This is a genomic window from Achromobacter sp. 10T422 (genome assembly GCF_056394065.1).
The window spans coordinates 56292-111260 of record NZ_JBFTHD010000005.1 but is presented as its reverse complement, the minus strand read 5'-3'; the positions used below and the strand labels follow the sequence as shown (position 1 = coordinate 111260).

General features: G+C 63.9%; 57 protein-coding genes (2 of these 57 running past the window's edge). 31 read left to right on the top strand and 26 right to left on the bottom strand.

Annotated elements, in window-relative coordinates; all coding sequences use genetic code 11:
• From AC1DB0_RS14065 to AC1DB0_RS14035, 7 genes are all read left to right on the top strand, one after another.
• Positions 1 to 1423, top strand: the 3' portion of a protein-coding gene (locus AC1DB0_RS14065; protein WP_476757153.1) for a phosphoketolase family protein. Its footprint begins 962 nt before the window's first position; only the last 1423 of its 2385 coding nucleotides appear in the window; its start codon lies beyond the left edge, outside the window; it ends in the stop codon at positions 1421 to 1423.
• Positions 1424 to 1490: 67 nt separating this feature from the next.
• On the top strand, positions 1491 to 1949 hold the full coding sequence (locus tag AC1DB0_RS14060) for a universal stress protein (protein WP_175171124.1): 459 nt from the start codon (positions 1491 to 1493) through the stop codon (positions 1947 to 1949).
• 145 nt (positions 1950 to 2094) lie between these two features.
• Positions 2095 to 2550: a CBS domain-containing protein gene (locus AC1DB0_RS14055; RefSeq protein WP_054427186.1), complete on the top strand. Its 456-nt coding sequence runs from the start codon at positions 2095 to 2097 to the stop codon at positions 2548 to 2550.
• 28 nt (positions 2551 to 2578) lie between these two features.
• Positions 2579 to 3100 carry a flavodoxin family protein gene (locus tag AC1DB0_RS14050; RefSeq protein WP_342066639.1) on the top strand — a complete coding sequence of 174 codons (522 nt, stop codon included), beginning with the start codon at positions 2579 to 2581 and terminating at the stop codon, positions 3098 to 3100.
• Between the two features lie 236 nt (positions 3101 to 3336).
• Entirely contained in the window at positions 3337 to 4425 is a 1089-nt protein-coding gene (locus AC1DB0_RS14045; RefSeq protein ID WP_054427184.1) for a PAS domain-containing sensor histidine kinase, read from the top strand.
• Positions 4422 to 5075 carry a response regulator transcription factor gene (locus tag AC1DB0_RS14040; protein WP_342066640.1) on the top strand — a complete coding sequence of 218 codons (654 nt, stop codon included), beginning with the start codon at positions 4422 to 4424 and terminating at the stop codon, positions 5073 to 5075. Before AC1DB0_RS14045 ends, AC1DB0_RS14040 begins: the two co-directional genes overlap by 4 nt.
• A gap of 178 nt (positions 5076 to 5253) precedes the next feature.
• The gene (locus tag AC1DB0_RS14035; RefSeq protein WP_476757152.1) at positions 5254 to 5988 is read left to right on the top strand and encodes a helix-turn-helix domain-containing protein; all 735 of its coding nucleotides are present in this window, start codon (positions 5254 to 5256) and stop codon (positions 5986 to 5988) included.
• A gap of 70 nt (positions 5989 to 6058) precedes the next feature.
• Here the strand turns inward: AC1DB0_RS14035 and AC1DB0_RS14030 are convergent, their stop codons facing one another.
• From AC1DB0_RS14030 to AC1DB0_RS14010, 5 genes are read right to left on the bottom strand one after another with little or no spacing between them, the layout of a single operon-like run.
• Positions 6059 to 6718, bottom strand: coding sequence for a tetratricopeptide repeat protein (locus AC1DB0_RS14030; protein WP_476757151.1), 660 nt, complete (start codon positions 6716 to 6718; stop codon positions 6059 to 6061).
• Positions 6715 to 7530 carry an SDR family oxidoreductase gene (locus tag AC1DB0_RS14025; RefSeq protein WP_476758690.1) on the bottom strand — a complete coding sequence of 272 codons (816 nt, stop codon included), beginning with the start codon at positions 7528 to 7530 and terminating at the stop codon, positions 6715 to 6717. The genes AC1DB0_RS14030 and AC1DB0_RS14025 overlap by 4 nt, the downstream gene beginning before the upstream one ends.
• Positions 7527 to 8198 (bottom strand): TenA family transcriptional regulator, encoded by a 672-nt coding sequence (locus tag AC1DB0_RS14020; RefSeq protein WP_476757149.1) that lies wholly within the window; start codon positions 8196 to 8198, stop codon positions 7527 to 7529. The genes AC1DB0_RS14025 and AC1DB0_RS14020 overlap by 4 nt, the downstream gene beginning before the upstream one ends.
• Positions 8199 to 8204: 6 nt before the next feature.
• Positions 8205 to 9686, bottom strand: coding sequence for an AMP-binding protein (locus AC1DB0_RS14015; protein WP_476757148.1), 1482 nt, complete (start codon positions 9684 to 9686; stop codon positions 8205 to 8207).
• Positions 9683 to 10246 (bottom strand): thermostable hemolysin, encoded by a 564-nt coding sequence (locus AC1DB0_RS14010; RefSeq protein ID WP_476757147.1) that lies wholly within the window; start codon positions 10244 to 10246, stop codon positions 9683 to 9685. Before AC1DB0_RS14010 ends, AC1DB0_RS14015 begins: the two co-directional genes overlap by 4 nt.
• Before the next feature lie 189 nt (positions 10247 to 10435).
• On the opposite strand from AC1DB0_RS14010, the gene AC1DB0_RS14005 reads away from it, so the two are divergent.
• Together AC1DB0_RS14005 and AC1DB0_RS14000 are read left to right on the top strand one after the other, a co-directional pair.
• Complete coding sequence (locus tag AC1DB0_RS14005; protein ID WP_476757146.1) at positions 10436 to 11107, top strand: response regulator; 672 nt, start codon at positions 10436 to 10438, stop codon at positions 11105 to 11107.
• Positions 11104 to 12462 (top strand): ATP-binding protein, encoded by a 1359-nt coding sequence (locus AC1DB0_RS14000; RefSeq protein WP_476757145.1) that lies wholly within the window; start codon positions 11104 to 11106, stop codon positions 12460 to 12462. The genes AC1DB0_RS14005 and AC1DB0_RS14000 overlap by 4 nt, the downstream gene beginning before the upstream one ends.
• A 14-nt stretch (positions 12463 to 12476) precedes the next feature.
• On the opposite strand, the gene AC1DB0_RS13995 is transcribed toward AC1DB0_RS14000, so the two are convergent.
• Complete coding sequence (locus tag AC1DB0_RS13995) at positions 12477 to 13238, bottom strand: SDR family NAD(P)-dependent oxidoreductase (RefSeq protein WP_476757144.1); 762 nt, start codon at positions 13236 to 13238, stop codon at positions 12477 to 12479.
• Positions 13239 to 13281: 43 nt separating this feature from the next.
• On the bottom strand, positions 13282 to 14022 hold the full coding sequence (locus AC1DB0_RS13990) for an SDR family oxidoreductase (RefSeq protein WP_342066648.1): 741 nt from the start codon (positions 14020 to 14022) through the stop codon (positions 13282 to 13284).
• Positions 14023 to 14304: 282 nt separating this feature from the next.
• Here AC1DB0_RS13990 and AC1DB0_RS13985 point away from each other — a divergent pair, with 282 nt between their 5' ends.
• The 4 genes from AC1DB0_RS13985 (at position 14305) to AC1DB0_RS13970 (ending at position 17983) form a co-directional block, all read left to right on the top strand.
• Entirely contained in the window at positions 14305 to 15198 is an 894-nt protein-coding gene (locus tag AC1DB0_RS13985; RefSeq protein WP_476757303.1) for an AraC family transcriptional regulator, read from the top strand.
• Positions 15199 to 15283: 85 nt separating this feature from the next.
• Positions 15284 to 16540 (top strand): hypothetical protein, encoded by a 1257-nt coding sequence (locus tag AC1DB0_RS13980; protein ID WP_476757143.1) that lies wholly within the window; start codon positions 15284 to 15286, stop codon positions 16538 to 16540.
• A 128-nt stretch (positions 16541 to 16668) separates the two neighbouring features.
• Positions 16669 to 16896, top strand: coding sequence for a hypothetical protein (locus AC1DB0_RS13975; protein ID WP_476757142.1), 228 nt, complete (start codon positions 16669 to 16671; stop codon positions 16894 to 16896).
• A gap of 1 nt (position 16897) precedes the next feature.
• A complete protein-coding gene (locus tag AC1DB0_RS13970; RefSeq protein WP_476757141.1) occupies positions 16898 to 17983 on the top strand; it encodes a calcium:cation antiporter in 1086 nt (361 codons plus the stop codon).
• Here AC1DB0_RS13970 and AC1DB0_RS13965 read toward each other — a convergent pair.
• The 6 genes from AC1DB0_RS13965 to AC1DB0_RS13940 form a co-directional block, all read right to left on the bottom strand.
• Entirely contained in the window at positions 17873 to 18871 is a 999-nt protein-coding gene (locus AC1DB0_RS13965) for a symmetrical bis(5'-nucleosyl)-tetraphosphatase (protein ID WP_427948497.1), read from the bottom strand. The two genes, AC1DB0_RS13970 and AC1DB0_RS13965, sit on opposite strands and share 111 nt — an antisense overlap.
• A gap of 89 nt (positions 18872 to 18960) precedes the next feature.
• Positions 18961 to 21714, bottom strand: a complete 2754-nt coding sequence (locus AC1DB0_RS13960) for a decarboxylase (protein ID WP_476757140.1) — start codon at positions 21712 to 21714, stop codon at positions 18961 to 18963.
• A gap of 9 nt (positions 21715 to 21723) precedes the next feature.
• Positions 21724 to 23412, bottom strand: a complete 1689-nt coding sequence (aspT, locus tag AC1DB0_RS13955) for an aspartate-alanine antiporter (protein WP_476757139.1) — start codon at positions 23410 to 23412, stop codon at positions 21724 to 21726.
• Positions 23413 to 23489: 77 nt separating this feature from the next.
• Positions 23490 to 24905: a TolC family protein gene (locus tag AC1DB0_RS13950; RefSeq protein ID WP_476757138.1), complete on the bottom strand. Its 1416-nt coding sequence runs from the start codon at positions 24903 to 24905 to the stop codon at positions 23490 to 23492.
• 10 nt (positions 24906 to 24915) lie between these two features.
• Complete coding sequence (locus AC1DB0_RS13945) at positions 24916 to 26058, bottom strand: HlyD family secretion protein (RefSeq protein WP_054427169.1); 1143 nt, start codon at positions 26056 to 26058, stop codon at positions 24916 to 24918.
• 18 nt (positions 26059 to 26076) lie between these two features.
• Complete coding sequence (locus tag AC1DB0_RS13940; RefSeq protein ID WP_054427168.1) at positions 26077 to 26460, bottom strand: DUF3302 domain-containing protein; 384 nt, start codon at positions 26458 to 26460, stop codon at positions 26077 to 26079.
• A 108-nt stretch (positions 26461 to 26568) separates the two neighbouring features.
• Between AC1DB0_RS13940 and AC1DB0_RS13935 the strand changes: the two genes are divergently transcribed.
• Both AC1DB0_RS13935 and ppk2 read left to right on the top strand, forming a co-directional pair.
• A complete protein-coding gene (locus tag AC1DB0_RS13935) occupies positions 26569 to 27495 on the top strand; it encodes a helix-turn-helix domain-containing protein (RefSeq protein ID WP_476757137.1) in 927 nt (308 codons plus the stop codon).
• Between the two features lie 128 nt (positions 27496 to 27623).
• Positions 27624 to 28439, top strand: coding sequence for a polyphosphate kinase 2 (ppk2, locus tag AC1DB0_RS13930; RefSeq protein ID WP_054427166.1), 816 nt, complete (start codon positions 27624 to 27626; stop codon positions 28437 to 28439).
• Between the two features lie 73 nt (positions 28440 to 28512).
• On the opposite strand, the gene AC1DB0_RS13925 is transcribed toward ppk2, so the two are convergent.
• On the bottom strand, positions 28513 to 29268 hold the full coding sequence (locus tag AC1DB0_RS13925; RefSeq protein ID WP_476757136.1) for an IclR family transcriptional regulator: 756 nt from the start codon (positions 29266 to 29268) through the stop codon (positions 28513 to 28515).
• Between the two features lie 82 nt (positions 29269 to 29350).
• Here AC1DB0_RS13925 and AC1DB0_RS13920 point away from each other — a divergent pair, with 82 nt between their 5' ends.
• From AC1DB0_RS13920 to AC1DB0_RS13880, 9 genes are all read left to right on the top strand, one after another.
• Positions 29351 to 30319: a Bug family tripartite tricarboxylate transporter substrate binding protein gene (locus AC1DB0_RS13920; protein WP_175171104.1), complete on the top strand. Its 969-nt coding sequence runs from the start codon at positions 29351 to 29353 to the stop codon at positions 30317 to 30319.
• Positions 30320 to 30325: 6 nt separating this feature from the next.
• Positions 30326 to 31195 carry an amidohydrolase family protein gene (locus AC1DB0_RS13915; RefSeq protein ID WP_476757135.1) on the top strand — a complete coding sequence of 290 codons (870 nt, stop codon included), beginning with the start codon at positions 30326 to 30328 and terminating at the stop codon, positions 31193 to 31195.
• 28 nt (positions 31196 to 31223) lie between these two features.
• Positions 31224 to 32225 (top strand): Bug family tripartite tricarboxylate transporter substrate binding protein, encoded by a 1002-nt coding sequence (locus AC1DB0_RS13910; RefSeq protein WP_441371736.1) that lies wholly within the window; start codon positions 31224 to 31226, stop codon positions 32223 to 32225.
• A gap of 39 nt (positions 32226 to 32264) precedes the next feature.
• Entirely contained in the window at positions 32265 to 32948 is a 684-nt protein-coding gene (locus tag AC1DB0_RS13905) for an RraA family protein (protein ID WP_476757134.1), read from the top strand.
• Positions 32945 to 33892, top strand: coding sequence for an NAD(P)-dependent oxidoreductase (locus AC1DB0_RS13900; RefSeq protein ID WP_476757133.1), 948 nt, complete (start codon positions 32945 to 32947; stop codon positions 33890 to 33892). The genes AC1DB0_RS13905 and AC1DB0_RS13900 overlap by 4 nt, the downstream gene beginning before the upstream one ends.
• 10 nt (positions 33893 to 33902) lie before the next feature.
• Entirely contained in the window at positions 33903 to 34973 is a 1071-nt protein-coding gene (locus AC1DB0_RS13895) for a cyclase family protein (RefSeq protein WP_476757132.1), read from the top strand.
• 120 nt (positions 34974 to 35093) lie between these two features.
• Positions 35094 to 36032, top strand: a complete 939-nt coding sequence (locus AC1DB0_RS13890; RefSeq protein WP_342066698.1) for a Bug family tripartite tricarboxylate transporter substrate binding protein — start codon at positions 35094 to 35096, stop codon at positions 36030 to 36032.
• A 34-nt stretch (positions 36033 to 36066) separates the two neighbouring features.
• Positions 36067 to 37065, top strand: coding sequence for a Bug family tripartite tricarboxylate transporter substrate binding protein (locus AC1DB0_RS13885; protein WP_476757131.1), 999 nt, complete (start codon positions 36067 to 36069; stop codon positions 37063 to 37065).
• Positions 37066 to 37082: 17 nt separating this feature from the next.
• Positions 37083 to 37997 carry an SMP-30/gluconolactonase/LRE family protein gene (locus tag AC1DB0_RS13880; RefSeq protein WP_476757130.1) on the top strand — a complete coding sequence of 305 codons (915 nt, stop codon included), beginning with the start codon at positions 37083 to 37085 and terminating at the stop codon, positions 37995 to 37997.
• A 47-nt stretch (positions 37998 to 38044) separates the two neighbouring features.
• On the opposite strand, the gene AC1DB0_RS13875 is transcribed toward AC1DB0_RS13880, so the two are convergent.
• Positions 38045 to 38509, bottom strand: coding sequence for a hypothetical protein (locus AC1DB0_RS13875; RefSeq protein ID WP_476757129.1), 465 nt, complete (start codon positions 38507 to 38509; stop codon positions 38045 to 38047).
• 170 nt (positions 38510 to 38679) lie between these two features.
• On the opposite strand from AC1DB0_RS13875, the gene AC1DB0_RS13870 reads away from it, so the two are divergent.
• Positions 38680 to 39324 (top strand): hypothetical protein, encoded by a 645-nt coding sequence (locus tag AC1DB0_RS13870; RefSeq protein WP_447578417.1) that lies wholly within the window; start codon positions 38680 to 38682, stop codon positions 39322 to 39324.
• 27 nt (positions 39325 to 39351) lie between these two features.
• Here AC1DB0_RS13870 and AC1DB0_RS13865 read toward each other — a convergent pair whose 3' ends face one another.
• On the bottom strand, positions 39352 to 40023 hold the full coding sequence (locus AC1DB0_RS13865) for a hypothetical protein (protein ID WP_476757128.1): 672 nt from the start codon (positions 40021 to 40023) through the stop codon (positions 39352 to 39354).
• Between the two features lie 596 nt (positions 40024 to 40619).
• Here AC1DB0_RS13865 and AC1DB0_RS13860 point away from each other — a divergent pair.
• Positions 40620 to 41519 (top strand): helix-turn-helix domain-containing protein, encoded by a 900-nt coding sequence (locus AC1DB0_RS13860; RefSeq protein ID WP_476757127.1) that lies wholly within the window; start codon positions 40620 to 40622, stop codon positions 41517 to 41519.
• On the opposite strand, the gene AC1DB0_RS13855 is transcribed toward AC1DB0_RS13860, so the two are convergent.
• From AC1DB0_RS13855 to AC1DB0_RS13830, 6 genes are all read right to left on the bottom strand, one after another.
• The gene (locus tag AC1DB0_RS13855; protein ID WP_175171096.1) at positions 41510 to 42142 is read right to left on the bottom strand and encodes a class I SAM-dependent methyltransferase; all 633 of its coding nucleotides are present in this window, start codon (positions 42140 to 42142) and stop codon (positions 41510 to 41512) included. The two genes, AC1DB0_RS13860 and AC1DB0_RS13855, sit on opposite strands and share 10 nt — an antisense overlap.
• 182 nt (positions 42143 to 42324) lie before the next feature.
• Entirely contained in the window at positions 42325 to 43614 is a 1290-nt protein-coding gene (locus AC1DB0_RS13850) for a TRAP transporter large permease (protein WP_476757126.1), read from the bottom strand.
• Positions 43615 to 43623: 9 nt separating this feature from the next.
• A complete protein-coding gene (locus tag AC1DB0_RS13845; protein ID WP_054427156.1) occupies positions 43624 to 44244 on the bottom strand; it encodes a TRAP transporter small permease subunit in 621 nt (206 codons plus the stop codon).
• 23 nt (positions 44245 to 44267) lie between these two features.
• Positions 44268 to 45260, bottom strand: a complete 993-nt coding sequence (locus tag AC1DB0_RS13840; protein WP_476757125.1) for a TRAP transporter substrate-binding protein — start codon at positions 45258 to 45260, stop codon at positions 44268 to 44270.
• A gap of 230 nt (positions 45261 to 45490) precedes the next feature.
• Complete coding sequence (locus AC1DB0_RS13835; RefSeq protein WP_476757124.1) at positions 45491 to 46873, bottom strand: amidase; 1383 nt, start codon at positions 46871 to 46873, stop codon at positions 45491 to 45493.
• Positions 46870 to 47577 carry an RraA family protein gene (locus AC1DB0_RS13830; protein ID WP_476757123.1) on the bottom strand — a complete coding sequence of 236 codons (708 nt, stop codon included), beginning with the start codon at positions 47575 to 47577 and terminating at the stop codon, positions 46870 to 46872. The genes AC1DB0_RS13835 and AC1DB0_RS13830 overlap by 4 nt, the downstream gene beginning before the upstream one ends.
• Positions 47578 to 47691: 114 nt before the next feature.
• Here AC1DB0_RS13830 and AC1DB0_RS13825 point away from each other — a divergent pair, with 114 nt between their 5' ends.
• A complete protein-coding gene (locus tag AC1DB0_RS13825) occupies positions 47692 to 48606 on the top strand; it encodes a LysR family transcriptional regulator (RefSeq protein WP_054427153.1) in 915 nt (304 codons plus the stop codon).
• A gap of 84 nt (positions 48607 to 48690) precedes the next feature.
• Here AC1DB0_RS13825 and AC1DB0_RS13820 read toward each other — a convergent pair whose 3' ends face one another.
• The 4 genes from AC1DB0_RS13820 to AC1DB0_RS13805 all read right to left on the bottom strand — a co-directional run bounded on the left by AC1DB0_RS13820 (position 48691) and on the right by AC1DB0_RS13805 (position 51416).
• Complete coding sequence (locus AC1DB0_RS13820; protein WP_476757122.1) at positions 48691 to 49719, bottom strand: Bug family tripartite tricarboxylate transporter substrate binding protein; 1029 nt, start codon at positions 49717 to 49719, stop codon at positions 48691 to 48693.
• A gap of 114 nt (positions 49720 to 49833) precedes the next feature.
• Entirely contained in the window at positions 49834 to 50358 is a 525-nt protein-coding gene (locus AC1DB0_RS13815; RefSeq protein WP_054427151.1) for a DsbA family protein, read from the bottom strand.
• A gap of 2 nt (positions 50359 to 50360) precedes the next feature.
• Positions 50361 to 50855, bottom strand: coding sequence for a redoxin domain-containing protein (locus AC1DB0_RS13810; protein ID WP_054427150.1), 495 nt, complete (start codon positions 50853 to 50855; stop codon positions 50361 to 50363).
• Between the two features lie 42 nt (positions 50856 to 50897).
• Positions 50898 to 51416 carry a Dps family protein gene (locus tag AC1DB0_RS13805; protein WP_054427149.1) on the bottom strand — a complete coding sequence of 173 codons (519 nt, stop codon included), beginning with the start codon at positions 51414 to 51416 and terminating at the stop codon, positions 50898 to 50900.
• Between the two features lie 229 nt (positions 51417 to 51645).
• Here AC1DB0_RS13805 and AC1DB0_RS13800 point away from each other — a divergent pair, with 229 nt between their 5' ends.
• From AC1DB0_RS13800 to AC1DB0_RS13785, 4 genes are all read left to right on the top strand, one after another.
• Positions 51646 to 53205: a sensor histidine kinase gene (locus AC1DB0_RS13800; RefSeq protein WP_476757121.1), complete on the top strand. Its 1560-nt coding sequence runs from the start codon at positions 51646 to 51648 to the stop codon at positions 53203 to 53205.
• 117 nt (positions 53206 to 53322) lie between these two features.
• The gene (locus tag AC1DB0_RS13795) at positions 53323 to 53964 is read left to right on the top strand and encodes a response regulator transcription factor (protein WP_054427147.1); all 642 of its coding nucleotides are present in this window, start codon (positions 53323 to 53325) and stop codon (positions 53962 to 53964) included.
• A 115-nt stretch (positions 53965 to 54079) separates the two neighbouring features.
• Positions 54080 to 54463 (top strand): response regulator transcription factor, encoded by a 384-nt coding sequence (locus AC1DB0_RS13790; RefSeq protein WP_342066676.1) that lies wholly within the window; start codon positions 54080 to 54082, stop codon positions 54461 to 54463.
• Between the two features lie 245 nt (positions 54464 to 54708).
• Positions 54709 to 54969, top strand: partial view of an alpha/beta fold hydrolase gene (locus AC1DB0_RS13785; protein ID WP_054427145.1) — the start only. The gene runs 576 nt beyond the window's last position; the window shows 261 of its 837 coding nt (coding positions 1-261); it begins with the start codon at positions 54709 to 54711; its stop codon lies beyond the right edge, outside the window.

Here is a 54969-nt window from a genome sequence, read left to right as displayed (position 1 = left end):
GCTGGCCGAGTGGCTCAGCAGCTATCGCCCCGAAAATCTGTTTGACGCACGCGGCAGGCTGATACCCGAACTGCGCGCCCTGGCGCCCGCCGGGGCGCGCCGCATCAGCGCCAACCCGCATGCCAATGGCGGCGACTTGCGCAGGGCGCTAGACCTCCCCGCCATTGCCGAACATCAGATCGCCGTGCCGCAGCCAGGCGTGCACACGGCGCAGGCCACGCAGGTGCTCGGGGAATACCTGCGCGACGTGATGCGCCTGAACCTGGACCGGTTCCGGGTGTTCGGGCCGGACGAAACCGCCAGCAACCGGCTGTCCGCCATCTATGACGCCTCTGGCAAGACGTGGATGGCGCAACTGCTCGACAGCGATGCCGACGGCGGCAACCTGTCGCCCACCGGCCGCGTCATGGAGATTCTGAGTGAACAGACGCTGGAGGGGTGGCTGGAAGGCTATGTGCTGACGGGCCGGCATGGCCTGCTTTCCACGTATGAGGCATTCGCCCACGTCATTGATTCGATGTTCAATCAGCACGCGAAGTGGCTGGACAAGGCTAAACACCTGGTGGACTGGCGCACGCCCGTGCCGTCACTGAATTTGCTGATTACCTCGTTGGTCTGGCGCCAGGACCACAACGGGTTCAGCCATCAGGACCCCGGCTTTCTGGATGTCGTGGCCAACAAGAGCCCTGATGTCGTCCGAATCTATCTGCCGCCGGACACGAACTGCCTGCTGAGCGTGACGGATCATTGCCTGCGGTCTGTGGACTATGTCAACGTCATCGTGGCCGACAAGCAGCCGCACCTGACGTATCTGAACGGGCCGGACGCCGTGCGCCATTGCCAGGCAGGCATCGGCGTGTGGGAGTGGGCCAGCACGTTCGTGCCTCATGAACCCGATGTCGTCATCGCCTGCGCGGGCGACATCCCCACGCAGGAAGCGTTGGCCGCCGTGGCGATGCTCAAGCAGATGTTCAGCGGGCTGAAAATTCGCTTCGTCAACGTGGTGGACCTGTTCACGCTGATACCCGATCAGCAACACCCGCACGGCTTGTCAGACGACGCCTTTGACCGCCTGTTCACGCTGGACAAGCCGGTCATCTTCAACTTTCACGCCTATCCCGCCCTGATCCACAAGCTCTGTTACCGCCGCCGCAATCACGCCAATTTCCACGTACACGGCTACCGGGAGCAAGGCGACGTCAACACGCCGTTCGAGCTCGCCATCCTGAATGGCATTGACCGCTACAGCCTGGCGATGGATGTGCTCAAGCGCGTCCCGCGTCTGCGCACGTGTTCGGCGGCGCACATGCAAACCCTGCTGGCACTGCAAGCCCAGGCGCTCGCCCAGGCTCGGGCGGAAGGCATCGATTCAGACGACATTGTGAACTGGCGGTGGCCGGCGGCAGGCCCGCTGCGTCATTGACTCTGGTCAATGTCGCAGCCCGCAAGGGGCCGATACTGGGTACCCGGCCACCGCCTGGAGACTCGCCATGTATGAACGCATTCTGGTGCCCATTGATGGAAGCCCGACCTCGGAACTTGGCTTGAAAGAGGCGATGCGCCTGGCGATGCTGACCCATGGCAGGCTGCGCCTGATCCATGTGATCGACGAATTGTCCTTTGCCCTGGCCGCCGACTCCTACGGCAATTACGCGGGCGAATTGCTGGACCTGCTTCAGAAAAACGGCGCCGACCTCCTGGCCAAGGCGCAGACCACGGCGCGCGCGCAAGGGCTTCAGACCGACACCGTGCTCTATGAAAACCTGGCCAAGACCGTGGCGCAACGGGTGGTGGACGAGGCCGTCAGTTGGCAGGCAGACCTGATCGTCGTCGGGACGCACGGCCGCCGCGGCGTGCGCCGCATGGTATTGGGCAGCAGCGCCGAAGGCATCCTGCGAACCTCACCGGTTCCCGTGCTGCTGGTGCGCGCCCCCGAAGGCGCGTCGTGATGGCACCTCGTAACGGCACCTCGTGATCGCGACCCGCCCACAACCCTTGCTTGACCAAAATCAAGTTCCGCCGCCCTTGAGGGATCACTATAGAGATGACGATTTCACAGGGCAGGATGCGCCTCTGCCCTCCCGGAGAACAGCCATGCTTGCGCACGAACTCATGACCCCTGACCCCTATTGCGTGACGGCCCGAACGCCTGTTTCCCAGATCATGCATGCGATGCTCGACCACGATATCAGCGCCGTGATGGTGACCGGCGACGATGGCGGACTGATTGGTGTGGTCACTGAAGGCGATCTCATCCGGCGTCAGGACAGCGTGCATCAGAAGAAACTGGACCACTGGCTGACTTTGCTTGCCGAGGGCGAGGCGCTGAATCTGGAGTTTCTGCACAGCTTGCAGCTCAGCGAGCAAACCGCCTCCGCGGTGATGAGCCGCCCCGCCATCACGGTGGAGGAAACCGCCGATCTGGCAACGATTGCGGACGTGTTGCTCAAGCGCGGCATCAAGCGCGTTCCCGTCACTCGGGCGGGAAAACTGGTCGGCGTGGTCAGCCGGCGCGACATTCTGCGAGCGCTGCTGGCTCAAGAGACGTGATGCCGCCATTGCGGCAAGGGGACACACCATGGCACGCATCGGCATTTTCTTCTATTCCCGTACGGGAACCGGGCGAACCGTCGCCGAACGCCTGGCTAGCGTCAGCGGATGGCCCAGCTACGAAATTCGCGACGCGTCTCCGCGTTTCGGATTGCGGGGAGATCTGCGCTGCGTCGTCGATACCTTGTTTAAACGCAGCCCCGCCTTTCGCTATGACGGCCCCGGGCTGGACCAGTTCGATCATGTGGTGCTGATCGCTCCCGTATGGTTGCGCGCGCTGGCCGCGCCGATGCGCTCGTTCTTGAAAGCGCAGGGCCGAATGATCAAGGCCTATTCGGTGATCGTCGTCATGTCGGGTTATGGCGGGTTTCGCGCCGTGGACGATATGGCGGCCATTGCAGGCGCCAAGCCGCGCTCGATTCTGCTCTTGAAACAATACGATGTGCTTGCCGAAGAGTGCGATGCATCTCTGTGCCGTTTCAGAGAGCAAACGCTGGCCGCCGATGGCCCCGGCGGATGGAACGACCCCTTGCTACCGTCCATCGACTGACGCTGCGTTTCCCGCCGGATTTCTCCAGCGGATTGCTCCCACGGCCTGCTCCCACGGGCTGCTCCCACGGGCTGCTCCAACAGGCTGCTCCCACGGCTGCTCCCACAGATGCGCCCCCTGTATACGCACTAGTGCTTTTGGCGCCGCCGCGCCGCGCCTATGGCTTCACCCGGCAATGTGTGCTGCAATGATTTTTCCCCGAACCAGGCTGGCTCGCATCCATCGCACACATTGCAATGACGCCCTCGCCTAGCGCGCCTCCGCTGCTCGATATCATCCAGTCCGCAACCGAACCGATCATCACAATCGACGAGCATCAACGCATTGTGATGTTCAACCCGGCGGCAGAGCGCGTGTTTCTGTGCCACGCCGACCAGGCCATTGGCGCCAGCCTCGATATCTTGATACCGGCGCGCTTTCGCACGGTGCATGCCAAGCACGTCAGCCGTTTCAAAGATACGGGCATGTCCGACCGGAAAATGGGCTTGGGCGCGCCGCTGTGGGGACTGCGGTCCAACGGCGAAGAGTTTCCAATGGAAGCCTCTATCTCGCAGACGAAAACGGAATCAGGGGTATTCCTGTCGATCTTCCTGCGAGACATTACCGAGCGGCAGCGCGTTGACCAAGCGCTGCGCGCGTCGCGGGACGAACTGACCCGGCTGTCCAACGCCTTGCTGCATGTGCGTGAGCAGGAAAAAAAACACATCGCCCGCGAGCTGCACGACGATCTTGGCCAGAGCCTGACGGCCTTGACCATGGAGCTGTCCCAACTGGAATCCAACCTTGATCCCGACGACACAGACGCGCGGGATCGGGTTCGTGCGATGCGCCAGGTGATCAAGGCCACCTTTGCTTCATTGCGGCGTATTGCCTCTGACCTGCGGCCCGTCATGCTGGATGACCTGGGGCTGGCCGCGGCCGTCGAATGGCTTGTGGCGAATTTTGTATCGCGCTATGGCATCGACACGCATGCAGAGATCCACATCGGCCCGGCCGAGCCCTCCAAACGGGTCGCCACGACCTTGTTCCGGGTGGTGCAAGAGGCGCTGACCAATATCGCCAAGCATGCCCAGGCGACGCAGGTGCAACTGCACCTGACCTGTGACGACACGCAATGCACACTGACCGTGCGGGACAACGGCGTGGGCGCCGCGCCTGAAAGCCTGACCAAGAAGCTGCCGCTTTCGCTCGGCCTGCAAGGCATACGCGAACGGGTTCGGCTGCTCAATGGTGATGTGACGATCACTACCCGCAAGAAGGAAGGATTCCGCCTGGATGCCCGCATGCCGGCGCAACATCCCGAATCGCCCTGGGAGGCATCGTGATCACCGTCATGCTGGCAGACGACCACACATTGCTGCGCGAAGGGCTTCGGCGCCTGCTTGAGCAGGCTGGCGACATCTCTGTTCAGGGCGAAGCCGCCAATGGCGCTGAAGCGCTGAAACTGCTGGGGCAGCGGGCGTGGGATCTGCTGGTGCTCGATATGTCCATGCCCGGCCGCAACGGCGTAGATCTAATCCGTCAAATCAAGAGCGGCCATCCCGACGTGCCGATTCTGGTGCTGACCATGCACGGTGAGCAGCAATACGCGATCCAGGCCATCAAAGCCGGCGCGTCAGGCTTTCTGACCAAAGACATCGCCGCCGAAGAATTGGTTCAGGCGGTTCGGAAGGTGGCGGGCGGCGGCCGCTATCTGAGCCCATCCCTGGCAGAAAGCATCGCCTTTGATCGGCAGGACAACACCGGCGCACTGCCCCACTTGCTGCTGTCAGATCGCGAGCTATCGGTATTCCGCCATCTTGCGTCTGGCTTGAACAATTCAGATATTGCCCGGCGCCTGTTCCTGAGCGTCAAGACGGTCAGCACTTACAAAAGCCGCATCCTGGTGAAAATGAACCTGCGCAATCAGACGGACTTGGTGCGTTATGCCATCCGGCACCAGCTGATCAACGAGCAAGATCTCCCGGACCTCTAAGCGGAACGTGTAGGAATATTCCTACGCTTGTAAGGCACCGCTGCCGAAAACTGGCGAACGGCGCTGATAGCACCTGCTTGGCGGACATCCGATACTGCTGAAAAGCCTGCCGCGTTGCGCAGCGCGCATTTCCTCAGCAAAGCATCGCTCCGATCGAACGACCTAGCGAGATGCAGCCATGGACAATATCGTTGCTTATCCTACCGGCCCAGCCTGGCGCACGGCCGTGCCCCCGAACTGCGAGCTATGCGTCATGGCGCATTTGTGCAACCCCGTATCGGATGGGTACGCGCCTCAGATTCCCGTCCCCGTACGCAGCCAGAAGCTGGTGCATCGCGGAGAACCTGTCTATCGGGCGGGTGATCCGCTGTTGAATTTGTATCAGCTTCGATCCGGATCAGCCAAGGTGCGTGTCACCAATCTGTCGGGGCAAGAGCAGATCACGGCGTTCCCCGTTGCGGGCGCCTTGCTGGGGCTGGACGGGATCGAAACGGGCATCCACACCTGCGACGCCATCGCGCTGGAAGATTCGCTGGTCTGCATCCTGCCGTATGCGGAACTGATGGGCAACTGCCGCAAGGACTACGACGTGGCCCAGCAATTCAATCGGCTGATTGCCCATGACTCAAACCAGTATTGCCGCCTGTTGCTGACCCTGGGCTGCATGACCACCGATGAGCGGGTCGCTGGCTTTCTGATCGGCATTTCCGAGCAGATGGCCGCCAACGGCTACTCGCCGCTGGCGTTCACCCTGAAGATGACGCGCGAGGATATCGCCAACCATTTAGGCATGAAGGTTGAAACCGTTTGCCGCGTGCTCGCGCGTCTGCAAGTGGCGTCCATGGTCAAGGTGAGCCGGCGGCAACTGGGAATACGCAACGTTGAAGGTTTGCGCCAGATGAGCTGCCAATAAGGCGTCCCATTAATCAGCCGTCCCATCAATCAGCCGCTCCATTAATCAGCCGCCCCGTCAATCCGCCGCGCTATCGCACGCTCTCCAGCAACGCCCGCGCCTCCTGCTTGCGGCCAGCGTCGGCCACCTCGCGGCCGGGCCGCGGCGGCGCCTTCAGCGCCTTCTCAAGGTAAGGAATGGCCTCGGGTTTTCGATTCCGATAGATCAGGTAGTCGGCATAAAAGTAGTTGGCGTCGATCCCATCGGGGTTTATCGCCAAGGCCTGTTGCAACAGCGCTTCCGCTTTTTTGTTGTCGCCAAATCCCACCGGCCAGCCGGGCACCTTGTAGTACAAGACGCCCAGGCTGTTCAGGGCGGACCCGCCCAGCGCCTTGCTATCGATCTGGATGGCCGTTTCGTATTCCGCTTTGGCCTGCTTGGCCAAACCCAACGCGCCCAGCCCGCCTTTGGCGCCCGCCCACGAGCTCAGGATGATCCCCTCCCAGATGTGCGATTCCGCCTTGGCGGCAAAGCGCTCCGTAAGCGCATGCGCCTGCTGCGAAAGCGCCTCGAAGCGGGTTTCGCGCTGGTTGGCCGGCGTCTGGTATTGGATCACCGCCCAGTCATTCTGAAGAGCGCGTATGCCCTGATCAAGATCGTCGGGGGCCGACGCGGCAAAGGCTGATAGGGACATTGACGCGCCCGCCAGCATGGCGGCGGCCGCCTTGAACAAGGAAAGTCGGGTAATCATGAAGAGGCTCCTGGAGGAAATTTCAAAGACATCAGCGCGCGGCGGTGTTTTGCAAACGCGCCATCAAGCCATTCGGGACACAAGCCGTTCAAGCGCGCCGCAATCGCCTCGACGCCGCCTGCGAAACCCTGGCGCGATTCGCGTTGCAGCATGCGCGACACGCGAACCGCAATCACCTCCGGGGTGTCGCTGGCGGAACCAGTTGCGTGGTTGAATGCGTCGACCTGCGGGGAATTGAATGGCGTATCAATCGCCCGCGGCGCGTAGTACTGAACCCGGACGGTAGAGTCCGCCAGTTCGCGGCGCAGCGACTCGGTGTAGATCCGAAGCGCGGCTTTACTTGCGCCGTACACAGAGAACCCGGGTACGCCCAAGCTGCCCAGCGTCGATCCGATATTCAGCACCTGAGCGCGCGGACGGCTGCGCAGTAGCGGCAGCATCCCCGCCGTCAGCATCATGGGCGCCACGACATTCGTTTCCATCACGCGCCGGGCGTCGTCGCTCTGCACGTCCTCTGCGGGCCCGAACGCCGCCACGGCCGCGTTATTGATCAGCACATTCGCGCCTCTGGCCGCAGCGGCGTCGATGATGGCCGCGCGGCCGTGATCCGTCGTCACGTCCACCACCAGGGCATCAACGCGATTGCGGTCTTGCGCGCCCGCGCTGAGCGACTGCGCCAGACTCAGCAGCGGCCCCGCCGTGCGTCCGATCAACAGCAAACGTGCGCCTTCGGCAAAGAGCTGCCGAGCAATCGCGCTGCCCAGGCCGCCCGCGGCCCCAGTCAACACGATAGAGCCATCGCGCGGGCTCATGCGGCCTCCGCTTGCGTCTGCGCACGGGGCAATGCGCGGAAAATTGCGCCGTACAGGCCGTAGAACATGTTGGCGGCGTGGATCACTGCGGCCTGATCCCCCGCATCGTCCAGCCGATTCATCAGCAGGGCGAAGTGCGCGGTGTGTTCCTGGTCCAGCGTGCCATGCGAACGCAGATAGCTGAAGGCGGACGCCGGCAGCGCCAGCTTCTGCTGAATCTGATCCGCAGCATTCAACGCCAACGCGACGCTGGTGCCTTCCAGAACGTGCACCATGCCGAAGAAGCCCACCGGATTCTTGCGCGCGATCATGTCATAGGCATAGGCGACCATCACGTCGGTCTGCGGGCCAGGTCTGGCAAGCCGGACCTCGTCGGCGTCCTGCCCAAGCGCCCGCAGGTCGTTCAGAATCCAGGCGTCGTGCCCGGTTTCCTCTTCGATGTATTCGTCGATGGGCGCCAGCATCCAATTCAACCTGGCCGGCATGCGGGCACGGCAGGCGTGCAACAGCGGCACGGTATGGCTGACGTGGTGATAGGCCTCGCGCAGGAAGGCAATGTAGGCAGACAACGCGACGTTGCCATGCAAGCAGTCCTGGATGATCGGAGTCGTCACCAGCGACTCCTGGCTTGCACGGGTATCGATAAGCAGTTTGTCGAAAAAGGTCATGACGGTTTACACCAGAGGTTGTGCGGATTTCCGCGAAAACAGATCGGCGTGCAGGTCTGCGACAGCGCTGCGGCGCGGACGGCCGTTGGCGGTCGCCATGCCGCTTGCCGCGCTGAACTCGGCGCGCCCGCGCATCCACGAGCCGATCCGCGCATAGTCAGGAAGGGTATGGTTGGCGCGGTCGATACCGGCGCGGATGGCGTCGTCACCCACATCGCCCAGCGGCCAAATCACCGCGCCCAGCTCGGGCTGGCCCTCACCCAGCACGACGGCCTGGGCGATAGCGGACTGATTCGCCAAGCGCAGCTCGATCCATTCGGGCGACACGTTGCGCCCGAAGCCGGTGATCAGCAGATTCTTCTTGCGTCCGTGGATGTGCAGGAACCCCGCGTCGTCCAGCCGCCCCAAATCGCCGGTGGGCAGCCACTGCCGGGGCGCGGCCTGCTCGCCCAGATAGCCCAGCGCATGGGTGCCGGCCACCTCGATTTCGCCGTCGGCCGTCACACGCAAGCGGGCATGTGGCAAGGGGTAGCCCGCCGAACCCGGGCAATCGGCGCCGGGCAAATTCAAGGTTTGCACCGAGCAGGCCTCGGACAGCCCGTAGCCTTCGTAGGCGGGCAGCCCTTGCGCCCGGGCGCTAGCCAGCAAGTCCACCCCCACCGCGGCGCCGCCGACCGCCATCAAGCGCAGTTCGGGCGGCGCGCTGGTGACCGTGGCTCGCAGAAAGCCGGTGTACGCGCGCAGCATCTGCGGCAGAACAATGACGCTTTGTGCGGCGGCGCCCGTCAGCGCCGCATGAAAGATGGCCGGATCAAAACGCGATGAGCCCTGTAACCCGGTCTCGATCAAAGGACGCGTCACAATCGCGGCCCCTTCCAACAAAGGCGAATAGACGCCCGCAATGTTTTCCAGCAAGACGGGAAGCGGCAACGCGGTCAGGTGGCGGCGTATTCCAAGCGGCCGGGTAGCTTCCGCAAGGCTCGCCGCCACCGCCAGCATTTCGGCGGCGCCCAGGCACACGCCCTTGGGGCTGCCCGTCGAGCCGGACGTGAACGTAATCTTCGCCGTCCGGCTGGGCAAGGACGCCGCCGTGTGGGGACGCCGGAACAGCGCCAGCCGGTCGGGCAGGTTGTCGGCCAATTCGAAGCCGAACGCATGCAGCATGGGTTGAATCGACGACGGGCCCACCACGGTATTCGCGCCCGCCGCGTCCAGCGTTTCGCGCCATTGGCCAGGGGTAAAGAACAAGGGCAACGGCACATGCACGACGCCCGCCTGCAAGCACGCCAGGTCATGAATGATCCAGTCGGCGCCGTTGTCCATCAGCGACGCGGTGACGTGTGCCCGATGCGCCGCAAGCAGCTCGGCGCGCGCTTGCACCCGGCCAAGCAGCGCTTCGTAATCCAATGATTCCCTTGGGGTCTGTAGCGCAAGGCGGCCAGCGCGGCTCGGGTCTCGCAATAGCGAAATGAAGTCGGAAGCGTTCATGCCTCTTGCTCCGGAAAGTGTTCAAGGATGGTGTGCAGGCGGCCTGCAAAGACGTGAGGCGCATGGGCGTAGTAGTCGCCCCAGTCCCTGCGTTCCTGCTCGTTCAGGTGATCCGAGGTCGCCGCCGAAATCGCCTGGTGCGCCAACCCCATTCGGGCGAACAGATGGTGCAGCTCGCTGGTAAGGGTGCTGACCGCCCAGTCGAAGCCTTGCTGATGCAGGTGGCGGGCAAGCAGCGGCACGAGCACTCGCCCGCCACCCGGCCTGGCCGCTGCGAACTGGCCGGCCTCGACAATCAGGCGGCGCGCCACAGGCGCGTTCTGATCGCGCAGATGCTGTTCGATCGGCGCGGCAAGGTAACGCTCAAGAAACAACGGATCGTCCGCGCCCCGATAGCCCGCCGCCGCCAGGATTTCCCCGTTCTCCTGCACGCTTACCAGCGTGGGCAACCACTCTTTCAGCGTCGCGCCGAATCGTTGCTGATAGCGTTGGTGGATGTAGGATTCCACGCGGCCGCGCATCGGGTCGTCCACGGGATGGATATGCAGCGTGCGGGGCATGGCCCCTGACTGTGCAGCGATAGCGCGCTGCGTGGGCGAAGATGAAAACTTGGTTTGCGGCATACTGGCATCCGGTCGATGTGGCGTCGGTTTATCGACACTTGGTGCGCAGCTTAGGCAGCCAACCTTAATGAGAAATTAACCGTCCTGCGGTGGTAATCTCAGCCGTACACGGCGCGAAGGCAATAAATGAGAATCCTCATCATTGAAGACGACCCGCTGATCGGTGATGGCCTGAAATCTGGCCTGCGCCTGCTGGGTTACGCGGTCGACTGGTTTTCAAGCAGCCGCGAAGGCGACCAGGCCATGGGCGTCGTGCACTACGATGCCGTGGTGCTGGACCTTGGGTTGCCGGGCGAAGACGGCGTGTCGCTACTCACTCGGTGGCGCCGCGCGGGCCACACTTTGCCTGTCGTCATCCTGACGGCGCGCGAAGCCGTCGAAAGCCGCATCGCGGGGCTGGACGCCGGCGCGGACGACTACCTGATCAAACCCATCACGCTGGACGAACTTGCCGCACGCTTGCGCGCGGTAACGCGACGCGTTGCGGGCAAGCCCGAACCCGTATGGCGCCACGGCCATCTGGACTACCACCCGGCCCTGCACGAAGTGCACTGGAAGGGTCAAAAGGTGGATCTGACAACGCGGGAAGCGCTGCTGCTTGAACTATTTCTGACCCATCCGAACCGCGTCCTTACCCGCGACTTCATCCGCGACAAACTCTACGACTGGGACACGGAACTGGAAAGCAATGCGCTCGAGGTGTTCGTGCACCACTTGCGCAAGAAGATTCATCCCAAGATTGTGCGCACCGTGCGGGGATCGGGCTATGCGCTAGGCCAAGTGGACGCCGAGTCATGACACTGCAACGCAGGCTTATCATCGCCGTGCTGCTGGCGGCCCCCTTCGCATGGCTCATCACAATCGCCGGCACCTACTGGCGCGCCGCGCACGAAATCAACGAGCTCTACGACACCGACATGCTGCGGCTGGCGCAGCAGACGCTTGCCATCTCTTCGTTGATCCCGCCCTCCGCCCCCCTGCGGCCCATGCCCGCGCAGACGCCAGCTTCGACGGATTCGGGCGATGCTGGGCTGGGTGATCTCTCTGTCGCCATCTGGCGCGGCTCTGATGCTCCGCTGGTGCTTGATCCCGAAGCACTGCAATTCCCGCGCGAAGGAAATCGGACGGGGTTCTTCGATAGCGTCGTCAGCGGCGAGCCGTGGCGGCTGGTCTACCTGAGCGATCCCGACGGCCAGACCCGCGTCGCAGTGGGACAGCGCATCGGCGAACGCAACGATCTGGTGGTGGCCTACATCGCGGGCCAGATTCTGCCCTGGCTGATCGGGCTGCCGGTGCTGATCGCTTTGCTGATCTTCGCCGTTCGCCGGGCGATGCGGCCCGTGCGTGATCTATCGATGCAATTGGAGCAACGCAGCCCCGATGACGCCACGCCCTTGCCTAGCGCCGACGTGCCAGGCGAACTGAAGGGCCTGCTCAATGCCATGAACGGTTTGCTCGCGCGCGTGGGCACGCTGATCGAACAAGAGCGGCGGCTGACAGCCGATGCCGCACACGAACTGCGTACGCCGTTGGCGGCGGTGCGGGCGCAATGGGACGTGGTGCAACGCACCGCAGATCCTACTGAACGATCGCAGGCGCAGACGAGCGTCACTCGCGGGATGGAAAGACTGGACCGGCTGGTGTCGCAGTTGTTGATCATGGCCCGGCTGGACAGCGCCAACCATGCCGACTTTGGCGGCTCCGTCGATTGGCGCGCCGTCGCGGAACTGGCGGTGGGAGATTGCCTGTGGATCGCGGATCGGCGCGACGTGGACATCGCCGTGGAGTGGCCGGAAGCGGGCATCCTGCCGCTGCCAATGGCGGGTGACGAAAATGCGCTGACCATCATGCTGAAGAACATTCTGGACAACGCCATTCGCTATGGCCCGCGGCATTCGCTTGTGCGGCTGACGTTCTCTTCATCACGCATCATCATCGACGACCAGGGCTCGGGCATTGCGCCCGAGGTCCTGCCCCGGCTGGGCGGCCGATTTGTTCGCGCCCCGGGCAATGAAGAAGCCGGCAGCGGGCTGGGCGTGTCGATCGCTCGCCGCATCGCCCATCACCACGGCATGAGCATCCACTTCGCCATGCGCGATGCCAGCAGCGAGCTGGGACCCGGGCTGCAAGTCACGTTGCGGCGGGGTGAGTAGGCGATCAGCCATTTTCAGGGCAGAGCGACGCTCATGCCGCCGTCGGCCATCACAACAGCGCCAACGATGAAACTGGCCTTTTCCGATGCCAGAAACGCAATCACCTCTGCGATCTCACTGGGCTGAGCCGCACGGCGGATGGGCGCCTTCTGGCCATGCTCGGCCAGAAAAGCCGGACCGTCGGCGTGGATGTGGTTGGTGATATTGGTAATGACATCCCCTGAGCCCACCGCGTTGACGCGGATGCCGTGCTCAATGGCTTCCAGTGACAACGCGCGTGTCAACTGCGCCAACGCGCCCTTTGATGCCGCATAGGCCGCAATTTGCGGGAAGGCCTGATAGCAGGCGTACGACCCCACGTTGACAATGGCGCCCGCTTTTGCCGGCACCATCGCGCGCATGGCTTCGCGCGAGAACAGGAACGCACCCGTAGCGTTGACGGCTTGAATGCCGCTCCAATCGTCCAGCGACATGTCCAGCAGAGGCTTGTTGATGATGATGGCGGCGTTATTGACGAGGATATCGAGCTTGCCGAACTGCCCGATCGCCTCCGCAACCGCCTGTACCGCGCTGTCCTCGCGCGCCACGTCGGCGACAAACGGCACGATGCCAGGGCGCACCAGGCGTTCGACATTGGCGTTGCGCTCCACCGCGATGACGTTTGCCCCCTGGGCATGAAGCAGTTCGGTGGTGGCCAGCCCGATGCCGCTGCCAGCGCCAGTCACGATGGCGACCTTGCCCGCGAAGGCGCCGGTTTCCAGATTGCGTGATGTCATGATGTTGACTCCTTGATGAGGTTAAGAAATAGGCGCCCGCCGTTCAATACGGGCTGGCGGTGGGACGCACGACGATCTCGCTGACGTCCACATCGGCCGGCTGCTCCACGGCGTAGGCGATGGCGCGGGCGATGGCGTCGGGCGTGATGGCGATGCGGCGGAATTCCTGCATGGCCGAGCGGGCGGTGTCGTCCGAGATCGAGTCAGCCAGCTCGGATTCCACAACGCCCGGGCAGATCACCGTGACGCGGATCTTGTCCGTCTCTTGGCGCAGCCCGTCAGAAATGGCGCGCACCGCAAATTTGGTGGCGCAATACACGGCGGCGGTGGGCGACACCGCCAAGCCGCCAATCGACGAGATGTTGATGATCTGCCCGTGGCCTTGCTGTTCCATCACCGGCAGTACCGCCGCGATGCCGTGCAAGACGCCACGGATGTTCACGTCGATCATCCGGTTCCACTCGGCAACCTTCAGCGCATTCAGCGGCGAAAGCGGCATCACGCCCGCGTTGTTGACAAGCACGTCGATGCGGCCGAAGGCATCCTGCGCAAAGCGTGCGAACGCCGCAGCGTCCTCTGCCGAGGTCACGTCCAGTTCGCGATAACGGACGAGGCCGCCGGCGTCCTGTAGCGACTTCGTCAGTTCAGCCAGTTTGCCGGTGCGGCGAGCACCGATCACCAGCCGATGCCCTTGCGCCGCCAGCAGACGGACGGCGCCCTCGCCGATGCCGCTGCTGGCGCCGGTGATCAGGATGACTTTGGATTCGTTGGAATGAATTGCCATCTTGCATACTCCTATTGTCGGTTCGGATTTGGCGGCGTCTGCACGTGATAGAGCCTGGAACATGGCCTGCCGAATTCGGCCTTTGACAAAGCACTATTGCTTCATCAATCGGTAAGAGAATGGTAGAGAAACCGTGCCGCAAGGCGAATACACGGACCGATGCCGTTATTGCCTATTCCTATTGAAACGCTTTATGCACGGGATGATGTGGCGCTAGAATGACGGCCAATGCGACAACAGGAGCAAGCGGTGCCAAACGCCCCCCTACCCGCTTCCATCACGATGGTTCGTCTGCTGGAAAAACTGGCGCCCAACGAGGGCTACACCCAGTCGGCGCTGGACAGCGTGCGGCTGATGCGCTCCGACCGTCCGCTCGGGCGCACGCCGGTGCTTTACGAGCCGAGCATCGTGATTGTTTGCCAGGGCCGCAAGCTGGGGTTTTTGGGCGACGAGGTCTATGTCTACGACGCCCAGCATTACCTTGTGCTGTCCGTTCCGCTGCCGTTCTCAACCGAGACGCAGGCCTCGCCAGAAGAGCCCATGCTGGCGGTATCGATCCGTCTGGATCTGCTGAAACTAAGCGACCTGATCACGCAGATCGGCGCCACCGGCCGCCACCCCGATGCGCCGCCCACCGGCATCGCGTCCACGCCCCTGGCCGGACATCTTGCTAGCGCCACGATACGGTTGCTGGAAGTCTTGACGGACCCGCTTGACGCGCTGGTGCTGGGGCCGGGCATCGTGCGAGAAATCTGCTATCGCGTGCTCACCGGAGCGCAAGGCGGCGCGATGCGTGCGGCGCTGACGCATCACGGCCGCTTCGGACGCGTGGCGCGCGCGCTCAAGCGGATTCACACTGACTACGCCACGCCGCTCAACGTCACAGGTCTGGCGGAGGAAGCGGGCATGAGCGTGCCGGCGTTTCACGCCAACTTCCGCACGGTGACGCAGACATCGCCGATTCAGTACATCAAGTCGACCCGCCTTCATCAGGCGCGCCTGATGATGATCCGTGATGGCGTGACCGCAGCCGCAGCGGCGGGCCGCGTCGGTTACGAAAGCGCGTCCCAGTTCAGCCGCGAGTTCAAGCGCCTCTTTGGGCGCACGCCGGCGAACGAGGTGCGTGACATGCGCGAATCGTTCACGCTGTCGCCTGCGGTGCGGTTCGATACGTAGCCACGCCGTGGGCTTCAAATCGAGGCCGCCAACAAACTGGTTAATAATGCCTGTCCTCGTAACGAAGACAGGGAGACCCTGCAAGATGAGTCTGAACACACCCAGCCTATGGCATCGGCTGCGGCGTCCGGTCGCCGCAATGATCTTGGGCTTGCTGCCCTTCTGGTTATTCTTGGGAACGTCCCAGACGACCACCGTGAATGGCAAGCTGGTGCAGGACTCCAGCTTCAATGTGCTGGGCTTGATTCTGGCCATTGCGGGCCTTGTCATGACCGTGAAGATGCTGAAGCAGGATGGCGCTTACGGTGAAGCGCCGCGCTGGTGGCCACGCACTGTGCTGGCGGTGTTGGCGGGCCTGCTCTGCGTCTTTCAGATTGGGCAAACCGCAGGGTTCTATCACGTCAATGTCGGCCAATCGATCGCACAGTGGCAGGCCAAGCTTCTTGGCCCCTCTGAACCGCGCGCGCAGGCGCTGGCGGCTGAGCTCGATAAAGCGATGCACGCCCGCACCCAGCAACGTGCGGCAAGCGTGGACCAAGTTCTGCTGCGCGATGACATCGCCACGTCGCTCGCACGCATCCACGCTAACGGCACGCTCTTCAACCTGTATGCCGAGGCGTGCAACAACCCTGGCAAACGCTTCGTGCTGGACGCAGCCCCCGCGCTGCTGACCGACGACGACAAGACCTATATCAACAAGGCCCAGCAGCTGGCCGCGCGCAATGCGACGGAGCGCTTTGATTGCGATAGCCCGCAGGTGCGCGACTTCATGTCGAACTGGCTGGCCGACGACGTGCTGCGCGACCGCGCCAATCTGGCCCTGCAAACCGCCGCCTACCGCGAACGTTTCGGCGACAAGCCCGCGCCGGCAGGCAAGGATGCGCTGGTCACCAACGGCTTAGGGATATGGCTGGGCGATACGATCCGCCAGGTGCAGACGGCGCTTGGCACCCAGAGCGAGCCGGTGGCCGCGGCCAGTTCGGGCTATTACCGACTTGACCTTCCCGAGCGCGGCATGGAACTGCTGTTCAGCCCGGTTGGCCAAGTGGCCTCCATTACCGTGCGTGCACCATTCAAGGGCAGCATCGTGGGCCTGAAGATCGGTGATAGCCGGCGCACGGTCAACCGTTTGCTGGGCGATGGGTGGATTGACGTCCGGCTGCCCTACGACAACGCCGCCGCTGGCTACGACATCCAGTTGCGCAAGCAGACGCCGGGCACGCAAGCGCAATGGCTCGACCGGCGCGCCGGTAACGACGTGGCGGTGGTGCAGCTGTCAGGCGCAAACTATGCCAGCACCATCGACGAGATCCGGCTGATCACGCCCCGCCGGCCGGGGTAGCGCCGGGCGCATTCCAGACCAGGGAACGGGGCCGATGCGCCCCCACTTCCCATGCTGCAACGCGTATTGACCTCTCCTTGTATGCGTGACCCAATAAACGCGACAACCCAAATCGTATGGAGGCGGTCATGATGAATGCGCAAACCAAGCGGGTCATGGAAGTCGTGGCGGCCGCAGAGGACGGGACGACTTACCGCATCAACCGGTACTGCCGCTCCGAACCCGACCAGCCGGCAGATCCCCACTACTTTTGCTGCCTTCAGGATGGGCAGTTGGTGGCATGGCGAGGGGATGGCAACTACGAGTTGCCCGACGGCACCATCGTGACGACGGTGGCCACACGACTTTGCGGATAGGGTGCGAACCATCCTGCATGCCGAAAAATTCCTGCTGCTGGCCTGTGTGGTGGCGGTGGCGGGGTACGCGTTCGACGCGGGATCGGGCGGCCACGGCCAGCTGGTCAGCCTGTTGGAAACAGCTGTCCTCATCGCAGCGATCCTCGGCGCCTCGTTAAGCGTGGCGCACCACGCCGAGCGCATCGCGCAAAAGCTCGGCGACCCTTACGGCAGCATGATCCTCACCCTGTCGGCGGTTTTGGTGGAGGTGATTGTGCTGGGGATCATCTCGGCCAAAAGCGGATCACCCACGCTGGTGCGCGACAGCATCTATTCAGCCGTCATGCTCGACATCAACGGCATTCTTGGCGTGGCCGCCCTGCTGGGCGGCTTCAAGCACGGCGAACAGTCCTACAACGATGATTCCGCGCGCACCTACAGCGTGATGATCCTGACGGCCGTGACGGTGTCGATGATCATTCCCGAGTTCGTTCCGCAACCCAGCTGGCGGGCTTACAGCGGCTTCACGATTGTGGTCATGCTGTTGTTCTATGGCGTGTTCCTGCGCATGCAAACGGGGCCTCACAGCTATTTTTTCAGCTACAGCTATCCGGACAAGAAGACACGCCAGCCCTTGCCGCCCGGTGGCTACCCAAGCCGCAGGCAATCCATCGCCGTCATGGCTGCCGGCATCATTGCCGTGGGGTTCCTGGCGGAACTGCTGTCGCATTCGTTGGATGGCAGCCTGACGGGCGCCAACGTCCCACCCGGGCTGGTGGCGTTTATCGTGGCAGGGATTTCGGCCGCTCCGGAAATGTTGACGGCCTTGCGGGCCGCGTTGGCCAATCGCATGCAATCGGTGGTGAATATTGCGCTGGGTGCGTCCTTGTCCACCGTCATTCTTACCGTGCCCGCCATGGAGGCGATGGCGTTGATCTCAGGGCAACGTATCGTGATGGCCATGACGCCGTTGCAAACCTTGATGATGCTGGTGACGTTATTGGTAGCGGCGATCAACCTGAACGACGGGCAGACCAATGCCATTGAAGGCATGACGCACTTCGTCCTGTTCGGGGCGTTTCTGATGTTGCTGGCCTTGGGCCTGTAGGCTCGCCGCTGGCGATTCAACGGCGTCCCGGCCGACTTGAAGCAGCTTTCTGTCGCCCAGCCTCAAGGCGGTCAACACCCCTCCCGTCACGCAGGCGGTGTCCACGCACATAACGTCTGTCCTCACCAGCAGCCCCAGCGTGGCCCAATGGCCAAACAGGATGGGCGTGTCAACGGCCAGCCTGCCCGGCACGTCAAACCAGGGCATCGTCCCGCGTGGCCAGCCCCCTGGGGCAGATTTCGCCCCGGGCGCGAGTTCCCCTTTGCGCGTGCACAGCCGCATGCGGGTGAAGGCGCTGGCGATGAAGCGTATGCGCCTGTCATCCTGCAATTTTGCGTTCCAGCCCAACACCGCCGGGCCGCAGAACATGTGCATGTGATCGCGCCATTGCGCGTCTTGCAGCCGGTCTTCCACTTCGCGCGCCAGCGCCATGGCGGTATCCACATCCCACTGCGGAAGAATGCCGGCATGCGTCAGGACGTGGCCCGCCCCTTCATGCATCAAGGGACAGCGCCGCAGCCAGTCCAGCAGCTCGAGTGCATCAGGGGCGTTGAACAGATCATTCAGGGTGTCGCCCTTGCCCGGGCGGATGCATCCGGCGGCGATCGCCAAGGCTCGGATGTCGTGATTGCCCAGCACGACGGTGGCGCGCTCGCCCAGCGCCATGACGCGGCGCAGCGTCTTGGCGGACTCGGGCCCGCGATTGACCAGGTCGCCCACGAACCACAGCTGGCTCGTGGGGTCGTCTGCAATTTCCGGGCGTGCCAGCAGTGCGTCAAGCTCGGCGCAGCATCCATGCACATCGCCGATCACCCAGACCGATGGCGAAGCGCCCACGATACTGCCGCCGTTGCGGTTGACGGCTGGCTGCTCCACGGTGTGCGGCATGGCCTTCCCCATCGGGTTGACAATCACTCGCACCGATCAGCAAACGCCGTGCCCGGCGCGCCGCTTTCCGCTTTCCCTGAAATCCCTAGCTAGGGCGAGGTTCGCTTTCCGATGGCGGATGGCAGGATCAGCTTGATCCCGCGCGCCGCCTGATAGCCGTGGATTTCCTTCACATCCAGCTTGCGCATGAATTCGATGGTGCCGGCATCGATGATCTGGCCGGGCACCATGATGGGAAAGCCGGGCGGATACGGGATCACAAAGTTTGCCGATACCAGTTCCGGGCCATTCGCCAGGCGTTCGTCCAGCTTGGGGCTGGTCAAGGGCAGGTACTCGCACTCGTCCTCGTTGTAGGCCGCGAAGAAGGCGGTGCGCATATTGCCTTCCGACGTGGTGCTGGCGGGATTGTCGCGGTAACCATCGTGAAAGCTGCTGAAGTTGGGCAGGCTGGGCACGTCTTCCATCAAGCTCTTGACCTTGGCGGCGAACGCCATTCGCCCTTCCTCCCCTTCGGACTTGAGCCGGGCCTCAATATCTTGGGAGATCTCCAACAGCACCTTGATCAACGCGGCCACGTCGCTGCGCGTGTTGTTGATATTGCTTTGCAACAGCGCGCTATTGCGCGAGGTCTTGTTCAGCTGGATGTTGTACTTGGAGGCCAGCAGGTTCTTGAAGGTGGTGCCGTCGAATCCCGCCGTACCGCACACCAGCGTCAACCGGGTGGGGTCCAGGCAGAACTCGTCGTCCTTCAACGCCTTCACGGCGGTCAGCCAGGTCATGCCCGGCTGCATGTAGTCAGAAAAGCCCGAGCCGCGATACGCCTCCGGGATCATCTTGTCGGCTCCCAGCACGCTGAAGTACTTCGAGATCAGCGGATGCTTGGCCACTTCGCGGCGTATGGCTAACGCAACTTCAATCGCGCGCATGACCAGCTCGTACCCTTCGAGCTCCATCTGGCGCCGAGCGACATCCAGCGAAGCAATGATCTGCGCGTTCGGCGAAGTCGATGCGTGAATGAAGACGGCTTCGTGAAACGCCGAGATGTGATGGTCGTAGTCTTCATCGCGCACAGCCACAATCGACCCTTGCCGCAGGCTCGACATGGACTTGTGAACGGAGTCCGTTTCATAGACACGGATGCGCATGGTTTGCGGGTTCGGCACCAATTGCCGTTCCATCACGCGCGGGTCTTTCGGGTCCAGGTCTTCGCCCAGTTCCTGGACCTGGGCGTTCCATTCCTCCATGGCGGCTGGGTCGTCACGCCATTGCTCAAGCGCGGCGGCCGCGCCCATGGCCGTTCTGGGACGCAGGAACGGTGACCACCGGGCAAAGCCGAACCAGGCTTCGTCCCAAAGAAAAATCAGGTCTGGCTTGATGGCCAGGCATTCCGCCATGACGCGGCGCGTGTTGTAGATATGGCCATCGAACGTGCAGTTGGTCAGCGTGATCATCGACACCTTGTCGAGCCGCCCTTCCGCTTTGAGATCCAATAACGCCCGCTTGATGGTGGCCAGCGGCACCGCGCCGTACATCGAATATTCCGTCATCGGAAACGCTTCAACGTAGAGCGGCTGCGCGCCGGACAGCACCATGCCGTAGTGGTGAGACTTATGGCAGTTGCGGTCGACGATGACGATGTCGCCCGGTTTGGTCACGGCCTGGTAGACCATCTTGTTCGAGGTGGACGTGCCGTTGGTCACGAAAAAAACGTGGTCCGCACCGACTGCGCGCGCGAACTTTTCTTGCGCAAGCTTGATGTTGCCCGTGGGCTCCAGCATGCTGTCCAGCCCGCCTGTCGTGGCCGACGTTTCCGCCAGGAACAGATTCAAGCCATAGAACTCGCCGAAGTCGCGTATCCAGTTCGACTTGATGATGGACTTGCCGCGCGCAATCGGCAGCGCGTGAAACGTGCTGATCGGCCGCGAGGCATAGAGCTTGAGATTGTCGAAGTGCGGCGTCGACTGCCGGTCGCGCACGCCTTCCAGGATGTTGAGGTGGACCTCCATGGGTTCCTCGGCTTCATAGAACACGCGGCGGATCGCTGACGCTGCCGGGTCGCCCGCCAGCTGCTCGACGTTGCGGTCGGTCAGCAGATAGACATCCAGTTCCGGCCGGATGTTGGCGATGAAACGGGCCAGCTTGAGGCCCGCCTCTTGGGTCTCGCCCGCAGAGGGCTCCATGTGCTGATACACCGTCAGGAAGTCGCGCAGCACCGGGGTGTCGTGCTTGGAGCCAAAGGGCACGCCGTCATAGATGACAACCGCCTCGATCTTGCCGTTAAGAATGGTCGCCAGTACCGCGTCTTCGAAGGTGCCGACCAGCACGGGTTCGTAGACCAGGCCATCTTCGGCCCGGCGCAGTTGCCGGATCTCTTGGCAAATGGCCGCCGAACGTGCAGGAGACATCGCGTTCACGAACAGGGTTTCGAAATACGGCCGCCGCTGTGCGCCCGCGCCCAAGCCGGGCGGTAATCGGTCTGGGACATCGGTAGAGGTCTCGTCAGCCACTTCCCATTCGCTGTTGTCGTAACGGTAGCTGCCAGAGAGCAAGGCGCCGCTCATGCGAAGCACCAGGCGCGCCACGCCTATCGCATCGCCTTCGGCAAGGCGGTCGTCCAGCGCGTGCAGCAAGTGCGCGCCGGGATAAGCGAAGTAGCTTTCCAGCGCGCGCAATTCCGCCAACGCCTGCTGCACGGCCTCGCCGCCCGAATGGCGCTTGCCGCTTCGTTCCGCGGCGGCCCAGGCCTGCGCCTTGGCATTCATGTCGCGCCACCGGTCAGAACGGGCGGCGGAATTCGAAAACAGATGGTCCAGGTGCTGCGGAGTAGTCGTGTCACGGGTCATGGTGCTCTCCTAAGCAAGAATCATGATGATGACCATGCCCCATATGGTCAGCAGGGTATTGCCGACGGCATACGTGACCGTATATCCCAAGCCGGGCACCTGGCTCTTGGCGGCTTCGCACACCATGCCCAGCGCGGCGGTCGTGGTGCGAGCGCCCGCGCAAATCCCAAGGATCAGCGCCGGATGAAATTTGAAAACGAATTTGGCAAGGAACATGCCCAGGACCAGCGGGACGGCGGTGGCGAAAATGCCCCACAGGAACAGGCTGATCCCCAGCTTCTGCAAGCCGGCCACAAACCCCGGCCCGGCTGAAATGCCCACCACGGCGATGAAGACATTCAGGCCCACGGAATTCATGAACCAGAGCGTGGGTTCGGGGATGCGGCCGAAGGTAGGCCGAATCGCGCGGAACCAGCCGAACACAATGCCGGCGATCAACGCGCCACCTGCCGTTGAGAGGGTGATCGGGATGCCCCTGACATTGATCACCACCGCGCCGATCAGCGCGCCGACTGTGATGGCCAGCGACATGAACGCCACATCGGTTACGGTGGTGGGCCGGTCCACATATCCGATTTCCTTGGCGGTAGTGTTGATGTCCTGCGTGCGCCCCACCACCGTGATGACGTCGCCACGGAACAGCTGCGTCTTCGGCAACACAGGGATCACGGTCTCGGTCGGGCCACGGCGTATGCGCTTCAGAAATACGCCCCGCGCACCGGGCCAGCGCGCCAGCTCTTCCAGCCGCTTGCCGTCCACCTTCTTGTTCGAGATATAGATATCCACGCCTTCGGTCTTGATATCCAGCAGCTCGGCGTCTTGCACTTCGCGGCCGCTTGGACCCAGCCGGGCAATCAGCTGATCGCGCTTGCCGCCGATGGCGACAATGTCTCCGGCCTGGATCAGCGTAGTCCGATCCGCTTCGATGATCTTGCCGTCGCGGCGGATGCGTTCAACAAAGGCCCGCACGCCATCCTGCGTACCCGCTTCGATGTCGCCGACCGCACGGCCGATGAACGGGCTCTCGGGCGCCACGGAATACGCACGCACCTCGAAGTCATGCCATTGCGTTTCGCCTTCTGCGGCGCTTCCCGCGCCCAGCATCTGCTCGTACTCCTTGCACGCCGCAACCAGGTCAATGCCCAACAGCTTGGGGCCGATCTGCGCCAGAATGATGGCCGACCCCACCGTGCCGAAGATATACGTCACGGCATAGGCAATAGGCATCGCATCCAGCAGCGCCTGCGCTTCTTCCGGCGACTTGCCCAAGCGGTTGATGGCGTCAGTCGCCAGCCCCATCGACGCCGAAATGGTCTGGGACCCGGCAAACAAACCGGCGGCCGAACCCAGGTCATATCCCGCGAGGACAGCGGCAACTGCGGCCGCGCCCAGCGAGAACAGCGCCATGATCACGGCAAAAATCGCTTGTGGCAGCCCGTCTTTGGCGATGCCGCGCACAAACTGCGGGCCCACGCCATAGCCCACCGCAAACAGGAACATCAGGAAGAAAACCGACTTCACGTTCGGCGAAATCTTCACGCCCAGGATGCCAATGACAATCGCAACCAGCAGCGTTGCCGTCACCGCCCCAAGACTGAATCCCTTGAAGCTCTTTCCTCCGATCCAATAGCCAATCCCGAGCGCCAGGAAGATCGCGATTTCGGGATAGGCCTTGAGCGTAGCGACGAACCAATCCATGGTCTTCTCCTTATTCAACGGAATCTAGCCGTTGAAAATTTGGCGGGCCATACCCCATCTGCGGTACGTCTGGCCCGTTACTCTGAAGGGACATCGACAACACTGAACTTTCCGCCCAGCGCCAAATGCAGGTTCACGCGCTGAACCAGCCGTTCGGCGCGCACATGCAACAGGTCGCCTTTCACGCGCAACACATCGCGCTTGCGCTGCAAGACATCGAAAGTGTCGAACTGGCCGATCCGGCGTTGCACTTCCGCCAGCTCCAGCGCGCGGGTGCTTTCGGAATACTGGCGTTGAATCGCGCGCTCGCGCAGCGCCAGTTGCTGCTCGCCCGTCAATCCGTTTTCCACTTCACCCATGGCCGTGAGGATGGCGCGTGCATAGGACGCCAGCGCTTCGCGCTGCTGCTCGGTACGCAGTTCCAGCGTGATCTGGCGGCGGCCGGCATCAAACAACGGCCAGATCAACGATGCGCCCACCGGATAGACCCAGCTCTGCATGCTGGTGGCCAGCCCCGAGTAATCTTTCGTGAAACGGCCCGCCCCCGCAAAGATGGAAATCGCAGGCAGGCGCGCGGCCTTGGCTTCTTCGGCGCCGAAGTACGCGGACACCATCCGCTCGCGCGCCGCAATCAGGTCAGGCCTGCGGTCCAGCAAGTCCAAGGGCAGCCCGGGCGCAAGCGGCGGCGGGGTGTCGGGGATGGCTTCGTTCGCTTGCGCGGCCCCTTCTGGGTAGCGGCCCAGCAATAGCTCCAGCGCACGCAGCGCCTGCATGCGCGCCTGTTCCCGTTGCGCCACGACATCTGCCGCGGCTTCGCGCTGCTGCGCCCAATAAGCCACGTCCAGTTCGCTGACCTTGCCGATGCGGCGGCGGTATTGCACCAGCTCAAGCTGTTCGCCGGTCGTGCTTTCAAGTTCCTGCGCCAGCGCCAATTGGCCGGTGGCCTCTAACGCAGCAAGCCAACTCTTGGCGGTCAATGCGCCGATGGATTGGCGCGCGTATGCGTAATCGGCTTCGGTAGACCGGTATCCGGCCTCACCCGCCCGTTTCTCTGCGCGCGCCCTGCCCCATAAATCGATTTCCCAGTTGATCAGGATGGCGTAGCCATTGGCGGAAAATGCGCTGCCCGGCGTGGGGTCGGTCGCCGTGCGCGCCCCGAAGCCAACCGTGGGCAGCAGGTCCGCGCCCGCCAGCCTGGCCTGCTGCGCCGCCTGTTGCACCCGGCTGGCCGCGACACGAAGGTCCAGGTTATTGGCCAGTGCTTCATCAATCAACGCTTGCAAGGTTCCATGTTCGGGAAATCCCGCCCATGCCGGATCAAAGGCCGCCACCCTGGCGCTGGCGACCCAGTGTTCAGGCACTGCCTTGCCCTCCATGGCCTGTTCGGCCATCGCCTGTTTGGTGGGCGCGTCCAGGTTGGCGCAGCCCGCCATCAGCGCGGCCGCGCACATCGCGGTGAGAAGCTTGGGAACGATCATGCGGTTCGGGTGCATGTCGGCGCCGTCAATGAAGCTTCAGAACCAGATAATCCAGCTTGGACTGCACGCGGAAGATAACTTTGCGCACCATATGCAGCGCGCCCAGGCGGTCCGTGTAGATTGCAGCGTTACCGCGGGCGCCCATCGCCAGCGTCATGTCTTGCGGCGTTTCAAGATCAATGCGCACCGCGAACTGCATGGGCGCATCGGCTCGCGCGCCTTCGCTGGTGGTGCCGGGCAGCAGGCCCGATGCCTGGAATTGGCCTTGCGACGTGGCCCAAACAATGGAATCCACCTTGCCCTTGAAGACGTGGCCGGGCACCGTGCGCAGCGACACTTCGACCTCGTTGCCTTCCTCGACTTTGGTCAGCTGATTCTGATCAAAAAACGCGATCACCTGCTGCGTGGTCTCAACAAACGACATGATCGGCCGCAGCGGTATCGCGGCCGCGTAAGACCCCACGCGCGCCTGCAAGTTGATTGCGTAGCCATCAGCGGGGGCATACAGCGTGGTCTGCGCCAGTTCCCACTTCGCCGTGTCCAGCTCGGCCTTGACCTGCGCCACGGCTACCTGGTCCCCGTCGACCACCGCCTCCTGATTCAATTTGATCTTGCGTTCGGTCTCGCGCGCGGCTTCCCAGTTGCCCAGCCGGACTTTCAATTCGCTTTGAAAGCTCTGCACGTCGTACTGGCTGCCCGCGCCGCGCGCCGCCAAGGCGGTGCTTTGGCGCAGCCGCATCCGGGCAAGGTCGACTTGCGCCAAGGCCGCTGCCGTCAACGATTGCGCGGCGGCAAGGTCACGGTCCAGCGATTGCCGCGTGGCTTGCGCATCGATGAGCTTGGCTTCCAGCTGCCTGACTTTCAATTGATAGGGTTCCGCATCCAGGCGCAGCAGCACGTCGCCCTTCTTGATCAGCCGGTTGCCTTCCACTGCAATTTCCACCACGCGCCCGGTCACCCGGGGAATGATTTCCACCACATAATTGACAACGCGCAGCTCGTTGGACGATGGCGTCACCACATTGATGATCAACACCAGCGCCGCCACGCCGGCGGCCCCGATGGCCACCACGCCAACCTGGGATTTGATGTTCCACGGCAGCCACTTCAGCTTGATGAAGATCAGCCAAATCAACAGCCCATACACCATCAAGATGAGTTCAAGCATGCCGGCGCCCCTTTATCGTCAACCCAAGGTTTCCGGACCGGGCCCGTCTTCCTCATGCTTGTCGCGGCCATAGGCGAGCCGGTATCCGACGGGTCTGGTATGCGCCCACAGCCAGGCAAAGGGCCAGAGCATGCCGCCAAACACCAGCGATAACAGGCACAGCGACTTGATGGCCTCGGCTTGAGGGTGATGACGTTTTTCGGCAATCACTTCCGGCAAAACGTGCAGCTTCCAGAAGATCCAGATGGCCAGAATGGGGACAAGAACGAGCACGACCCAGACGAGCACATCGGCGATGGCGTCCTCCAGGTGTCCCGACACCGCGTGTCCCGTCAAGGGAAAGCACAGCAGCGCAACGGTTGCTACGGCCACGAACCGGCGCCGCGATTTGGCAAGAAACATGTAGAGCCCCTTGCAAGAGAACGTGTGCTGCATTTTCGCCAGTGACGGAGTGCTAAGTCCATGCTAATTTCGGCAATATGTCGTCAGCTCTCTTGCGTGGAGGCTTAGATGAAATTGCAGCACTTCGAGTCGTTTGATTCGTACGCGGCCGCTCTCTTCCACGCCGACGTAAGGGTATTCCTGCTGGGTTCTAAAGACGGCGGCTGGCGAACCGGCCATCTGGATGTGGATGGCATCGACGTGCAACGCGGCGTCACCCGGGTGCCTAACCTGTGCGAGGCCGCGGGCTGGGCCACGCACCTGACCTTGCTATTGCCAGAACCCTCGCCCGCCCAGGCATGGCTGAATGGCGTCCCCTTTAGTCAGGATTCGATGGGTGTGCTGGCGCCTGGCAAAGGGTTCGTCTTCCGCGCCGCTGGCCCCAATGACTGGGTCAGCATCGCGCTGCCGCTGGCGTCTGATTTATTAATAGACGACAGCTTTGCGGCGCAAACGCTGCGGCGCTGGGCTAGCGCGGCTGACATGGTGAAAACAGACCCCCTGCAAGTTGCCGCGCTGCGCGAGGCGGCGCTCCTGTCGATGGCGCCCGCCTGTCCGCCCGCGCTGGGGCGCCGTCTGGTTGAGCAGCGCTTGCGTAATCTGATCGCCAACCGTGTGCCGCACGACAAGAACAAGGGCCGGCCGAGCTTGTGCTTGCCCCAGCTGTGCGAGTTGGCGCTGGCGATCTTTCGCGACCGGCAGCAGGCGGTGCATGTGGACGAATTGCGCAAGGGCCTGAAGATCAGCGAACGCAGCTTGCGCGACGTTTTCCAGGCCTGTTTCGGCATGAGTCCGGGCCATTACTTAGCCTTGAGAAAACTGCATGACGTTTATCTGGACCTGGCCCACAGCAATAACCAGCAGACCGTTTCCGATTGCTTTTTTCAGCATGGCTATCCGTATTCCACATACGCGGCCGCGCGCTATCACGACCTGTTTCTTGAAACGCCGTCCGAAACCCGGCGCAGGCGGCATCCGCATTCGCATCCCGCCTGACGGCTTTTCGCCGGAATCATCATGGACGCGCGGCGGGCTCGCGCCTCACAATCGCGAAGGACGTGGGAAATACACGAGCAATACAAGAGCAATACGCAAGTAATTCGTGCGACTCAAGGAGGCACATCATGGCCAAGAAAAGAGCAGCGGAAGACAGCGTGAAAACAGCAAAGCCCCTGACGGGCAAGGACTACGAAAAAGAACTCGCCCGCCTGCATATCGAACTGGTCAAACTTCAGCAGTGGGTGGTGCATAGCGGCGCCAAGGTCTGCATTCTGTTTGAAGGCCGCGATGGCGCGGGCAAGGGCGGCACCATCAAAGCGATTACGGAGCGCGTCAGCCCGCGCGTGTTTCGCGTCATTGCCTTGCCCTCACCCACCGATCGCGAGAAGACGCAGATGTATGTGCAGCGTTATCTGCCGCATCTGCCCGCAGCCGGTGAAATCGTGATCTTCGACCGCAGCTGGTACAACCGCGCGGGGGTCGAACGCGTGATGGGTTTTTGCACGAAGGAACAGGCCAAGGTGTTCCTGAAAGCGGTGCCGCTGGTGGAACGGGCGATCGTTGATTCCGGGATCATCCTGCTGAAGTACTGGCTGGAAGTCAGCGAAGAAGAACAGACCCGCCGGCTTCAAGCGCGCATTCACGACGAGCGCAAGATCTGGAAGCTATCGAAGCTGGACCTGGATTCGTACAGCCACTGGTACGACTATTCACGGGCGCGAGACGACATGTTTGCCGCCAGCGATACCGACCATGCGCCGTGGTACGTGGCCGACTCCAACAACAAGAAGCGCGTGCGCCTGAACATCATCAGCCACATCCTTCAGAGCATTCCGTACAAAGCCCTGCCCCATCCCGAAGTCAAACTGCCTAAGCGGCAAAAGGCGCAGGGGTATCAAGAGCCGGATCGGCCGATTCGATTCGTTCCGGAGAAATTCTGAACCGAGCTGAACCTCGCTGAATCACGCTGAATCGCGCTGACACCTGCTGAACCGCGTGAGTCGCCACGCGCGTTCAAGCGCCCTGCCGCGCGCCCATCATCGAGCGCGACAGCCGGCTGGCCGCGGCAAGAATGGCATCCTTGTGGCCCAGCAGCACTTGCTCGGTCAGCCGGGAGATCGGGCCCGAGATGCACATTGCGCCCAGCAAGGTCCAGTTCATGCCATAGACCGGCGCCGAGAGGCTTGAGACCTCGGCGTCGCGCTCGCCCAGCGACATCATGTAGCCGGCCCGCCGCACGGATTCGTAGGGCTCGCCAGCTTCGCCGGAGAAGGCCAGCAGCACGCGGCCCGGGCTGCCCAGCGTGAGCGGCAGCGACGCGCCCACCCGCACGTGATGGCGGATGGACTTGGGCCCTTCGACACGCGCCATGCAGATCCGCTGGTTGCCCTCGCGCACATAGAACGTGGCGCTTTCGCCCGTGGCGGCCGATAGCTCGCGCAGCACCGGCTGCACCACTTCCTGCACGTTGAAGGTGGCCTGATAACAAGCGCCCAGCCAGCCCGCCGCGCGCGCCAGCCGCCAGGTGCCATCGGCACGTTGCGCCAGGTAATCGTCCATGGCGAGCGTGCGCGCCAGCCGCAGCACCGTCGAACGATGGCAGCCGGTGCGCCGGCTCAGTTCCGCCAGCGTCAGGTGCGATTCTTCAACGCCGAACGCTTCCAGGATGCGCATGGCGCGGCGCACCGCAATAACGCCTTCTTCGCCGTCCTCGCCTGCCTTCGCGGCATCGGGGTTGCCAGTCTCTTCTTCGTTCATGGTACGCAACATGTTTCGCTAGACGAACTTGGATTGTATTGTGCGGAACACGATCCGACAATGCGCCTACCAAAACAAAAATCGGAGACAAACCATGAAGGTCGTCGTACGCGCGCTCTCAGGACTCGCCCTCGTCTGCGCAACCGGGCTCAGCCTGGCCCAGGGCTACCCCAACAAACCCATCCGCCTGGTCGTCCCGTTCCCCCCGGGCGGCGGCACCGACGTGCTGGCCCGCGAAGCCGCCGTGAAGGTCGCCAGCAACACCGGCTGGAACATCGTGACCGAGAACCGCCCCGGGTCCGGCGGCAACATCGGCGTGGACACGGTGGCCAAGTCCGACCCCGACGGTTATTCGCTGGTGCTGGGGCAAACCAGCAACCTGGCGATCAACCCCACGCTGTACGCCAAGCTGCCCTATGACCCCGAGAAAGACCTGAGCGCGATTGGGCTCATTGCCGACGCGCCGCTGGTGATCGTGGTGCCGGCGGGTTCGCCGTTGAAGTCGCTGGACGACATGATTGCGGCCGCCAAGGCCAAGCCGGGAATACTGAATTACGCCAGCTCGGGCAACGGCACCGTGTCGCATCTGGCGGCCGTGCAGTTGCAGAACGCAGCGGGCATCCAGCTCACGCACATCCCCTACAAAGGGGCCGCGCAGGCCTCCAATGACCTGATCGGCGGGCAGATCGACATGTACCTGTCGTCCGTTCCCACGCTGATCGGCCACGTGCGCAACGGCAAGATGCGCGCGCTGGCGGTCACGTCCGCGCAACGCGTGCCCGATCTGCCCGACGTGCCCACCATCGCCGAACGCGGCTATCCGGGGTTTGAAGCCGTGACCTGGTTCGGCCTGGCCGCCCCCAAGGGCGTGCCGAAAGACATCGTGGACCGCTTGAACGCCGAGTTCAACAAGGCGCTGCAATCCAAGGAACTGAGCGTGAAGTATCAGGAACAAGGCGCGCGCGTGCTGACGGGCACCCCTGAGGACTTCGCCACACTGATCCGCGACGACCGCGCCCGCTGGGGAAAGATCGTCAAGGACTCGGGCGCCCGCGTCGAGTGACCTTTCATGCGCGCCCCCTACGCCTATTCCGCTGGTGAAGGACGGCCTGCCGTCGCCGTGCCCGCTGGCGCTTGCGACTGCCATGTCCACGTCTACGACGGCCGCTATCCGCCCGCGGCGGGTGCAACGTTGCTGCCGCCGGACGCAAGCATTGCGCAGTACCGCGCGATCCAATCCCGGCTCGGCACGCAGCGCGCGGTGCTGGTCACACCTTCCACCTATGGCGCCGACAACCGCAGCATGCTGGCCGGCCTGGCCGAATTGGGTGAACAGGCGCGCGGCATCGCCGTCATCGACGGCACGGAGTCCGACGCGCAACTGGAAGCGCTGCATGCGCAGGGCGTGCGTGGCATTCGGCTGAACCTGTCGCTGGGCGTGACGGGGTCGGCGGCGCACATCGCGCCCTTGGCCGCGCGAGTGGCGCCGCTGGGCTGGCACGTGCAGCTGCTAATGCCGCCCGATCAGCTCGCGCAGCTGGGCGAACTGCTGTCGTCGTTACCCACGCCCATCGTGTTCGACCACCTGGCCCGCATCACGCCCGCGCTGGCCGGCCAGCATCCCGCGCATGCGCGGGTGCTGCGCTTGCTTGGCGCCGGGCGCGCCTGGGTGAAGCTGTCTGGCGGGTATCTCGTCAGTGATCAGCGGTCGACCGACGACCCATCGCTGCATGCCTTGGCGCGCACCTACCTCGACGCCAACCCCGACCACGTTATCTGGGGCAGCGACTGGCCGCACGCCACCGCGTCGGCCGGCAAACAGCCTATGCCCGATGACGCCCGCCAGCTTGACCGGCTGAGCGAATGGGCAAGCAGCCCGGCCGCATTGAATCGCATTCTGGTGAGCAACCCGGCAGCCCTCTACGGCTTTCCGGAATGAAAAAAGACAACATCACGGAGACACCCTCATGCCTACCCTGGCCACCGCAACCCTCACCCGGCGCCGCCTGCTGACCCTTGGCGCAGCACTGGCCGCCACCACGGCTTTCAACGTGCGCGCAGCGCCGGACTGGCCGGCAGGCAAGACCATCACCTGGGTCGTGCCTTATCCGGCGGGCGGCAGCACCGACGTGCTGGGCCGCGCCATCGCGCAGCAACTCGATGCGCTGCTTGCCACCCGCGTGATCGTCGACAACCGGCCGGGCGCAACAGGCACCATCGGCGCCGCACGCGTCGCGCGCGCCGAACCCGACGGTCTGACGCTGCTAGGCACCTCGATCGGCCCGCAAGCCATCGCGCCGCACGTAATGGGCAAGCTCACCTATGACCCGGTCGCGGACTTCGCGCCCGTCATCATGATCGGCACGATCCCGCACCTGTTGGTCGTGGGCGCGGCGCAACCCTTCAAGACGCTGGACGACCTGCTGAAAGCCGCAAAGGCCGCGCCGCAAAGCCTGGCCTATGCCTCTGGCGGCACGGGGACCATCCTGCATATGCAGGGCGAACTGCTACAGCAACGCACCGGGGCGCGATTCCTGCACGTGCCTTACAAGGGCGACACGCCCGCCTTGCAGGACACGCTGGCCGGCCAGGTGCAATTCGCCTTCATCCCGGCCGCCGCCGCGCTCCCCCATGTGCGCACGGGAGCGCTGCGCGCCTTGGCCGCCACATCGGCCCGCCGCCTGCCCGCCCTGCCCGACGTTCCCACCATGGAAGAAGCCGGCATGCCCGACTTCGTGGTCGAGCAATGGCAAGCCGTGTTCGCCCCGGCCAGCACGCCTGCCGCCGTCATCGAACGGCTGAATACCGATATCGCCAAAGCGCTGCAAAGCCCCGCGTTGATTGCGCTGGCCGAGCAGCTTGGCATCACGCTCGCCGGCGGCTCGCCGCAGGCATTGGACCAGACCCGCAAGGCCGACTTCGACAAGTGGGGCAAGGTCATTCGCGACGCTGGCATCAAGCCGGCCTGACGACGCCCCACCTCCCTTCTGACTCTTTCAGGAACCTTCATGGCAAACCAGGACATCATCAAAGACTTTCCCCGCGTAGACGCCACCATCGTGCGCCGCGCGGCTGAACTGCAACCCGCGATTCTGGCCGACGTGGCTGGCCGCCGCGGCGCGCTCAGCGGCCGCATCCGGCCCTTGCACCCCAGCATGAGAGTCGCGGGCACGGCGCTCACCGTTGAAGTTCGGCCGGGCGACAACCTGATGATTCACGCCGCCATCTCGCTGGCCAAGCCGGGCGATGTGCTGGTCATCGACGGCAAGGGCGATCTGAGCTCGGCGCTGATGGGCACCATCATGATGACCGCCTGCCGCAAGCTGGGCATCGCGGGCGTGGTGATGGATGGCGCGGCACGCGACACCGTCGAAATCATCGAGATGGACTACCCGGTGTTCGCCGCAGGCACCAACCCCAACGGCCCGACCAAGAACGTGCCCGGCCGCATCGGCCACCCCGTGTCGGTGGGCGGCGTGACCGTCAATGCGGGCGACTTCATCATCGGCGACGCCGACGGCGTGGTTGTCGTCGAACGCGAAAAAATTGAAGGCCTGCTTCCCGCCGCCGAAAAGAAAGTGCGCGACGAAGCCGCCCGCATCGCCGCCATCCAGGCGGGCGACACCGAGGCCAAGTGGCTGACGGCAGCGCTGCGCGCGGCGGGTGTGTTGAAGGAAGGGGAATCGCTGTGAACGCTCCCGCTTCTGACAAACCCGCCATCCTCGTCACGGCGGCCGATCTGGCGCCCGAAGCGCTGGCGCTGCTGGGCGACTTCGACGTGGTCTACGCGGGCAAGACGCCGTCTGAAGACGACGTCGTGGCGCTGTGCCGCACGCACAACCCCATTGCCATCATCGTGCGCTACAGCAAGGTCGGCGCGGCCGCGATGGATGCGGCACCGGCGCTGCGCGTGATCTCCAAGCATGGCAGCGGCACCGACACCATCGACAAGGCCGCGGCCGCACAACGCGGCATCGACGTGGTTGCCGCCGTGGGCGTGAACGCAGCGGCGGTCGCCGAGCAGGCGCTGGCGCTCTTGATGAGCTGCGCCAAATCCGTGGTGGCGCTGGATGCGCGCATGCGCGGCGGCCACTGGGACAAGTCCACGCACAAGAGCGTGGAACTGGCCGGCAAGACGATCGGCCTGATCGGCCTGGGCGCCATCGGCCAGCGCATGGCGGCGGTGGCGCACGGCATGGACATGCGCGTGATCGGCTTTGATCCTTACGCGCAGAACCTGCCCGCGTATGTCGAGCGTGTGCCGTTGGAGCGCATCTGGAAGGACGCCGATGCGATCTCCCTGCACTGCCCGCTGACGGATGACAACCGCGGCATGGTCAATGCCGCCACGCTGGCGCAATGCCGGCCGGGCGTGATTCTCGTCAACACCGCGCGCGGCGGTTTGGTGGACGAAGACGCGCTGCTGGCGGCGGTGCGATCCGGCCAGGTGATGGCGGCGGGCCTGGACAGCTTCGCCACCGAACCGATGGCGGCCGGCCACCCCTTCCAAGAAGAACCGCGCATCATCCTCAGCCCGCACATTGGCGGCGTCACCAGCGCGGCTTACGTGAACATGGGCATGGCCGCGGTGCGCAATATTCTGGCGGTGCTGGCGCGCGATTCCGCGTCCGCCTGAGGAGCCGCCCATGCCGCAACGATGGAAACAAGCGCCGCCGGGAAGCCACTGGGGCGAATTCGGCCCCGACGACCAGCTCGGCCGCATGAATCTGGTCACTCCCGCCAAAGTGCGCGAGGGCATCGCCGAAGCGCGGGAAGGGCTTACGTTTTGCCTGTCGCTCCCATTGGACGTGCCAGGCGGCATGGCGCTCAACCCCCGCCGCTTGCCGCCGCAGCGCTATGCCACGTTGCGCGACGGCAAGAGCGCGGGGGCGCAAGGATATTGCTGGTCGTACGCATCGGAAGACCCGCAACTGACAGACGTCGTATGCGACGACGTGCTGCTGATGAACACGCAGTACTCAACCCAATGGGACAGCCTGGCGCACATGGGCAGCCTTTTCGATGCCGATGGCGACGGCGAGCCTGAAGCCGTCTTCTACAACGGCTTTCGGGCAGGCCAGGAAATCGTCGCTGCGCACGAAGACGCCGAAGCCTCCGCGGAGTGGGCGCGCTTTCCCGGCCCCCGCGCCGGTGCGCTTGGCATCGAACATCTAGCCGAGCACGGCGTGCAAGGCCGTGGGGTGTTGATCGACCTGGAAGCTCATGTAGGCCGCACGCGAACCGCCGTCGGATACGACATGCTGATGCGCATCATGGAGGCCGATGGCATCACGGTGGAATCTGGCGACATGGTGTGCCTGCACACGGGGTTTGGCGACATGCTCATGGCCATGAACCGGCAACCCGATGTGGCGCATTTGCACGCAACCGGCAGCGGGCTCGACGGCCACGACAGCCGTCTGCTGCAATGGATCGATACGTCGCGGCTGGCCTGCCTGATTTCCGACAACCCCGCCGTCGAACTGGTGCAGACGGTGAACCTGAGCGCGCCCGCCCCCGCCTTGCGGCGCCCGCGCCTGCCCTTGCACGAACATTGCCTGTTCAAGAACGGCATCCATCTGGGCGAGCTTTGGTGGCTGACGCCGCTTGCGCGCTGGCTGCGCGCCCATCGCCGCCATCGCTTCCTGCTGACCGCGCCGCCACTGCGCCTGCCGGGCACCGTGGGTTCGCCTGCTACGCCCATCGCCACCGTCTGACCAATCCATTCCCGGCATCCACGCGTTCAACCCGCCATTGCCTGGCGCAGCGTCCGAAACAGGCCGCACGCCCACACGCTAAAGAGGAGACATCCTGTGAGTATTTTCCGCCCCCTTACGATGGCGGCCTTGGCCCTTTGCGCCAGCGCCGCCCACGCCGCCTACCCCGAACGCCCCGTACGTGTCGTGGTCGGCTTCTCTCCCGGCGGTCCGACTGATGTGGTCGCCCGCGCGTTCGCGTCTTATGCGTCGCAGGCCACGGGCCAGACCTTCGTGGTCGAGAACAAGCCCGGCGCCAACACCATCCTGGCCGCTGAAGCCGTCGCCAAAGCGGCGCCTGACGGCTATACCTTGCTGGTCGGCGCCACCAACCACACCATGATTCCGGCGCTCTACAGCAACCGCGTAAAGTTCGATGCGCTGCAATCGTTCACGCCCGTGTGCGCCGTGGCCGTCAGCCCGACCGTGCTGGTTGTCGGCCCCGCACTGAAAGTGGACAGCCTTGGCGCATTCCTGGCGAAGGTCCGCGCCGCGCCGGGCCGCATCACCTATGCCACGCCCGGCACGGGCAGCTCGGGGCATTTCGCCACTGCGGAGTTCCTGCGCCTGACCCATACGTCGATGAACCACATCCCTTACAAGGGCGCGGCTCAGGTCATCTCCGACCTGATGGGCGGCCAGATCGACAGCTCGTTTGCGACATTGGGGTCGGTGCTGCCGCAGGTGGCATCCGGCAAATTGACCGCGCTGGCGGTCGCCGCGCCCAAGCGCCTGCCGCAACTGCCGCAAGTGCCCACGTTCGATGAGGCCGGCGTGCAGGGTTACACCGCCGACGCCTGGTATGGCGTGCTGGCGCCGGCCGGCCTGCCGCAAGACGTGCGCGCCAAGCTCGAGCAGGTTGCCCGGGATTTCGCCAAGGCGCCCGCCACCGCCAAGAGCCTGGATGCGTTGGGCATGCAACCCCGCGAGACCTGCGGCGATGCGTTCCACGCGCAACTCTCCGGAGAAATCGACACCTATCGCAAGCTGGCCGACGAGCTTGGCCTGAAGGCGGACTAAGCCCACCACAACCCGAACAGAGAGCGAGGAAGACATGGCCACACACAAACCCTCCCGGGCACGCCTGAAGGCCGCTGCCCTGATCACCGCTTGCGCCTTGCCGCTGCTGGCCTGCGCCGCGCCCCAAGCCGCGGACGCCTGGCCCAGCCGCCCCGTGCGCATCGTGGTGCCTTATGGCCCCGGCGGCGCGGTGGATGTCGCCACACGCAAGATGGCGCAAATGCTGTCCACACAGACGGGGCAGAGCTTCATTGTGGAAAACAAGCCCGGCGCCACGGGCACCATCGGCGTCAGCCAGGTTGCGCGCGCCACGCCCGACGGCTATACGCTTGTCGCCAACGACACCACCTATTCCCTGTTGCCGCACATCTTCAAGAAGCTGCCCTTCGACCCGGCGCAAGACCTGCAACCGGTGTCGGCCTTTATCTTCGCCCCGATGGCGCTGGCCGTATCCGCCGACAGCCCGTTGCGCACGCTGGGCGACCTGACGGCAGCGGCTCGCGCCAAGCCCAACCAGATCACCTACGGTTCGGGCGGCCCCGGCACGACCCCGCATTTCGCGGCCGAAGGGCTGTCGCTGGCTACAGGCGCCAAGTTCATGCACGTGCCCTTCAAGGGCGCCGCCGAAGCCACGCAAGCGGTGATGGGCAAAGTCATCGACTTCCAATTCGCGTCAACGACCGGCGTAATGGGGCCGGTGCAAGGCGGCCAGCTGCGGCTGCTGGCCGTCAGCGGTGACAAGCGGCTGGAAGTCTTGCCCAACGTACCGACATTTACCGAGGCCGGCGTGAAGGACTTTGGCGTGGTCAATTGGACGGGATTGTGGGTGCCCAAAGGCACGCCGCCCGAGGTCTCGGCGCGCTTGCAACGCGAAGTGGCCACGGCGATGGCATCGGAAGAGATGAAGACCTTTGCGGTCAAGATGGGCGCCGAACCGCGCGCGGCGGACGCCAAGGAGTTTGGCCGCATTTTGGCGGACAGCGGGGTGATGTGGGGCAACGTCGCTCGTAACATCGGATTCGACGCCAAATAAGCTCGCAAGGAAACACCATGTTCATTCTCCAAGCCCCCGACGTGATCGATTTCGATGTGTGGACGACGATGCCCGACGCTTACCGTCGTCCGCAACGCAGCGACTGGGCCGATGCGAATCGTGGCGGGGTACCCGTCGATTCCTTTCTGGAAGGCCCCGTCTTCGACACGCAGGGCAACCTGTACGTGACGGATATCCCGTGGGGCCGCGTGTTCCGCGTGTCACCTGACGGGCAGTGGTCGCTGATTGCCGAATACGATGGCGAACCCAACGGCATGAAGTTTCTGGATGACGCCCGCCTGCTGATCACGGATTACAAGAACGGGCTGATGATGCTGGACATCGCTAGCGGCCGCGTCACCCCGTTCCTGGCCCGCCGCAACAGCGAGCGCTTCAAAGGCGTCAACGACCTGATCTTTGATGCGCACGGCAATCTTTATTTCACGGACCAGGGGCAAAGCGGCTTGCACGACCCCAGCGGGCGCCTGTATCGGCTGCGCCCTGACGGCCAGCTCGATCAACTGCTGAACAACGTTCCCAGCCCCAACGGCGTGGCGTTATCGCCTGACGGACGTGTGCTGTACCTGGCGGTGACGCGCGGCAATTGCGTCTGGCGCGTGCCGCTGCTGCTCGATGGCAGCGTCAGCAAGGTCAGCCAGTTTTTCACGTCGTATGGTCCAAGCGGCCCGGACGGCCTGGCCGTGGATGTCGAGGGCAATGTGCTGGTCTGCAACCCTGGCTTGGGTTACGTCTGGCAGCTGAACCATCGCGCCGAACCGGTAACGGTATGGCGCAGCCCGCGGGGCGCGTCCACGACGAATCTTGCCTTCGGCGGCGCCGACGGGCGCACCGTGTTCTGCACGGAATCCACCACGGGTTCCATCCTGACCGCCCAGGCGCCGCAGCCTGGGCTGACGCTTGCGCGTCCTTGATGGCATGACGGTTCACCTGCGCGGCCGGCCCCGCAGGCGGCCTTGCCTTAACGCTGAAGGCAAGCCGAAACGTCTGCCTTTAGCCGCGCCATTTCCTGATTGACGCCCAAGTCCGCGCAGTACGCGCCCGCGCCCCGCAAGGTCAGGGCCAGCGACGACGGCGTCTTCTTTGACAGCTCGGCTTTCAGACGAAAACCGGATACGTTTGACGCGCGGTACTGGTCTGTCTCGTACACGCCGGCCGTCAGATCCCGGGTGGCCTTGCCCTTGCCTGCGTATTCAGGGCGATCGCCCTTGCCGCTGGTGGCCTCGTCCAGGCAGGCAAACACCTTCTGGGCGGAGGCGGCTGGCGGCACATCCATCGACGCGCTTTGGCTCGGGCCGAAGCTGTCGCACAACCCTGACGACGTTGAACACGCGCTCAATAGCCCGGCAAACACCAGCGTCGCGGCAAACTTGCCCTTCCATTGCCAACGCGCCAACACCCGATTCTTGCCTACGATCGATCGCATTCGCGCATCCTTTACAGAGGTCATGGAATCGCGAAAATATAGCAGCCCGACGCCCGATCACCTTTTTTGACATGGAGGCGTGCGGCACTTTGTGGCAGCATGCCGGAGCATCCCGCCCCGCTGACCCCACGCGCGGCGCAAGAACCCACACACGACGGAGTGTTTTTCCTATGAAATTCAAGGCCTTGACCCTGGGCATCCTCATGGCCGGCGCTAGCGCTTCGCAAGCCGCAACGGTGAAGGAAGTGTTCAACGGCAGCATGCTGGGCACGACGCAGCGCTACTTCGAATCGATTGCCGGGGTGCCGCGTGAATCCTTTAAAAATGACCACGTTTTCGTGGTGCAGGAATGCCGCATCACGGCCACAATCTCCAACGACAAGGTCTCGGCTCTGCGCATGGACTTGGCCGACAACTGCAAGCCCGACCTGACGAGCTTCATTGGCGAAGACGCGCCCAAGGCCGGTCAGCCCATCACTCCAGGCGCGTTTGGCCGTGGCCAACGCTACACGGCAAGCTGCCTGACTGACTGCGGCAACGCCGTGGACCCGTCGGCCTATGCCCTGTGGGTGGCCCCGCGTTCGTCGGGCGGCCTGGAAGTCTTGATGGAAATGGTGCTGGCGGGCGACAAGGCGCTGGATGCGGCCGACCAATGGGAAGCCGACATCAAGAAGGCCGCCGGCCAGGACTACGTGCTCAACCGGAAATTCAATTGCGAAACCCGCTTTGACACCGCCGCCGAAGCCGCCTTCAAGGACGTGCCGGTCAACGCCATCACGGTCGGCTACGGCTTGCCGGTAGAACGCTGCAACTGAAACCGATGTAGCCGTCTGGCGCAACGGCTACAGCGTGCCTTCACGCGCCTTTTCCCGCGACGTCATCAGTGCGGCCTCGGCGGCTTTCATCTTGTCGCCGAAGTCCCGCGCATAGTCTCGCCAGACCTGCTTCATCGCCTCGGGCTTGTCGTTGCGATCGCCCATATTGCGTAGTTCACCCTGGATGTTGGCGCCTACCTGCCAGAAGCTTTCGAATGCCGGCGTTCCCCCGGGAATAAGATCCATCAGACGCGGACGCGCCTGTCGCATCAACTTCTCGGCCGCCTCCGCATCAGCGTCGACATAGCCGCCGTACTCCAACGCAGCCAGGGCGTAGTAGTAGCTCGATATTGCGGTACTGACTGTGACGCTTGCGATAGCGACTTGCCCCATGGCGAAATCGACAAGCTGCATACCGCGATCGATCTCCCCCTTCAACCGTGCGAGGTCGCCGTTCACTTTGCTGCTGATATCGCCCTTCAGCGCTTCAAGTTCGCTGTTGGCCTCCTGCTGACTGGACAGGACGATCAACGACACGGCGGCACCGAGCGCTGCTGTCAACGCCGCAATCCACGCGGCAATGAGCTTGACGAACTCGTCACCGGTATTGACGAACTTCCACGACCATACGGCCGCCACCAACAGCAGTACCGCATACGCCACGACCAGGCGAAAAATCACGTTGCTTTTCTTGCTCATGTCTTACCCCCCGGGGCAAGTTGATGTCAGCCGCACATCTTCGTATTGGGATGACAAAGACATCCCAAGCGAATACATCGATCTACGCACGTGTCGGGCATGCAGCTTGTGTTCTGCAAGTCCGGATAGCTCATGATTTGTTCGGGCACCCATCGGCAAGCGATCACTGCGGGGTCTTCGGCGTGATCCACGAACTCAACATACGACCTGACACGTATCAGCACCTTGCGCGTGCTGCCGTCAGATTCCAGCCGTAAATAAACGCCCGTTCCTCTGTCTTCCGGGCCGGTAATCGCCGCACAGGCGTAATCAGTTTGGTCTTTCATCGCAGAGTCCCGTCCTTGGCTTCGCCGTTAGACAACGCGCCTATCATGCGCCGCGCACCTACCGGCGGCAACGAGGCCACGCCGGATTCAATCGTCCGCGCGCGGCACTCCTGCTTTAGTGCGGCCAAAAGAGATTAGGCGTGGAGGTCAGCATGAAAATCACCAGTGAGGAATTACCGGTACCCAAGGATGACGCGCCTGCTGTCAGCGATGAACATCTACCGGCTAAAATTCCCGCTTCACTGTTCTTGACAATGCAAGCGGCTTTCCATGGATCAAAGCTCGACGTCGTGGGAATACTCCGCACACATGCATGCCGAGATCACGCAGACCATCGTCAGCAATGCGTTGCAAGCCTCTCCCATCGGCATTTCCCGCGTTCAAAGCGCACGGCGTGACAACGGGCTGACCGAACCCTATCAGCTGGAAGCGGCCTACCTGGTGGTGTTGCAGCTGAAGCCGTTTTCCGAGCAGGATTTGTGGGTGGACGGCAAGCCCGCCCCGCATCGCCCTTCCAGCGTAGGCACCTTGATCATCTACGACCTGGACCGCCATTGGGTGTCGAACTTGCGCGGCAGCTACGACTGCCTGCAATTCTATGTGCCGCAATCCGCGCTGGATGAAACCGCTGAAGACATCGGCGGCCTCCGGGCCGGGCGGCTGTTTCACCCGCCGCATCTGGCCACCATCGACCCCACCGTTCATCAACTCGGGCAAGCGTTGCTGCCAGCGCTGGCGCATCCTGAATGCGCGTCGCGCCTGTTTGTTGACCATATGGCGCTGGCGCTGCACGCGCATTTATCCAAGACCTATGGCAGCTTGACCCCGCCCCGCCTGCGCGGCGGCTTGGCGCCCTGGCAAGAGCGCCGCGCCAAAGAGATGATGCTAGCGCACATGGATGGCGATCTGCCGCTGGCTGAACTTGCCCAGGCTTGCGGGCTGTCGCGCAGCCACTTTGCGCGCGCGTTTCGTGAAACGACCGGGCTGCCGCCGCACCGCTGGCTGATGCAGGCGCGGCTGGACCGCGCCAAGGACTATCTGCGCACGTCCAAGCTGCTGCTGGGTCAGATTGCGCATTTGTGCGGGTATGCCGACCAGAGCCATTTCACCCGCACCTTTTCGCGCGCCATGGGATGCAGCCCCGTGGCGTGGCGCCGGCTTCAGGCGTAGCGCGACAGGCTGTAGACGGACGCGGGCGGCAGATTCAACGGCACAAAGCTGGACCGCCGGGCCTTCAAACCGAAGTCGTCCAGCACACTGGCGGATATCGGGCAGCGCACGCCATAGGTAAACAAGTGCATGGCCCCGCCCGGACGCATCGCCTCGAACACCGCCGCCAATAAGCGGCTATGCAGCGCCGAGCTCATGTTGCGCAAGGGCAGCCCGCAGATGGTGGCGCCGATGCCGTCCAGCTCCGGATGCGTGTCACGCGACAAATCCTCGGCGGACGCCTGAAGCACGGTCGCATTCGGAAACTGTTGGCGCAGGCGGGAGCTCATGGCGGAGTCCTGTTCAACCAGCACCAGGTTCGACGGGTCCACGCCCTTGCGCACCATCTCGCGCGTGAAGACGCCGGTGCCGCAACCCAGCTCCAGCACTTTGCCTTCGGCCGCGTGCAAGGGCGCCGTGATGGCCGCCGCCAGCGCTGCGCTGGAGGGCGCGATAGCGCCAATGGCGGCGGGGTTCGCCAACAAGGCCTTGATGAACTGGCTGCGCTCTTGCACCCAATGCATCGAACGATGCGACAAGGGGTTAAGCCGCGCAGCGGTCTTGAGTGACTGCCTGAAATGCATAGTGCGTCTGACTCCAAACGAGACACGCCGGCGTGTCTGCCACCGCAGACCTTAACCGAGGCATACCGCCCGAGTCGTCAACCGGATGTAAGCACTCCTGCCAAGTTGACACGGGGGGCGACGCTGCGCCCCAGGAAAGTATCCATCATCATCAGGCCGTTACATCCACAGCCTGACGTGCACTACCGCCCGGCCAACGCCGCCGGCAACCACGTCGCCAGTTGCGGCACGGCCAGCAGCAGCGCGATCATCACCAGCAGCACCGCCAGAAACGGCAGCACGCCGATGACGACATCCATGAACTTGCCCTCGCCGCGCACGCTGTGCACCACGAACAGGTTCATGCCAAACGGCGGCGTCAGCTGCCCCATTTCGCACAGCACGATCAACATGATGCCGAACCACACCGGGTCGTAACCCAAGGCGACGACGATCGGCACGGTCAACGGCGCGGTCGTCACCAGCATCGCCAGCGTGTCCATGAAGCAGCCCAGCAGGAGGTAGAACGCGATGATGGCCAGCATCATGCCCAGTGGCGGCAGGTCCAGCCCCTTCACCGTGTCCACCAGCATCGTCGTCAGGCCCACGGACGACAGCACAAAGTTCAGAAAGAAGGCCGCCAGCGTGATCAGGATGATCATGCCCGTGGTGCGCAGCGTGGCCTCGAAAGCGCGGCTCAGCATGTTCCAGCTGAGCGCGCCCTTGGCCGCGCACAACAGCGTCGCCGCCACCACGCCCAGCGCGGCGGATTCGCTGGCGGTGGCGATGCCGCCATAGATCACGCCGATCACCAGCACGAAGATGGCCAGCGGGGGCACCAGATGCGGCAAGGCGGCAATCCGTTCAGCCCAGCTGATCGACGGCCGGCTGCCGGCAAGCCCCGGCCGCCACAGGCACAAGCCCACGATCAGCAGAATGAACAGGCACACCAGCAGCAGGCCGGGCAGCGTGGCCGCCAGATACAGCTTGGGCACGGACACGTTGGCGATCAGCGCATAGACGATCATGTTGATCGATGGCGGGATCAGAATGCCCAGCGTGCCGCCCGCCGCGATCGACCCCAGGAACAGCGGCGCGTTGTAGCCCGCCTTGCGCTGCTCGGGCAACGCCAACGTAGAGATGGTGGCGGCCGTGGCCACGCTGGACCCGCTGGTGGCCGAGAACAGCGCAGACGCGCCGATGTTCGCGTTCATCAGCCCGCCAGGCAACCACGACACCCATTTGGACACCGCGCCATACATCTGCCCGGCCACGCCCGAACTGACCAGCAATTCCCCCATCAGCACGTACAAGGGGATGGCCACCAGCAAGAATTCAGAGCTGGTGCCCCAGGCCAGTTCGCCCATGGCGTTCACGAGCGACAGCGGGGAATACGCGCCCGCCAGCGTTACGCCCAACAGGCCCACGGTAGCGGCCGCCGTCACGCTCAGCGCCAGCAGGCCGAGCAGCATGGAAATCGTCAGAGTCAACATGCGGCGCTCCTAGCGTTGCATTGGGGTGGCAGGCGCGGCAACGGGCGGGGGTGCCGCCGATTGCGTTTCCGCCTGAATCTCTTCATCAAGCGAATGAATGCCGATCAAACCATTCACGTCTTGCCAGCGGCCTGCCATCAACCGCGCAACCGCGCACGCAGCCAGCACCACGATGGTCAGCAGGAAGAACGCATAGCCTGCAAACCACAACGACTGCGGAATCCATTGCGGCACCTGCAACGGCGTGTTCGACACCGAACGAAAGCGGATGGAATCGGCCAGCACGCCCCAGGCGTGAAACGTCAGCAAGCCGATGAAGACGCTCAGGCAAGCGATCGCAAAAAAGTCGAGCGCTACGCGGGTCTTCGCGGAAAGATGCGTGTAGAGCACGTCGACGCGGATGTGCGAGCGGCGCAGCAGCGTGATGGGAAACGCCCAGGCGCTGGCCACCGCCAGCACGTAACCCGCGATCTCGTCGGCGCCGCCCAGCGACACGCCGGCCAGTTTGCGCGCAGCAAGATCAACGACGATGAGCCAGGACGCGGCCATCAGGCCTAGCCCGCCGATCCAGACGCCGCCGCGTGCAATGCGCTCCAGGACGCGCACCGGAGCATGAGTAGTCGATGACATGAAATTTCCTTGTTTGAGTGGCGTTAGCGCAGGGTCACGCCCAACGCCTGGCCGACCGATCCGCTCCACGCGCGGGCGCACTCCGCACCGCAGCGCTTGCCCCATTCACCCGCCACTTGCGAGGCGATGGCGTGCAGCCGTTCCCGCTCGGCGGGCGAAGGCGAGGCCGCCTGCATGTCGGCCTTCGTGTGAATGCGGCATTCGCCCTGCCCCGTGTTGCAGGCCAGCGCAAAGTCGTTCTCGCGTCCCGTCTCTTGCCAGAGGCGGTCTTCCAGAACACGGGCCTGTTCTTGCAGAAACCGTTGCGCGGCTGGGTCCAGCCGCTGCCAGCGCTGTTCGCCCATGGCGTAAAAGCCAATCGACCAATCGGTGGGCAGGTTGTACAGATGCTTGGCCACGTCGTACCACTTGGCCGAGTTGCCCGAGCCGATGCCCGACACCGCGCAATCCACCACGCCGGTCTGTAGCGCAGGGATCACTTCAGCAAACGGAATGGTGACCGGCGAGCCGCCCAGCGCGCTGATGAAGTCCGCCATGTTGCGGCCGCGCGTGCGGATCTTGCGGCCCTTCAGGTCTTCAAGCTGCTGCACGGGTTCGCGGCAGAAGAACACCTGCGCCGTGTATGGCACCGTGGCCAGCAGATGCACGCCGTGGCGGTCGCGCAGGCGGGCTTCGAGCACCGGCCGGTACGCCTGCACCATTTTTCTGGCGGTGGCGATGTCGGGCGCCATCCCGGGCAGGTCCACGCCTTCCAGCATGGCGTCGTCGCCGCTGACAAAGGCGAACACGCCCATGCCGACGTCCAGCGCGTTGCCCCGCATCAAGCGCAAGATCTCGGGGCCTTTCAGCCCGCGTTCGTTCAGACCCGCCAGTTCAGCCGTGACCTTGCCGCCCGATGCGGCCGGCAAGGTCTTTTCCCAGAAGGGCTTTTCAACCGCCGAGTACGTGTAGTTGTGGCTGCCGCCCCCGACCACCTGGAAGTGAACGTCGGGCAAGGCGTCAGCGTCCGCCGCCATTGAGACGGCCGGCGCCAAAGCGGCGGACGTCAGAGCGGCAGACGTCAGAGCGGCCAACAACGGGACGGCCGAAAGCCGCACAGAACACCGCACAGAACGCCCCACAGAACACCGCACAGCAAACCGCACAGCAAACCGCCGGACGGCAACCATCGGGACGGCCGCCAGCAGCGCCGCCAGGGTCCTACGCTTCATGATTTCCCCTTGTAGGTTTTAGTTCTTGCGCCGCGTCAGCCGGGAACGTGTTCCGCCTGCGGCTCCGCGCGCGCCAGATGCCAATCGGTGTGGTGTTGATAGACCTCGGCCAGGAACAGCGCCAGCCGGTCTTCGCCGCCTGGGCAAAGAATCTGCAAGCCGGTCGGCAAGTCATTGGCGTCGCGGCCATTCGGCACCGACAGCCCGCACATCTGCAACAGGTTGCCAATGCGCGTGTAGTGCACTGGCGCATTGCCATGATCGACCTGCTCAAGCGGCAACGCGGTGGTCAGCGTGGTGGGCGTCAACAGCCCCGCTACGCCCTGCAACCGTTGCAATAGATCGGCCTGCAAGCGATCGCGCTCGTGCAGCGCGGCCAGATAGCGGGTGGCCGGCACATCCAGCCCCACCAACAACCGTGGCCGCACGGAATCGTCTACAGGCAGGCTCATGTCCGTGATTTCGCGTTCGAATGAGAAAGCACCCTCGGTCATCATGATGTCGCCCGTGACCGCCTTGAAGTGCGCCAACGAGGCGGGCAGCGTCACGGTGACGATGCGAGCGCCCAGCGACTGGTACACGGCCACCGAATCTTCATAGGCTTCGCGCACGGCGGGCTGCACGTCTGGCAGGAATTCGTCGGCCAAGCGGGCCAGCGTCATGCCGCGCACATCAAAGCGCGGCGCGTCAAAGGCTTCACCCCACTCGCCGGGCTGCGCGGGGACCAGTGCGTCGAACACGGTGCGCGCGTCCGCCGCGCTGTGTGCGAAGACGCCTACGCTGTCCAGCGTGTGGCTCAGTGTCGCGACGCCTTCGGTGGATATCCGCCCTGCCGTCGGCTTGAAGCCCGTGATGCCGCAATAGCTGGCTGGCACCCGCACCGAGCCGCCCGTGTCCGTGCCGATGGCCAGCGGCGCAAGCCGGCCCGCCACCGCCACGGCCGAGCCGCTGCTGGAGCCGCCGGGAATGCGATGCACCGCGTCGTCCCAGGGATTGCGCGGCGTGCCCATGTGTTCGTTGGTGCCCCAGGCGCCCATGGCGAACTGCACCATGTGCGTCTTGCCCAGCACGATGGCGCCCGCGCGTTGCAGCTGCCGCACCAGCGTCGCCGTGTGGGCGGCGATGCGCTGCGCGTGGTTGGGCGAACCGATTGTCGTGGGGCGGCCCGCGATATCGATGATGTCTTTCAGCGCAATGGGAATGCCATGCAAGGGGCCCTGGTCCACACCCGCACGCAGTTGCAAGTCGGCGGCGCGGGCGGCGGCCATGGCCTCGTCGGCATAGACGTCCAGGTACGCGTGATACCAGCCATTCAATGCGCTGATGCGCGCCAGGTAGGCGCCCACAATGTCTTCTGCGCTGCTCTCGCGGCGGCGGATCAAATTGGCCAGTGCGGCGGCGTCCAGATTGATACTCATGACGGTTCCCCTTGTGCCTGCGCGGCGGCGTAGGCGCGGCCTGCGGCGATGGCGCGGTCGATCACGGCGCGCGAGCCCACGATGTCTGGAAATTTTTCACCCGCACGCAAGCGCGCAAGCGTCGCCTGTTCGTTGGTTTGGAATTCGATGGCGCGTTGGGCCTCGGCGCGCACGTCTTGCGGCGCAAGAATCAGCACGCCGTTTTCATCGGCCAGCACCGCGTCGCCCGGCTGCACGGCCACGCCGCCGCAGCTGATGGCGCAGCAGAAGCCGCCGTCATGACCCAGCAGACGCGTCGTGACCGGCGACGGCCCCTTCGACCACACCGGCACGCCATGCTGGCGCAGCTCGCCCAAGTCCGTGACGAGGCCATCGACGATGATGGCCGCCACGCCGGCCTGCTTGGCCGCATAGGCCATGGCCCCGCCCAGCGCCGCCGTCACGGCTTCACCGCAACGGTCAATCACCAGCACATCGCCAGGACGCACGCAGCCCATCGCGTGGTGCAGAATGCCGCCATCGATGCCCGGCATGCGCACCGTCACCGCCGTGCCCGCCACGCGCACATCCTGCTGATGGGCACGGATGTCAGCGCGTAGAAAACCGGCTGACCGGAAGTGGCCGATGGTGGCGGGCTCGGCCTTCAGCAGCAGCGCCAGATCATCGGGCGGCACTTGCGCGGGCAAAGAATTGATCAGATACATCGTCTGGTTTCACTACAATCAAAAGGGCCGAAACCCGGTGAATAAAAAGGTAGCACGGGGCAATTCGGCCCAAATAATCAAAATTTCGGCGCACTTTGAAAAGTAATTCTTATCATGCGGATAACCCTTAGCCAGCTGGAAGCCTTCTACTGGGCGGCCAAGCTGGGCAGCATTCATGCCGCGGCGCGCCACCTTCATGTCACCCAACCCGCGGTGTCATCCCGCATCCGCGAACTGGAAAGCACGTTGGATGTGCAGCTCTTTGATCGTTCGCGCCAACGCATCACGTTGACCGACACCGGGCAGTCCGCGTTGCGTCATGCCGAGACCGCGCTGCACAGCAGCCGGCAGCTGGAACACTTCGGCAAAGACCGCACGCTGGGCGGCAAGCTGCGTCTGGGCGCCGATGAATGCTCGGCCAACGTGGGGCTGACGGCCGTCATCGCGCAACTGAAAGAGCACTACCCGTCGCTGGCGCTGGAAATGACGGTGGACGTGGGCTCGGTGCTGAACCGCAAGCTCAATGCGGGCGAGCTCGACATGGCGCTGTTGACCAACCCCGCCACCAGCGAGGAAGTCAGCGACGTGTTCATCGGCTGGATGCCGTTTCATTGGGTGGCCTCGCCCTCGTTGCGCATCGCCGCCGACCCGTTCAAGCCCGAGCATGCGCGCGGCCATCACATCGCCACGCACTCGCCGCCTTCCACGTTGTATACGGTGGTAGAGAACTGGCTGGGGTCGGGCGGGGTAGACATGGCGGGGCTGAGCACCACGAATTCGCTGGCGCTGATCTCGCGCCTGATCGGGGCCGGACACGCCATCGGCATCCTGCCAGTGCCGTTGCTGCACGACATGCTGTCGATGGGCGTGCTGCAAGCGCTGCCCAGCGACCCGCCCATTCCGCCCGCGCGCTTTTATATTTCGTACCTGACTGCGGCGCATGGCGCGCACATTGATTCCATAGTGGACATCACGCGTGACACGCTGACCCGCTTGAATTTCCTGATGCCGACGCAGGGCGTGGAATGACACAGCGCCTGGAATGACACAAGGCCGCATACGCGGCCTTGTGCCTGGTTGATGCCGGGTTGATGCCGTGTTCCGTTGACGGGATCAGTCGATCCGCGCCCCCGACGCGCGCACCACCTCGCCCCATTTCGCGACCTCGCCATTGACGAGTTCGGCGTATTGCTTGTTGTCGGTCAATGCCGGAATCACCAATCCCACGGCGGTGAGCTTTTCGCGAATCTGCGGCGATTGCATCGCGGTGCGTGTCGCTTCAAACAGCTTCTGCGAGACGTCGTCTGGCAGCCCGGCCGGTGCGCTCAAGCCAAACCAGTATTCCGATGAAAAGCCCGTCACCCCGCTTTCCGCCAACGTGGGCGTATCGGGAAACACCGGGTTGCGTTCGGCGCTGCCAATCGCCAGCGCGCGCAGCTTGCCTGCCCGCACATGCGGCAGCACGGTGTCCTGGTTCACGAACAGCGTATCGACACGGCCCGCCAGCACATCATTGATGGCCGCCGAACCGCCGTTGTACGGCACGTGCATCATGTCCAGCTGGGCGCGCATCTTCAGCATCTCCATGCCCAGATGGCCTGACGTGCCATTGCCCGACGACGCATATGACACCTTGCCCGGTTCCTTGCGCACGCGTTCCACGAACTCCGCGTAGGTCTTGGCCGGAAACGTGGGCGCCGTCACCAACACGTCTACGCCGTACGCCAGGATGGCAATCTGCTCCAGCTGATCCAGGCGGTAAGGCAGCCGGCTGTAGAGCGATTGATTGGTCGCCATGCCCACCCCCGACAGCAGCAAGGTGTAGCCATCCGGCTTGGCTTGCGTGACATACGCCGTGCCGATATTGCTGTTGGCGCCGCCCTTGTTTTCGACCACGACGGTGGTTTGCAGAATCTTGCCCAGCTCGGCCGCAAGCAACCGGCCGATGAAGTCCGTGCCGCCGCCAGCGGGGAACGGCACCACCAGGTTGATCGGCTTGCCTGCGGGGTAATCCGCCGCGGCTGCGGCAGGGTTTGCCCACAATGCCCCGGCGCACAGTGCGGCGGCGGCGATCGTCAGGAAGCCTCTGCGCGAGGCAGAAAACGGCGACGCCGCCAGGCGCATATCTTGCACAGCATTCATGATTCTTGATTCCCTTGCTTTATGGATTAGTCTTTGAAAAGCAAGGAAAAAGTAGCATGTGGGCCGACGCGTTCAGTAATCAAAAATACCTGGGGAATTGAAAGATTCCGCTTATCAACTCGCCGCCACGCGCGTCAGCACATCAATCAAACTTGCCGCATCGCGCCTGCCGTCATAGCGCAGCCCGTTAATGAAAAGCGTGGGCGTGCCGTTCACGCCGCTGCGCACGCCGCCCGAGAAATCCTGCTCGATTTTTTTATCGAAGCTGCCTTCAAAGGCCTGCCGCAAGGTGGCGCCGCCCACGCCCAGCCGGGCGCCGTACGCCACAAGATCCTGCTCCGACAACGCGTTCTGGTTTTCGTACAGCAGATCGTGCGCCTGCCAGAATTGGCCGACCTGCGCGGCGGCTTCGGCGAACTCGGCCGCGCGCATCGCATCGGGGTGCAATTCCGAAATGGGAAAGTTGCGGAACACGAAGCGCAGGCGGTCGCCCATGGCCTGCTGCACGGCCTTCAGCACGGGATAGGCTTCGCCGCAATACGGGCATTCGTAGTCGCCGTACTCCACCAGCGTGACGGGGGCGTCGGCGGGTCCGGCTGCATGGTCCTGTGCGGAAACCGGCAAGTAAAGGTGGCTCATGATCAGGCTCCTTTGTGTTGGGTAGGCGCGGCAAGTTTGTCCAGCGCATCAAGAATGCCGTCGGCGCCCGGGTTGATGCCCAGCGGCGAGACCTCGCTCCAGCGGATGACGCCGTCTGCGTCCAGCACGAACAGCGCGCGTTCGGTGATGCCGTCGGCTTCGCGGTAGACGCCGTAGCGGCGCGCCACCGCGCCCTTGGGTTCAAAGTCCGCCAACAGCGGAAAGTGCAGCTTGCGCGCCTGGGCGAAGGCGGCGTGGCACCAGACGCCATCCACCGAAATGCCCACCAGCTGCGCACCTGCGCGGTGGAATTCAGGCAGGATTTCGTTGTACAGCGCCATCTGGTCGCCGCAGACCGGGCTCCAGTCGGCGGGGTAAAAGGCCAGAATCGCGGGGCGGCCGCGCAGGTCCTGCAACGACACCTTCTGGTCCGGCGTGGCCGGCAGGATGAAGTCGGGAGCCGCCGTGCCCGCAGGCAGAGGCGTGATGGAAGACATGGGGTTTCTCCTTAGCAATCAGGGCAAGCAATGCCGGCAGGCTTAGCGGGCCGCGCGGGTGGACTCGAACAGGAACCAGCTGCGGCGCTCGGCTTCGTCGATCCAGTTCTCAAGCAGGCTTGTCGAGGCCACGTCGTTGTAGTTGTCGCAGACGACATGGGTGGCGCGCAGGAAGCTCAGCAGTTGCCGGTTGTCGTCGCCTAGTTCAGCCAGCATGTCTTCGGGCGTGACGTAGTCCGCGTCGTTGTCCAGCAGGCGCTGGGTGCGGTGGATGTGGCCAATCGACCGCAGCGTCGTGCCGCCGACCTTGCGGGCACGTTCGGCAATGGCGTCGGTGGTGGCGAAGATTTCATCGCCCTGCTCGTCCAGCATCAGGTGGTAGTCGCGAAAGTGCGGCCCCGACATATGCCAGTGGAAGTTCTTCGTCTTCAGGTACAGCGCAAACATGTCGGCCAGCAGCGCCGTCAGCGCGCCCGAAATGTCGACACGGGCCTGGGCGCCCAAGTCAGTAGGCGTACGCAGGGGGGCGCTCAGACGGGACGGGATAGCAAGATCGTTCATGGAAATCTCCGGGTTCAGGGGACAGACCGTCGGGCTTCGCCGCCCGATGGAAAGCAGAATAGGCGCGCCCTGGCAGCGGCGAAATCGGCAGATCGTTTCCCCACCCCATACCTTTGTTTAATCGCCGGAACAGGATGATTTCGTTCAAAGTTGATTGATAACGTGCAAGCCGCAGCGTGATGCAACCGCTACCGTGACGGTTTGGCCGCTTCCATCCCGGAGACTTCTCTTGCTCTTGACGCCTCGCGCGCGCGCGCCCCGGCTGCCATTCTTGCCGCCCGATCATGAGGGGCTGCATGCGTCCGCGCCCCGGGGTTCCCTCCTGGCCTGCCGCCTGGCCGCCGCCAGCCTGGCGCTGGCCATCTTTCTGTTCGACTCGCTCAGCACCTTCGAAGGCGCGGTGGCCGTGTTGTATGTGGTGGTTGTGATGCTGGCGGCGCGCTCAGCGCGTGCGCGCGACATCATCATTGCCGCCGTGGCGGGCATCACGCTGACCCTGGTGGCGTATATCGACTCGCACGGTTTCAACCATGTGGGTTCCCAGACGGTGCGCGCTTTTGTCAGCCTGGCCGCCATCGGCATTACGGCCGTACTGGCGCTACAGAACCAGACCGCCACCAAAAGGCTGGCGGCCCAGGCCCGGCTGCTGAACCTGTCGCACGACATGATCTTCGTGCGAGACCGTACCGGCGCCATCACCTTCTGGAACCGCACGGCCGAAGAGGTATATGGGTGGCCTTCGCACCTGGCGGTCGGCCAGCGAGCCGACGCGCTGCTGCAAACGTGCTACCCGGAACCTCGCGCCGCCATCGAGGCCCGGCTGCTGGAAGCGGGCAGTTGGGAAGGGACGCTCGCGCAAACGACCCAGGCCGGCAAGACGCTGACCCTGGCCAGCCGATGGGTGGTGCAGCGCGACCACAACGGCCGCTCCGTGGGCGTGATGGAAACGCATACCGACATCACGGAACGCAGGCAGGCGCAAGACGCCTTGCTAGAAGCGCGGGCCGAACTGGCGCACGCGGCGCGCGTGGCCACGCTGGGCGAGCTGACGGCGTCCATCGCCCACGAAGTCAACCAGCCGCTGATGGCGGTGGTCACCAGCGGGGAAGCCGGCATGCGCTGGCTGCGGCGCGAGCCGCCGGACTTGCACGAAGTGGGCATTTCCATTGAACGCATCGTGTCTGAAGGCCGCCGCGCCAGCGAGATCGTCAAGCGCATCCGCGCCTTTTTGAGCAAGTCGCCCGCGCAGTGCAACACGTTGGACGCGGGCGCACTCATCGACGAGGCCGCGCGGCTCGTCGAACACGAGCTGAACCGCGAGCGCGTCTTCCTTCACGTCGCCATTGCGCCCGATCTGCCGGCGCTGTCGGGCGACCGCATCCAGCTTCAGCAAGTGCTCGTCAACCTGATGGTGAACGCCGCGCAGGCCATGGCGGGGCTGCCCGAGCCGCGCATCTTGTCCATCAGCGCCAACCTCGCCAATGCCAATGCTGATGCCGATGCCGACGCCGATGCTGATGCCGAGGCCGACGCCGATGCCGATGCCGATGCCGATGCCGACCCAAGCGCCGTGGAAATCATCGTGGCCGATACCGGGCCGGGTATCGACATGAACGCCATTGACCGCTTGTTCGACCCGTTCTACACCACCAAACCGCAAGGCATGGGCATGGGGCTGGCCATCTGCCGCACCACGGTCCAGGCGCACGGCGGCCAGTTGACGGCCAGCAACCAGCCCGGCGCTGGCGCGCGCTTCGTGCTGACGCTGCCCCCTGCCTCTCAACGCTGAACGCTAGTGCCTATTCACCGCCCGCAGCCCACAGCCCCTAGCCCGCAGCCCCWAGCCCCTAGCCCACAGCCCCTAGCCCCCTAGCCCGCAACCCAGAACCCTGAACCCACCGCCCCCATGATCGCGACCAACAAGACTGCTCCCCCGCCGCCCGCCCAGGTGCTTATCGTGGACGACGACGCCGGCGTGCGCGACGCGCTGGACAGCCTGCTGCGCTCGGTCGGATTGCGCACGCTGGTATTTGCCTCGCCCGCCGAACTGCTGCAAGCGACGCTGCCCGATGCGCCCGGCTGCATCATCCTGGACGTGCGCCTGCCCGGCGCCAGCGGGCTGGATTTTCAGGACCATCTGACGGCGCTCGGCATTGCCCTGCCCATCATCTTCATCACCGGCCACGGCGACATTCCCATGACCGTGCGCGCCATGAAGGCGGGGGCCGTCGATTTTCTGTCCAAGCCGTTTCGCGAACAGGACATGCTGGACGCGGTTGCCGCCGCCATCGACCGCGACCGCGCACGCCGCGACCAGGCGGCCGCGCTGGGGGATGTGCGCGCCCGCTATGACACGTTGACGCCGCGTGAACGCGAGGTGCTGGCGCATGTGGTGTCGGGGCTGATGAACAAGCAGGTGGCCGGCCTGATCGGGCTGAGTGAAATCACGGTGAAGATCCATCGCGGCAACGTCATGCGCAAAATGGGGGTGCGGTCGCTGGCCGATCTGGTGCGCAGCGCCGAGGCGCTGGGCGTTTCGCGCCCTTGATCCCGCCCGCCCCAAACCTGCGTATGATTTTCCAGACGGCGGCGAAGGTTCATAAAGGAGGCATGCCGCGCATCGGACGCTCTTTCATGCATCACGCGGCAGGAAGGATTTGTCTATGAATCACGCCTCAACGATCGCGATCGTCGACGACGACGACGGGGTCAGGGTCTCGTTGTCCAGCCTGGTGCGCTCGCTGGGCTACGCCGTACGCACGTATGGTTCCGCGCACGAATTTCTGCATGACCCGGACGTCGGCAAGCCCGTCTGCCTGATCGCCGATATCCAGATGCCCCTTATGACGGGAGACCAGCTACAGGCCGCCTTGCTGGCGGCCGGCAGACGGCTCCCGATGATTTTCATGACGGCGTTTCCCACGGAAGCCATGCGCCGACGCGTCATGGACGCCGGGGCCTGTGCCTATCTTGAAAAGCCGGTTGACGCCGACGCCATCGCCCGCTGCCTGGCGGCGGCAATGGCGCGCCGCGCCGCGTTGGACTAAGCAACGTGGCGTGCGCGACACAACCGGAGCAAGCGCAGCACGCGGCGTTCATACCGCCGCCTATACGTTCGTATGAGGGCGCAAACCCAGCGTAGGATTTTCCTGCGCGGGTCTTGGCTCTAGTCTTAGTCATAGTCCTAGTCTTGGTCTTAGTCCTAGTCTTAGTCTTAGTCTTAGCCCTAGTCTTGCTTCTCGTCTTCCCCTGCGGTTCACCCCCCTCGCTTCATCACCAGGAGTCACCGACCATGAGCACCATCACCACCACCGACGGCGTGCAGATCTTCTTCAAGGACTGGGGTCCGAAGTCGGCCCAGCCCATCATGTTCCATCATGGCTGGCCGTTGTCGAGCGACGACTGGGACGCCCAAATGCTGTACTTCGTCAGCAAGGGCTTTCGCGTCATTGCGCACGACCGCCGCGGCCACGGCCGTTCCAGCCAGGTCAGCGATGGCCATGACATGGACCACTACGCAGCCGACGCCGCCGCCGTGGCCGAACACCTGGAC

What these genes read in the sequence shown, in the direction of transcription:
- AC1DB0_RS13835 (WP_476757124.1), bottom strand. Translation starts at nt 46,873, where the DNA reads ATGAGTATCAATCTGGACGCCGCCGCACTGGCCAATTTGATCCGCCGC.
- AC1DB0_RS13875 (WP_476757129.1), bottom strand. Translation starts at nt 38,509, where the DNA reads ATGCGATCGATCGTAGGCAAGAATCGGGTGTTGGCGCGTTGGCAATGG.
- AC1DB0_RS13925 (WP_476757136.1), bottom strand. Translation starts at nt 29,268, where the DNA reads ATGTTGCGTACCATGAACGAAGAAGAGACTGGCAACCCCGATGCCGCG.
- AC1DB0_RS13950 (WP_476757138.1), bottom strand. Translation starts at nt 24,905, where the DNA reads ATGCACCCGAACCGCATGATCGTTCCCAAGCTTCTCACCGCGATGTGC.
- AC1DB0_RS13790 (WP_342066676.1), top strand. Translation starts at nt 54,080, where the DNA reads ATGAATCACGCCTCAACGATCGCGATCGTCGACGACGACGACGGGGTC.
- AC1DB0_RS14060 (WP_175171124.1), top strand. Translation starts at nt 1,491, where the DNA reads ATGTATGAACGCATTCTGGTGCCCATTGATGGAAGCCCGACCTCGGAA.
- AC1DB0_RS14030 (WP_476757151.1), bottom strand. Translation starts at nt 6,718, where the DNA reads ATGATTACCCGACTTTCCTTGTTCAAGGCGGCCGCCGCCATGCTGGCG.
- AC1DB0_RS13985 (WP_476757303.1), top strand. Translation starts at nt 14,305, where the DNA reads ATGGTTCGTCTGCTGGAAAAACTGGCGCCCAACGAGGGCTACACCCAG.
- AC1DB0_RS13860 (WP_476757127.1), top strand. Translation starts at nt 40,620, where the DNA reads ATGGATCAAAGCTCGACGTCGTGGGAATACTCCGCACACATGCATGCC.
- AC1DB0_RS13840 (WP_476757125.1), bottom strand. Translation starts at nt 45,260, where the DNA reads ATGGCGGCGGACGCTGACGCCTTGCCCGACGTTCACTTCCAGGTGGTC.
- AC1DB0_RS13805 (WP_054427149.1), bottom strand. Translation starts at nt 51,416, where the DNA reads ATGAACGATCTTGCTATCCCGTCCCGTCTGAGCGCCCCCCTGCGTACG.
- AC1DB0_RS13795 (WP_054427147.1), top strand. Translation starts at nt 53,323, where the DNA reads ATGATCGCGACCAACAAGACTGCTCCCCCGCCGCCCGCCCAGGTGCTT.
- AC1DB0_RS13945 (WP_054427169.1), bottom strand. Translation starts at nt 26,058, where the DNA reads ATGCTTGAACTCATCTTGATGGTGTATGGGCTGTTGATTTGGCTGATC.
- AC1DB0_RS13890 (WP_342066698.1), top strand. Translation starts at nt 35,094, where the DNA reads ATGGCGGCCTTGGCCCTTTGCGCCAGCGCCGCCCACGCCGCCTACCCC.
- AC1DB0_RS14010 (WP_476757147.1), bottom strand. Translation starts at nt 10,246, where the DNA reads ATGCCCCGCACGCTGCATATCCATCCCGTGGACGACCCGATGCGCGGC.
- AC1DB0_RS13870 (WP_447578417.1), top strand. Translation starts at nt 38,680, where the DNA reads ATGAAATTCAAGGCCTTGACCCTGGGCATCCTCATGGCCGGCGCTAGC.
- AC1DB0_RS13965 (WP_427948497.1), bottom strand. Translation starts at nt 18,871, where the DNA reads ATGCCGCACACCGTGGAGCAGCCAGCCGTCAACCGCAACGGCGGCAGT.
- AC1DB0_RS14005 (WP_476757146.1), top strand. Translation starts at nt 10,436, where the DNA reads ATGAGAATCCTCATCATTGAAGACGACCCGCTGATCGGTGATGGCCTG.
- AC1DB0_RS13895 (WP_476757132.1), top strand. Translation starts at nt 33,903, where the DNA reads ATGCCGCAACGATGGAAACAAGCGCCGCCGGGAAGCCACTGGGGCGAA.
- AC1DB0_RS13995 (WP_476757144.1), bottom strand. Translation starts at nt 13,238, where the DNA reads ATGACATCACGCAATCTGGAAACCGGCGCCTTCGCGGGCAAGGTCGCC.
- AC1DB0_RS14015 (WP_476757148.1), bottom strand. Translation starts at nt 9,686, where the DNA reads ATGAACGCTTCCGACTTCATTTCGCTATTGCGAGACCCGAGCCGCGCT.
- aspT (WP_476757139.1), bottom strand. Translation starts at nt 23,412, where the DNA reads ATGGATTGGTTCGTCGCTACGCTCAAGGCCTATCCCGAAATCGCGATC.
- AC1DB0_RS14020 (WP_476757149.1), bottom strand. Translation starts at nt 8,198, where the DNA reads ATGACCTTTTTCGACAAACTGCTTATCGATACCCGTGCAAGCCAGGAG.
- AC1DB0_RS13845 (WP_054427156.1), bottom strand. Translation starts at nt 44,244, where the DNA reads ATGTCATCGACTACTCATGCTCCGGTGCGCGTCCTGGAGCGCATTGCA.
- AC1DB0_RS14025 (WP_476758690.1), bottom strand. Translation starts at nt 7,530, where the DNA reads ATGAGCCCGCGCGATGGCTCTATCGTGTTGACTGGGGCCGCGGGCGGC.
- AC1DB0_RS13880 (WP_476757130.1), top strand. Translation starts at nt 37,083, where the DNA reads ATGTTCATTCTCCAAGCCCCCGACGTGATCGATTTCGATGTGTGGACG.
- AC1DB0_RS14035 (WP_476757152.1), top strand. Translation starts at nt 5,254, where the DNA reads ATGGACAATATCGTTGCTTATCCTACCGGCCCAGCCTGGCGCACGGCC.
- AC1DB0_RS13960 (WP_476757140.1), bottom strand. Translation starts at nt 21,714, where the DNA reads ATGACCCGTGACACGACTACTCCGCAGCACCTGGACCATCTGTTTTCG.
- AC1DB0_RS13855 (WP_175171096.1), bottom strand. Translation starts at nt 42,142, where the DNA reads ATGCATTTCAGGCAGTCACTCAAGACCGCTGCGCGGCTTAACCCCTTG.
- AC1DB0_RS14050 (WP_342066639.1), top strand. Translation starts at nt 2,579, where the DNA reads ATGGCACGCATCGGCATTTTCTTCTATTCCCGTACGGGAACCGGGCGA.
- AC1DB0_RS13990 (WP_342066648.1), bottom strand. Translation starts at nt 14,022, where the DNA reads ATGGCAATTCATTCCAACGAATCCAAAGTCATCCTGATCACCGGCGCC.
- AC1DB0_RS13905 (WP_476757134.1), top strand. Translation starts at nt 32,265, where the DNA reads ATGGCAAACCAGGACATCATCAAAGACTTTCCCCGCGTAGACGCCACC.
- AC1DB0_RS14045 (WP_054427184.1), top strand. Translation starts at nt 3,337, where the DNA reads ATGACGCCCTCGCCTAGCGCGCCTCCGCTGCTCGATATCATCCAGTCC.
- AC1DB0_RS13915 (WP_476757135.1), top strand. Translation starts at nt 30,326, where the DNA reads ATGCGCGCCCCCTACGCCTATTCCGCTGGTGAAGGACGGCCTGCCGTC.
- AC1DB0_RS13885 (WP_476757131.1), top strand. Translation starts at nt 36,067, where the DNA reads ATGGCCACACACAAACCCTCCCGGGCACGCCTGAAGGCCGCTGCCCTG.
- AC1DB0_RS13935 (WP_476757137.1), top strand. Translation starts at nt 26,569, where the DNA reads ATGAAATTGCAGCACTTCGAGTCGTTTGATTCGTACGCGGCCGCTCTC.
- AC1DB0_RS13820 (WP_476757122.1), bottom strand. Translation starts at nt 49,719, where the DNA reads ATGAATGCTGTGCAAGATATGCGCCTGGCGGCGTCGCCGTTTTCTGCC.
- AC1DB0_RS13920 (WP_175171104.1), top strand. Translation starts at nt 29,351, where the DNA reads ATGAAGGTCGTCGTACGCGCGCTCTCAGGACTCGCCCTCGTCTGCGCA.
- ppk2 (WP_054427166.1), top strand. Translation starts at nt 27,624, where the DNA reads ATGGCCAAGAAAAGAGCAGCGGAAGACAGCGTGAAAACAGCAAAGCCC.
- AC1DB0_RS13815 (WP_054427151.1), bottom strand. Translation starts at nt 50,358, where the DNA reads ATGAGCCACCTTTACTTGCCGGTTTCCGCACAGGACCATGCAGCCGGA.
- AC1DB0_RS14000 (WP_476757145.1), top strand. Translation starts at nt 11,104, where the DNA reads ATGACACTGCAACGCAGGCTTATCATCGCCGTGCTGCTGGCGGCCCCC.
- AC1DB0_RS13850 (WP_476757126.1), bottom strand. Translation starts at nt 43,614, where the DNA reads ATGTTGACTCTGACGATTTCCATGCTGCTCGGCCTGCTGGCGCTGAGC.
- AC1DB0_RS13980 (WP_476757143.1), top strand. Translation starts at nt 15,284, where the DNA reads ATGAGTCTGAACACACCCAGCCTATGGCATCGGCTGCGGCGTCCGGTC.
- AC1DB0_RS13865 (WP_476757128.1), bottom strand. Translation starts at nt 40,023, where the DNA reads ATGAGCAAGAAAAGCAACGTGATTTTTCGCCTGGTCGTGGCGTATGCG.
- AC1DB0_RS13975 (WP_476757142.1), top strand. Translation starts at nt 16,669, where the DNA reads ATGATGAATGCGCAAACCAAGCGGGTCATGGAAGTCGTGGCGGCCGCA.
- AC1DB0_RS13825 (WP_054427153.1), top strand. Translation starts at nt 47,692, where the DNA reads ATGCGGATAACCCTTAGCCAGCTGGAAGCCTTCTACTGGGCGGCCAAG.
- AC1DB0_RS13830 (WP_476757123.1), bottom strand. Translation starts at nt 47,577, where the DNA reads ATGTATCTGATCAATTCTTTGCCCGCGCAAGTGCCGCCCGATGATCTG.
- AC1DB0_RS13910 (WP_441371736.1), top strand. Translation starts at nt 31,224, where the DNA reads ATGCCTACCCTGGCCACCGCAACCCTCACCCGGCGCCGCCTGCTGACC.
- AC1DB0_RS14055 (WP_054427186.1), top strand. Translation starts at nt 2,095, where the DNA reads ATGCTTGCGCACGAACTCATGACCCCTGACCCCTATTGCGTGACGGCC.
- AC1DB0_RS13810 (WP_054427150.1), bottom strand. Translation starts at nt 50,855, where the DNA reads ATGTCTTCCATCACGCCTCTGCCTGCGGGCACGGCGGCTCCCGACTTC.
- AC1DB0_RS13940 (WP_054427168.1), bottom strand. Translation starts at nt 26,460, where the DNA reads ATGTTTCTTGCCAAATCGCGGCGCCGGTTCGTGGCCGTAGCAACCGTT.